This is a genomic window from Phenylobacterium koreense (assembly GCF_040545335.1).
In the GTDB taxonomy this organism is placed as follows: Bacteria; Pseudomonadota; Alphaproteobacteria; order Caulobacterales; family Caulobacteraceae; genus Phenylobacterium; species Phenylobacterium koreense.
Genome location: NZ_JBEPLU010000002.1, coordinates 332,630 through 389,948, shown reverse-complemented (window position 1 = coordinate 389,948; position 57,319 = coordinate 332,630). Strand labels below are relative to the sequence as shown.

Annotated in this window: 54 protein-coding genes and 3 tRNA genes (2 of these 57 cut by a window edge); 50 read left to right on the top strand and 7 right to left on the bottom strand. The window is 65.7% G+C overall.

Going from position 1 to position 57,319, the window contains the following annotated elements:
- A protein-coding gene (locus tag ABID41_RS13695) for an HAD-IB family hydrolase (RefSeq protein WP_414695987.1) crosses the window boundary here: on the bottom strand, nt 1–177 show its 5' portion. The gene continues 489 nt to the left of window position 1, outside the view; 177 of the gene's 666 nt are visible here — the first part of the coding sequence; its start codon is at nt 175–177; the stop codon falls past the left edge of the window.
- A 348-nt stretch (nt 178–525) separates the two neighbouring features.
- Between ABID41_RS13695 and clpX the strand changes: the two genes are divergently transcribed.
- The 8 genes from clpX (at nt 526) to ABID41_RS13655 (ending at nt 9,017) form a co-directional block, all read left to right on the top strand.
- Nucleotides 526–1,788, top strand: a complete 1,263-nt coding sequence (clpX, locus tag ABID41_RS13690; RefSeq protein ID WP_331932062.1) for an ATP-dependent Clp protease ATP-binding subunit ClpX — start codon at nt 526–528, stop codon at nt 1,786–1,788.
- Nucleotides 1,789–2,177: 389 nt separating this feature from the next.
- Nucleotides 2,178–4,577: an endopeptidase La gene (gene lon / locus ABID41_RS13685; protein ID WP_331932063.1), complete on the top strand. Its 2,400-nt coding sequence runs from the start codon at nt 2,178–2,180 to the stop codon at nt 4,575–4,577.
- A 157-nt stretch (nt 4,578–4,734) separates the two neighbouring features.
- Entirely contained in the window at nt 4,735–5,007 is a 273-nt protein-coding gene (locus ABID41_RS13680) for an HU family DNA-binding protein (protein WP_331932064.1), read from the top strand.
- A gap of 66 nt (nt 5,008–5,073) precedes the next feature.
- Nucleotides 5,074–5,150 (top strand) — tRNA-Val (locus tag ABID41_RS13675).
- Between the two features lie 74 nt (nt 5,151–5,224).
- On the top strand, nt 5,225–5,461 hold the full coding sequence (locus ABID41_RS13670) for a GIY-YIG nuclease family protein (protein ID WP_354297870.1): 237 nt from the start codon (nt 5,225–5,227) through the stop codon (nt 5,459–5,461).
- A 2-nt stretch (nt 5,462–5,463) separates the two neighbouring features.
- On the top strand, nt 5,464–6,387 hold the full coding sequence (locus ABID41_RS13665) for an aldo/keto reductase (RefSeq protein WP_331932065.1): 924 nt from the start codon (nt 5,464–5,466) through the stop codon (nt 6,385–6,387).
- A gap of 77 nt (nt 6,388–6,464) precedes the next feature.
- Nucleotides 6,465–8,384 carry a flavin-containing monooxygenase gene (locus ABID41_RS13660; protein WP_354297869.1) on the top strand — a complete coding sequence of 640 codons (1,920 nt, stop codon included), beginning with the start codon at nt 6,465–6,467 and terminating at the stop codon, nt 8,382–8,384.
- 63 nt (nt 8,385–8,447) lie between these two features.
- Complete coding sequence (locus ABID41_RS13655; protein ID WP_354297868.1) at nt 8,448–9,017, top strand: NADPH-dependent FMN reductase; 570 nt, start codon at nt 8,448–8,450, stop codon at nt 9,015–9,017.
- Between the two features lie 128 nt (nt 9,018–9,145).
- On the opposite strand, the gene ABID41_RS13650 is transcribed toward ABID41_RS13655, so the two are convergent.
- The 3 genes from ABID41_RS13650 to ABID41_RS13640 all read right to left on the bottom strand — a co-directional run bounded on the left by ABID41_RS13650 (nt 9,146) and on the right by ABID41_RS13640 (nt 9,662).
- Nucleotides 9,146–9,222: transfer RNA gene (locus tag ABID41_RS13650), tRNA-Asp, on the bottom strand.
- Between the two features lie 29 nt (nt 9,223–9,251).
- A tRNA-Asp gene (locus ABID41_RS13645) sits at nt 9,252–9,328 on the bottom strand.
- Nucleotides 9,306–9,662, bottom strand: a complete 357-nt coding sequence (locus tag ABID41_RS13640; protein WP_354297867.1) for a hypothetical protein — start codon at nt 9,660–9,662, stop codon at nt 9,306–9,308. The genes ABID41_RS13645 and ABID41_RS13640 overlap by 23 nt, the downstream gene beginning before the upstream one ends.
- Between ABID41_RS13640 and ABID41_RS13635 the strand changes: the two genes are divergently transcribed.
- The 26 genes from ABID41_RS13635 (at nt 9,661) to dnaE (ending at nt 37,272) form a co-directional block, all read left to right on the top strand.
- Entirely contained in the window at nt 9,661–10,038 is a 378-nt protein-coding gene (locus tag ABID41_RS13635; RefSeq protein WP_331932069.1) for an NADH-quinone oxidoreductase subunit A, read from the top strand. The two genes, ABID41_RS13640 and ABID41_RS13635, sit on opposite strands and share 2 nt — an antisense overlap.
- A complete protein-coding gene (locus tag ABID41_RS13630; protein WP_331932070.1) occupies nt 10,008–10,589 on the top strand; it encodes a NuoB/complex I 20 kDa subunit family protein in 582 nt (193 codons plus the stop codon). Before ABID41_RS13635 ends, ABID41_RS13630 begins: the two co-directional genes overlap by 31 nt.
- Nucleotides 10,586–11,197, top strand: coding sequence for an NADH-quinone oxidoreductase subunit C (locus ABID41_RS13625; protein ID WP_331932071.1), 612 nt, complete (start codon nt 10,586–10,588; stop codon nt 11,195–11,197). Before ABID41_RS13630 ends, ABID41_RS13625 begins: the two co-directional genes overlap by 4 nt.
- Nucleotides 11,197–12,411: an NADH-quinone oxidoreductase subunit D gene (locus tag ABID41_RS13620; protein WP_331932072.1), complete on the top strand. Its 1,215-nt coding sequence runs from the start codon at nt 11,197–11,199 to the stop codon at nt 12,409–12,411. The genes ABID41_RS13625 and ABID41_RS13620 overlap by 1 nt, the downstream gene beginning before the upstream one ends.
- Nucleotides 12,408–12,758, top strand: a complete 351-nt coding sequence (locus ABID41_RS13615) for a nuclear transport factor 2 family protein (protein ID WP_331932073.1) — start codon at nt 12,408–12,410, stop codon at nt 12,756–12,758. Before ABID41_RS13620 ends, ABID41_RS13615 begins: the two co-directional genes overlap by 4 nt.
- Before the next feature lie 7 nt (nt 12,759–12,765).
- Nucleotides 12,766–13,452, top strand: coding sequence for an NADH-quinone oxidoreductase subunit NuoE (nuoE, locus tag ABID41_RS13610; RefSeq protein WP_354297866.1), 687 nt, complete (start codon nt 12,766–12,768; stop codon nt 13,450–13,452).
- A 55-nt stretch (nt 13,453–13,507) separates the two neighbouring features.
- The gene (nuoF, locus tag ABID41_RS13605; protein ID WP_331932075.1) at nt 13,508–14,824 is read left to right on the top strand and encodes an NADH-quinone oxidoreductase subunit NuoF; all 1,317 of its coding nucleotides are present in this window, start codon (nt 13,508–13,510) and stop codon (nt 14,822–14,824) included.
- 6 nt (nt 14,825–14,830) lie between these two features.
- Entirely contained in the window at nt 14,831–16,873 is a 2,043-nt protein-coding gene (gene nuoG / locus ABID41_RS13600; RefSeq protein WP_354297865.1) for an NADH-quinone oxidoreductase subunit NuoG, read from the top strand.
- A gap of 4 nt (nt 16,874–16,877) precedes the next feature.
- A complete protein-coding gene (gene nuoH, locus ABID41_RS13595) occupies nt 16,878–17,960 on the top strand; it encodes an NADH-quinone oxidoreductase subunit NuoH (protein ID WP_331932077.1) in 1,083 nt (360 codons plus the stop codon).
- Between the two features lie 8 nt (nt 17,961–17,968).
- Nucleotides 17,969–18,163, top strand: a complete 195-nt coding sequence (locus ABID41_RS13590) for a hypothetical protein (RefSeq protein ID WP_331932078.1) — start codon at nt 17,969–17,971, stop codon at nt 18,161–18,163.
- Between the two features lie 7 nt (nt 18,164–18,170).
- Nucleotides 18,171–18,662, top strand: coding sequence for an NADH-quinone oxidoreductase subunit NuoI (gene nuoI, locus ABID41_RS13585; protein ID WP_354297864.1), 492 nt, complete (start codon nt 18,171–18,173; stop codon nt 18,660–18,662).
- A 97-nt stretch (nt 18,663–18,759) separates the two neighbouring features.
- Nucleotides 18,760–19,368 carry an NADH-quinone oxidoreductase subunit J gene (locus ABID41_RS13580; protein WP_331932080.1) on the top strand — a complete coding sequence of 203 codons (609 nt, stop codon included), beginning with the start codon at nt 18,760–18,762 and terminating at the stop codon, nt 19,366–19,368.
- Nucleotides 19,368–19,673, top strand: coding sequence for an NADH-quinone oxidoreductase subunit NuoK (nuoK, locus tag ABID41_RS13575; protein ID WP_331932086.1), 306 nt, complete (start codon nt 19,368–19,370; stop codon nt 19,671–19,673). The genes ABID41_RS13580 and nuoK overlap by 1 nt, the downstream gene beginning before the upstream one ends.
- Nucleotides 19,674–19,684: 11 nt before the next feature.
- Complete coding sequence (nuoL, locus tag ABID41_RS13570; protein ID WP_331932081.1) at nt 19,685–21,754, top strand: NADH-quinone oxidoreductase subunit L; 2,070 nt, start codon at nt 19,685–19,687, stop codon at nt 21,752–21,754.
- Between the two features lie 16 nt (nt 21,755–21,770).
- Entirely contained in the window at nt 21,771–23,258 is a 1,488-nt protein-coding gene (locus tag ABID41_RS13565; RefSeq protein WP_331932082.1) for an NADH-quinone oxidoreductase subunit M, read from the top strand.
- Nucleotides 23,259–23,272: 14 nt separating this feature from the next.
- Complete coding sequence (nuoN, locus tag ABID41_RS13560; protein ID WP_331932083.1) at nt 23,273–24,715, top strand: NADH-quinone oxidoreductase subunit NuoN; 1,443 nt, start codon at nt 23,273–23,275, stop codon at nt 24,713–24,715.
- Complete coding sequence (locus ABID41_RS13555; protein ID WP_354297863.1) at nt 24,716–25,456, top strand: biotin--[acetyl-CoA-carboxylase] ligase; 741 nt, start codon at nt 24,716–24,718, stop codon at nt 25,454–25,456. It abuts the gene before it with no gap.
- A gap of 5 nt (nt 25,457–25,461) precedes the next feature.
- Nucleotides 25,462–26,235 (top strand): type III pantothenate kinase, encoded by a 774-nt coding sequence (locus tag ABID41_RS13550; protein WP_331931626.1) that lies wholly within the window; start codon nt 25,462–25,464, stop codon nt 26,233–26,235.
- Nucleotides 26,235–27,914, top strand: a complete 1,680-nt coding sequence (locus ABID41_RS13545) for a ribonuclease J (protein WP_331931625.1) — start codon at nt 26,235–26,237, stop codon at nt 27,912–27,914. Before ABID41_RS13550 ends, ABID41_RS13545 begins: the two co-directional genes overlap by 1 nt.
- 54 nt (nt 27,915–27,968) lie before the next feature.
- On the top strand, nt 27,969–28,394 hold the full coding sequence (gene mce, locus ABID41_RS13540; RefSeq protein WP_331931624.1) for a methylmalonyl-CoA epimerase: 426 nt from the start codon (nt 27,969–27,971) through the stop codon (nt 28,392–28,394).
- Nucleotides 28,391–28,654, top strand: coding sequence for a DUF1467 family protein (locus tag ABID41_RS13535; RefSeq protein ID WP_354297862.1), 264 nt, complete (start codon nt 28,391–28,393; stop codon nt 28,652–28,654). The genes mce and ABID41_RS13535 overlap by 4 nt, the downstream gene beginning before the upstream one ends.
- Nucleotides 28,655–28,820: 166 nt before the next feature.
- Nucleotides 28,821–30,122: a lipoprotein-releasing ABC transporter permease subunit gene (locus ABID41_RS13530; protein ID WP_354297861.1), complete on the top strand. Its 1,302-nt coding sequence runs from the start codon at nt 28,821–28,823 to the stop codon at nt 30,120–30,122.
- Nucleotides 30,115–30,801: an ABC transporter ATP-binding protein gene (locus tag ABID41_RS13525; RefSeq protein WP_354297860.1), complete on the top strand. Its 687-nt coding sequence runs from the start codon at nt 30,115–30,117 to the stop codon at nt 30,799–30,801. Before ABID41_RS13530 ends, ABID41_RS13525 begins: the two co-directional genes overlap by 8 nt.
- Before the next feature lie 304 nt (nt 30,802–31,105).
- Entirely contained in the window at nt 31,106–33,580 is a 2,475-nt protein-coding gene (locus ABID41_RS13520) for a TonB-dependent receptor (RefSeq protein WP_354297859.1), read from the top strand.
- 145 nt (nt 33,581–33,725) lie between these two features.
- Complete coding sequence (gene sidA / locus ABID41_RS13515) at nt 33,726–33,815, top strand: cell division inhibitor SidA (protein ID WP_354297858.1); 90 nt, start codon at nt 33,726–33,728, stop codon at nt 33,813–33,815.
- Nucleotides 33,816–33,831: 16 nt separating this feature from the next.
- Nucleotides 33,832–37,272, top strand: coding sequence for a DNA polymerase III subunit alpha (gene dnaE / locus ABID41_RS13510; protein WP_331931619.1), 3,441 nt, complete (start codon nt 33,832–33,834; stop codon nt 37,270–37,272).
- Nucleotides 37,273–37,278: 6 nt separating this feature from the next.
- On the opposite strand, the gene ABID41_RS13505 is transcribed toward dnaE, so the two are convergent.
- Nucleotides 37,279–37,563 carry a hypothetical protein gene (locus tag ABID41_RS13505; protein WP_331931618.1) on the bottom strand — a complete coding sequence of 95 codons (285 nt, stop codon included), beginning with the start codon at nt 37,561–37,563 and terminating at the stop codon, nt 37,279–37,281.
- A gap of 230 nt (nt 37,564–37,793) precedes the next feature.
- Here ABID41_RS13505 and rpsB point away from each other — a divergent pair, with 230 nt between their 5' ends.
- The 15 genes from rpsB to lpxB all read left to right on the top strand — a co-directional run bounded on the left by rpsB (nt 37,794) and on the right by lpxB (nt 52,607).
- Nucleotides 37,794–38,612, top strand: coding sequence for a 30S ribosomal protein S2 (gene rpsB / locus ABID41_RS13500; RefSeq protein ID WP_331931617.1), 819 nt, complete (start codon nt 37,794–37,796; stop codon nt 38,610–38,612).
- Nucleotides 38,613–38,713: 101 nt separating this feature from the next.
- Nucleotides 38,714–39,649, top strand: coding sequence for a translation elongation factor Ts (gene tsf / locus ABID41_RS13495; RefSeq protein WP_331931616.1), 936 nt, complete (start codon nt 38,714–38,716; stop codon nt 39,647–39,649).
- A gap of 99 nt (nt 39,650–39,748) precedes the next feature.
- The gene (pyrH, locus tag ABID41_RS13490; protein ID WP_331931615.1) at nt 39,749–40,468 is read left to right on the top strand and encodes a UMP kinase; all 720 of its coding nucleotides are present in this window, start codon (nt 39,749–39,751) and stop codon (nt 40,466–40,468) included.
- Nucleotides 40,469–40,508: 40 nt separating this feature from the next.
- Complete coding sequence (frr, locus tag ABID41_RS13485; protein ID WP_331931614.1) at nt 40,509–41,075, top strand: ribosome recycling factor; 567 nt, start codon at nt 40,509–40,511, stop codon at nt 41,073–41,075.
- 37 nt (nt 41,076–41,112) lie between these two features.
- Nucleotides 41,113–41,868 carry an isoprenyl transferase gene (locus ABID41_RS13480; RefSeq protein WP_354297857.1) on the top strand — a complete coding sequence of 252 codons (756 nt, stop codon included), beginning with the start codon at nt 41,113–41,115 and terminating at the stop codon, nt 41,866–41,868.
- Nucleotides 41,846–42,688 carry a phosphatidate cytidylyltransferase gene (locus ABID41_RS13475; protein ID WP_331931612.1) on the top strand — a complete coding sequence of 281 codons (843 nt, stop codon included), beginning with the start codon at nt 41,846–41,848 and terminating at the stop codon, nt 42,686–42,688. The genes ABID41_RS13480 and ABID41_RS13475 overlap by 23 nt, the downstream gene beginning before the upstream one ends.
- Entirely contained in the window at nt 42,676–43,869 is a 1,194-nt protein-coding gene (gene dxr, locus ABID41_RS13470) for a 1-deoxy-D-xylulose-5-phosphate reductoisomerase (protein ID WP_354297856.1), read from the top strand. Before ABID41_RS13475 ends, dxr begins: the two co-directional genes overlap by 13 nt.
- Nucleotides 43,870–43,890: 21 nt before the next feature.
- Nucleotides 43,891–45,108, top strand: a complete 1,218-nt coding sequence (rseP, locus tag ABID41_RS13465; protein WP_354297855.1) for an RIP metalloprotease RseP — start codon at nt 43,891–43,893, stop codon at nt 45,106–45,108.
- A 29-nt stretch (nt 45,109–45,137) separates the two neighbouring features.
- Nucleotides 45,138–47,576 carry an outer membrane protein assembly factor BamA gene (gene bamA, locus ABID41_RS13460; protein ID WP_331931609.1) on the top strand — a complete coding sequence of 813 codons (2,439 nt, stop codon included), beginning with the start codon at nt 45,138–45,140 and terminating at the stop codon, nt 47,574–47,576.
- Between the two features lie 143 nt (nt 47,577–47,719).
- Entirely contained in the window at nt 47,720–48,229 is a 510-nt protein-coding gene (locus ABID41_RS13455; RefSeq protein ID WP_354297854.1) for an OmpH/Skp family outer membrane protein, read from the top strand.
- Nucleotides 48,230–48,268: 39 nt separating this feature from the next.
- Complete coding sequence (gene lpxD, locus ABID41_RS13450; protein ID WP_331931607.1) at nt 48,269–49,285, top strand: UDP-3-O-(3-hydroxymyristoyl)glucosamine N-acyltransferase; 1,017 nt, start codon at nt 48,269–48,271, stop codon at nt 49,283–49,285.
- Nucleotides 49,282–49,749 (top strand): 3-hydroxyacyl-ACP dehydratase FabZ, encoded by a 468-nt coding sequence (gene fabZ, locus ABID41_RS13445; protein WP_354297853.1) that lies wholly within the window; start codon nt 49,282–49,284, stop codon nt 49,747–49,749. The genes lpxD and fabZ overlap by 4 nt, the downstream gene beginning before the upstream one ends.
- Before the next feature lie 2 nt (nt 49,750–49,751).
- Entirely contained in the window at nt 49,752–50,543 is a 792-nt protein-coding gene (gene lpxA, locus ABID41_RS13440; RefSeq protein ID WP_331931628.1) for an acyl-ACP--UDP-N-acetylglucosamine O-acyltransferase, read from the top strand.
- 1 nt (nt 50,544) lies between these two features.
- Nucleotides 50,545–51,387 carry a UDP-2,3-diacylglucosamine diphosphatase gene (gene lpxI / locus ABID41_RS13435; RefSeq protein ID WP_331931605.1) on the top strand — a complete coding sequence of 281 codons (843 nt, stop codon included), beginning with the start codon at nt 50,545–50,547 and terminating at the stop codon, nt 51,385–51,387.
- Complete coding sequence (lpxB, locus tag ABID41_RS13430) at nt 51,384–52,607, top strand: lipid-A-disaccharide synthase (protein ID WP_354297852.1); 1,224 nt, start codon at nt 51,384–51,386, stop codon at nt 52,605–52,607. The genes lpxI and lpxB overlap by 4 nt, the downstream gene beginning before the upstream one ends.
- Before the next feature lie 150 nt (nt 52,608–52,757).
- On the opposite strand, the gene gltA is transcribed toward lpxB, so the two are convergent.
- A complete protein-coding gene (gene gltA, locus ABID41_RS13425; protein WP_331931603.1) occupies nt 52,758–54,038 on the bottom strand; it encodes a citrate synthase in 1,281 nt (426 codons plus the stop codon).
- Between the two features lie 58 nt (nt 54,039–54,096).
- The gene (gene gltX / locus ABID41_RS13420) at nt 54,097–55,506 is read right to left on the bottom strand and encodes a glutamate--tRNA ligase (protein WP_331931602.1); all 1,410 of its coding nucleotides are present in this window, start codon (nt 55,504–55,506) and stop codon (nt 54,097–54,099) included.
- Nucleotides 55,507–55,627: 121 nt separating this feature from the next.
- Between gltX and ABID41_RS13415 the strand changes: the two genes are divergently transcribed.
- Nucleotides 55,628–57,319: the 5' portion of a ComEC/Rec2 family competence protein gene (locus ABID41_RS13415; RefSeq protein ID WP_354297851.1), read on the top strand. It continues 375 nt past the right edge of the window; only the first 1,692 of its 2,067 coding nucleotides appear in the window; the start codon lies at nt 55,628–55,630; the stop codon falls past the right edge of the window.

Below are 57,319 nucleotides of genomic sequence, written 5' to 3'. Positions count from 1 at the left end.
GATAAGGCCGAGGTGATAGCGCACCGCGCCCGCCCGCCAGCGCAGGAACGCCGTGTAGCTGTCGCGTATGGTCAAGGTTCCGTCGAAGTCGAACGCGACGACGCCCGAGTCTTCGATGCGCTCGTCCTGAGATTCCAACGAGGCGCCTCCTATGCGCCGTAGTTGTCGTTTAGCCATCTATCCCCCAACACGTCGCGTACTGCGACATGTCAACTCAGGCGCCGATACCAAGGCTCGTGAAATTTGGGCTTCGCGAGACCTTGTTCGGCCTTGCGCGCCGGCTCTCTTGCGCCAGTTCGACACAATCCCATCTAGAGATTCGGACATGCCCGCTATCGGACGCCCCACAGCCAAATGTCACGGACGCATGTCGAAGGCTTGTGATCGCGGCTCGGATCGGGGAATGTCAAGGATTAGAGAACCCCAGGCACGTATCCTGCACACATGATGTCAGGGGCCAGGCCCCAGGGGACAGCGAAGGCGAAGACTTTCCGTCGGCGTCGTCGAGAGAGTGAGAAAACGACCATGACCAAGGCCGCAAGCGGGGACTCCAAGAGCACGCTGTATTGCTCTTTCTGCGGCAAGAGCCAGCATGAGGTCCGCAAGCTCATCGCGGGTCCGACCGTGTTCATCTGTGATGAATGCGTCGAGCTGTGCATGGATATCATCCGGGAAGAGCACAAGATTTCCTTCGTGAAGTCGAAGGACGGGGTCCCGACTCCGAAGGAGATTCGTGAGGTTCTCGACGATTACGTGATCGGGCAGGACCACGCCAAGAAGGTGCTCTCGGTCGCCGTCCACAATCACTACAAGCGCCTGAACCACGCGACGAAGAACAACGACGTCGAGCTCGGCAAGGCCAACATCCTGCTGATCGGTCCGACCGGCACCGGCAAGACCCTGCTGGCGCAGACCCTGGCCCGAATCATCGACGTGCCGTTCACCGTGGCCGACGCCACGACCCTGACCGAGGCCGGCTATGTCGGCGAGGACGTCGAGAACATCATCCTCAAGCTGCTGCAGGCGGCCGACTACAATGTCGAGCGTGCGCAGCGCGGCATCGTCTATATCGACGAAGTCGACAAGATCAGCCGCAAGTCCGACAATCCCTCCATCACCCGCGACGTGTCGGGGGAGGGCGTCCAGCAGGCGCTGCTGAAGATAATGGAAGGCACGGTGGCTTCGGTCCCGCCCCAGGGCGGCCGCAAGCACCCGCAGCAGGAGTTCCTGCAGGTCGACACGACGAACATCCTGTTCATCTGCGGCGGCGCCTTTGCAGGGCTTGAAAAGATCATCTCGGCGCGCGGGCAGGGCACATCGATCGGCTTCGGCGCCAAGGTGTCCGACCCCGACGAGCGCCGCACCGGCGAGATCTTCCGGCAGGTGGAGCCGGACGATCTGCTGCGCTTCGGCCTGATCCCGGAATTCATCGGCCGTCTGCCGGTGATTGCGACCCTGGACGATCTGGACGAGGTCGCGCTGGTCAAGATCCTGACCGAGCCGAAGAACGCCTTCGTCAAGCAGTACCAGCGCCTGTTCGACATGGAGAACGTCGGCCTGACCTTCACCGACGACGCCCTGCTGGCAGTCGCCCGCAAGGCGATCCAGCGCAAGACCGGCGCACGCGGTCTCCGCTCGATCCTGGAAGGTATCCTGCTCGACACCATGTACGAGTTGCCGACCTACGACGGTGTCGAAGAGGTGGTGGTGAACGCCGAGGTGGTTGAAGGCCGCGCCCAGCCGCTGGTCATCTACGCCGAGCGTCGCGATAAGGGCGGCGCCGCCTAGGCACGCGGTCCGGCAGATAACGACAAAGGCCCCGCGGATGAACCCGCGGGGCCTTTTGCGTGGCTGTTCATGGTCAAGACCGATCTGGGGCAGGGAACACAAAACGTAACATTTCGGCCTGGGCGCCCTGGACGAAATGTTGAAAAACCCTAGAGCTGGCTGCTCATCGGAAGGCGCCGCTTGAATATCGAACGCGCCTTTTCCTAGACAGAACGTCGCGCAGTTTGCTGCTGCGCTTGAATGCCGGTGCGAAGCGTCCACATAAATGAACCGAAGCGCCGCCTGCAAAGGCGGGACGGGCCGTCCGACTCAGACGCATCGTCTGATGTGACCGCGGTCCGGGGGCCGAGCCTGAACTCGCAACGGGCCGGCAGGAGTAAGAACGCATCATGTCCGAGATTAAAACCCTTCCCATTCTACCGCTGCGGGACATCGTGGTGTTCCCGCATCAACCGGTGCCGCTCTTCGTGGGCCGGGAGAAATCCGTACGCGCGCTCGAAGAGGCGATGCGGGGTGAAGGCAAGCAGATCCTGCTCGCGACCCAAAAGGACAAGGACGACGACGATCCGTCGCCCGAGGCCATCTATGACGTCGGGGTCGTGGCGACGGTTCTGCAACTGCTGAAGCTTCCCGACGGCACCGTGAAGGTGCTGGTCGAGGGCAAGACGCGGGCCGGCATCTCGCGCTTCACGGCGCAAGAGGAGTTCTATGAGGCCGAGATCGCCCCGATCTCGGAAGACGGCGGAGCTTCACCCGAGGCCGAGGCGCTTTCGCGCGCGGTCGTCGAGCAGTTCGAGAACTACGTAAAACTGAACAAGAAGGTGCCGCCCGAGGCGCTGGCTTCGATGCCGCAGGTCGATGCGCCAGGCGAACTGGCTGACCGTATCGCCAGCCACCTGTCGGTGAAGATCGCCGAGAAGCAGAGCCTGCTGGAGATCTTCAACGTCGTGAAGCGCCTGGAGAAGGTCTACGCCCTCATGGAGGGCGAGATCAGCGTCATGCAGACGGAGAAGAAGATCCGTAACCGCGTGAAGCGCCAGATGGAGAAGACGCAGCGCGAGTACTATCTGAACGAACAGATGAAGGCGATCCAGCGCGAGCTGGGCGAGCAGGACGATCAGCGCGACGAACTGATCGAGCTCGAGAAGCGCATCAAGAAGACCAAGCTTTCGAAGGAAGCCCGGGCCAAGGCCGAGGGTGAGCTGAAGAAGCTGCGCAACATGAGCCCGATGTCGGCGGAATCCACCGTCGTTCGGAACTATCTCGACTGGCTGCTGTCGATCCCGTGGGGCAAGGCCAAGACCAAGCCCATCGACTTGGTCAAGGCCGAGGAAATCCTGAACCGTGACCACTTCGGCCTGGAGAAGGTCAAGGAGCGCATCTTGGAGTACCTGGCCGTGCAGGCCCGGGTCGGTTCGCTGAAGGGCCCGATCCTCTGCCTTGTCGGTCCTCCCGGCGTGGGTAAGACTTCGTTGGGCAAGTCGATCGCCGAGGCGACCGGACGCGAGTTCGTGCGCGTCTCCCTGGGCGGCGTGCGCGACGAGGCCGAAATCCGCGGTCACCGCCGGACCTACATCGGCTCCATGCCGGGCAAGATCATTCAGTCGATGAAGAAGGCCAAGTCGAACAACGCCTTCTTCCTGCTGGATGAGATCGACAAGATGGGCTCGGACTACCGGGGCGACCCGGCCTCGGCCCTGCTCGAAGTGCTGGACCCGGCGCAGAACTCGACCTTCGGCGACCACTATCTGGAAGTCGATTACGACCTGTCGCCGGTGATGTTCGTCACCACCGCCAACAGCCTGAACATGCCTCAGCCGCTGCTGGACCGGATGGAGATCATTCGGATCCCTGGCTACACCGAGGATGAGAAGGTCGAGATCGCCAAGCGGCATATCCTGCCGAAGCTGACCAAGGACCATGGCCTGAAGCCGGAAGAGTTCATCGTTCCGGACGCGACCATCCGTGACCTGATCCGCTACTACACCCGGGAAGCCGGCGTCCGCTCTCTGGAGCGGGAACTGGGCGCCCTGGCGCGGAAGACGGTGCGTGACCTGGGCCGCGAGCAAGTGGCCTCGATCACGGTCGATGACGAGCGGCTGGCCAAGTATGCGGGCGTCCAGAAGTATCGCTACGGCGAGACGGACACCGAGGACCAGGTCGGCATCATCACGGGCCTCGCCTACACCGAGTTCGGTGGCGACATCCTGACCATCGAGGCGGTCAAGATGCCGGGTAAGGGCCGCATGTCCATCACGGGCAACCTGAAGGACGTGATGAAGGAGTCCATCGCCGCGGCGAACTCGTACGTCCGTAGCCGGGCCACCCGGTTCGGGATCGAGCCGCCGATCTTCGAGAAGACCGACGTGCACATCCACGTGCCGGACGGCGCCACGCCCAAGGACGGGCCGTCCGCAGGTGCGGCCATGGCCACGGCGATTGTCTCGGTCCTGACCGGGATCCCGATCCGCAAGGACCTCGCCATGACCGGCGAAGTCACGCTGCGGGGTCGGGTCACAGCCATCGGCGGCCTGAAGGAGAAGCTGCTTGCAGCGCTCCGCTCGGGCGTGAAGACGGTGCTGATCCCGCAGGAGAACGTGAAGGACCTGGCGGACATCCCGGACAACGTGAAGTCGGCGCTTGAGATCGTGCCGGTCTCCAACGTTGACGAGGTGCTTGCGCGGGCCCTGACCGAGCCGCTGACGCCGATCGAATGGAACCCGGCGGAGCAGCCGCCCGTCTCGGTTCCGGCCGAAGATGGCGCCGACGAGGCCGTCATCACCCACTAATCAGTGGAAAAGTGACGCAAATTCTGGCGGCGCGGGGCTTTCCCGCGCCGCCTTTGTTTGACGGGCGAAAAACGGCGCCCATAATCGCGCAACGCGAAGCAGCCTCGCGCATCCGCGAGAGGGCCGCGGTTTGGGACAACGGGCTGGGAGAGACAGAATGACCAAGGCCGAACTCGTCACGGCGATCGCCGACCAGGCGGGCCTGAACAAGGCGCAGGCGAAGGACGCTCTGGAAGCGTTCATCGACAGTGTGACGGCGTCGCTCAAGGCGGGACAGGAAGTGCGGCTCGTCGGTTTCGGTAGCTTTGTTCCTGTTACGCGCGCGGCGGGCACGGCCCGCAATCCGCGGACCGGCGAGACGGTCAACCGCCCCGCCTCGAAGACCGCACGCTTTCGGGTGGGCGAGGGGCTCAAGAGTTCGCTGAACTAAGCAGCTCCGTATCAGTTTGTTGGGGGCGGCCTCCGGAAGCGGAGGTCGCCCTTTTGCCTATTTATGGGGCGGCTAGCTCAGTTGGTCAGAGCACCTGGTTTACACCCAGGGGGTCGGGGGTTCGAACCCCTCGCCGCCCACCAGCCATCACCCATTACGCGCGCTACAGCTTGGCAAGCGGATTGGGCGCCCGCGACGAGGCTGGCCGGGGCAACGTATGAAGCACGTCAATATCTTGCAGAGCATCGAGGACCCGGCGCGGGGCTATGTCGGCCTGACGGGCGATCTGCGCGCGCGCGTTCGTAAGCACGATGCGGGTCACGTCGCACACGCATCGAAGTACGGTTCCTGGCGAGTGAGAACCTACTTCGGGTCCAATGATCGGGGCCGCGCCATATTTGAGCGGTGTTTGAAGGCCGCGTCAGGGCGCGCCTTCACCAGGAAGCGACTGTGACCATGCTCTACCGTCCCCTCGGCCGGACCGGCATGACGGTTTCCGAAATCGGTTTCGGCTGTGCGTCCTGGTGGGGACAGGCGCGGTTCGACGAGCGCGAGGCGGTCCGCCTGGTGCATGCGGCGTTGGACGGCGGCGTGACCTTCTTCGACACCGGCGCGGCCTATTCTGGCGGGGAGGCCGAGCCGCGGCTCGGGCGGGCCTTGCGGGGGAGAGACCTTGGCCGGGTGGTCGTGGCGACCAAGGCCGGCACCTATCACGATGGGCGCCGCATCGTACGCGACTTCCGTCCCGAGGCGATCGAAGCCAGCGTCGAACGCAGCCTGGGCCGGTTGGGGCTGGATACCTTGCCCCTGCTGCAACTTCACGGTCCGGCGGTCGCCGAACTCGACGAGGAACTGCGTGGTCGTCTGGCGCGATTGAAGCAGCGAGGCCTCATTCGGGCGCTCGGTGCGAACAGTTTCGATCCCACAGTCATTGAGCACCTCATTGGCCTGCCCGAGTTCGACGTAGTCATGGTCGACTACAATGTCCTCCGTCCGGAACGCGCGCCGCTGATCGCCGAGGCTGCGGCGGCAGGCAAAGGGGTGCTGGCCGGAATGGCCCTCGCGATGGGACATGCAAACCGGCAGGTCTTCAGGCTGCGGGCGCCGAGGGATGTCTGGTACGTCTTGCGAGCGCTGAAGAACCATCGCGCCGATATCGGCAAGGGCGCGCGGTTCGGCTTCCTCTCGCAGCTTGATGGCATGACTGCCTCGCAGGCGGCCCTGGCCTATGTGCTGTCCGATCCGAACGTCTCGTCCGCGGTCATCGGCACAACCCGCATGGCGCACCTGACGGAGAATCTGGAAGCTTCAGGCCTGGAGCTGCCGGCCGCCACGCGCGCCAGGATCGAGGAGGCTCAGCGGTTTGGCATCGGCAGGTGACGCGAGGGCGCCCTTTTCCTGATCCGCCAGAGGCGTAATCTGCCGAAAAATAACGACAACTAGGGCGGAGACGAGTGATGGCTGAGGACCTCGGACCCCTGGGATGGGCGCTGGAAACCGCGCATCTGCCGGCCCTGGCGGCGGCGATGGTGCATCTGACCGGCGATCCGACTTGGCTGAGGCCCGAGTGGCGGCCGACCTACACGCCACTGTCGCGGGGCGAGACCGGGCTTCCCCTCGAAGAACAGGCCAAGATGCGCGCGGCCGCGAAGGTGGCCATCACCGACTATCTGGCGGGCAAGCGGCCGATGGCGCAGACGCCTGGTCCGGAACTCGTCCGCCAGATGATGAGCTTCGTCGCCGGGGCGGAAATTCCGGATGGCTATGGCGAGTTCCTGGCCGACGAACTGGCGCTCGACGGCCATTCCAGCAAAGAGCCGAACTGGGGGGAGGGCACGCGGGCGGCCGCCCGCCGCCTGCACGTACTGGTCGTCGGGGCCGGGATGTCAGGTCTGCTTACGGCTTTGCGGCTGGAACAGGCTGGCGTCTCCTACGAGGTGGTCGAGAAGAACGCCGACGTCGGCGGCACCTGGCTGGAGAACAGCTATCCGGGCTGCCGAGTGGACTCCTCCAACCACATCTATTCCTACAGCTTCGAGCCCAACCATTTCTGGCCCCAGCATTATTCGACCCAGCCGGTGCTGCTGGACTATTTTCGGGGCGTCGCCGACCGCTACGACCTGAAGAAGAAGATCCGGTTCGACACCGTCGCCGAGGAGATGGTCTGGGACGAGACGCGAGGGCTCTGGAATATCCGGGTGAGGACGCCCACAGGCTCCGAGCAGGTCGAGGCCAACGCCGTCGTCACTGCTGTGGGGCAACTGAACCGCCCGCGCTATCCTGAGATCAAGGGGAGGGAGCGCTTCGCCGGCCCAACCTTCCACTCCGCGGAGTGGCGTCACGACGTCGACCTGAGCGGCAAGCGGGTAGCTGTGATCGGCACCGGAGCCAGCGCCTATCAGTTCGTACCGGAGATCGCGGGAAAGGTCGCCAGCCTGACGGTGTTCCAGCGCACTCCGCCCTGGGGTTTCCCGGTCGCCCACTATCACGAGGACGTCCCGGAGGGGATGAACTGGCTGATGGAGCACGTGCCGTTTTACGACAAATGGTACCGCTTCTGGATGTTCTGGATGGTCACTGACGGGCTCCTGCCCATGGTGACGGCCGATCCGAACTGGGCGGGGCCGCCGATTGCGGTAAGCGAGCTGAACCTGGGCTTTCGCCAGATGATCGCCTCGGCGATCGCGGTCCAGGCCCCGGGCAGGCCGGATCTCGTCGAGAAGGTGATCCCCACCTATCCGATCGGCGGCAAACGCGCACTGCTCGACAACGGTGTCTGGATGGCGGCCCTGCAGCGCGACAATGTCGAGCTGGTGACCGACCCGATCGCCGAGATAACCGAGGTGGGAATCGAGACCGCCGACGGCAAGTCGCGCGAGTTCGATGTCATCATCTACGCCACGGGCTTTCACGCGTCCCGCTTCCTGTGGCCGATGAAGATCAAGGGAAGGGGCGGGGCCGACCTGCACGAGACCTGGGCCGGCGACGCCAAGGCCTATCTGGGGATGACGATCCCGCATTTCCCCAATCTCTTCATGATCTATGGCCCCAACACGAACATCGTCGTGAACGGCTCGATCATCTTTTTCTCGGAATGCAGCGTCCGCTACATCATCGGGTGCCTGAAGCTGCTGGCCGAGACCGGCATGATCGCCATGGAGCCGCGCCAGGATGTCTTCGAGGCCTTCAATACCCGGATCGATGAGGGAAACCGGTTGATGGCCTGGGGCGCGCCGCAGGTGACCAGTTGGTACAAGAACGAAACTGGGCGGGTGAGTCAGAACTGGCCGTTCGCCCTGGTGGACTACTGGCGCGCGACTCTGGCGCCCGATCCCAACGATTTCGTGCTGAGCCGCAGCGCCGAACTGGTGAGCTGACAGGGCTGCTAGCGGCCGGCGAGCCACGCGCTATAGCTTGCTCAGTCAACGCACGAGGTCGCCATGTCCCTGAAGCTCAACGTCATCGTCTGCTCCACCCGTCCTGGGCGGGTCGGGATTTCCATCGGGCGATGGTTCGAGGGCTTCGCCAAGGCGCACGGCGGGTTCGATGTGGCCCTGGAGGATCTCGCCGCCTTCGAGCTCCCGGTGTTCGACGAGCCGCACCATCCGCGCCTGCGCAAGTACGAGCACGCCCACACCAAGGCCTGGAGCGCCAGCGTGGAGCGCGCCGACGCCTTTGTCTTCGTGACCCCTGAGTACAATTTCGGGCCGCCGCCCTCGCTCGTGAACGCGATGAACTATTTGGTCCAGGAGTGGCGGGACAAGGTGGCCGGGTTCGTCAGCTACGGCGGTGTCTCGGGCGGAATTCGCGCGGTGCAGGCCGAGAAGCTGATGATGACCAGCTTCAAGATCATGCCGCTGCCCGAGCAGGTGATGATTCCTAACTTCGCCCAGCACTTGGATGCGGAAAAGCAGTTCACGCCGAATGACCTGCACACCGCCTCGGCCACCGCAATGCTGGACGAACTGGTCCGATGGGCGGGCGCGCTGAAGACGATGCGCGGCGGCTAAGTCCAAAGAGGGGCTGGTCGGGATTCAATTCCGGCCAGCTCCCATTCGCAAACAGCGCCTCGCGATGCGACGAGTTGAAGCGCGCCGACTTGGGGGCTTTGTTGGCCGCTTCGATTGTAAGGGTGAAGTGGCGCGAATGACGGGGCTCGAACCCGCGACCTCCGGCGTGACAGGCCGGCGCTCTAACCAACTGAGCTACATCCGCTCGCTAATCGCTACGACTGCAAGAAGAAGTGGCGCGAATGACGGGGCTCGAACCCGCGACCTCCGGCGTGACAGGCCGGCGCTCTAACCAACTGAGCTACATCCGCGTGACGGCTGCGTCGCCGCGAGGGGCGTCTGATATGTCGGCGCCGGAATCGTGTCAACGGCCAACTGCGCGGCGCTGTGGATAAACTGTCGGGTCTCGCGCGTTCCTTCGTCGGGGCGATGAAAAAGGCTCTTGTGATAATAATAATTATCAATCGCGATGTTCGCTCTGGCCAGTCCAAGCGAGTTCTGGCCGCCTTGGCAGGTGGTCGGCAGCCGCGAAATCCGGGCTGGAGACAAGGCGCGCGCATTTGCGATACCGATGATCCCACCACGCCGTTTGAACCCTGCGCAATGCTGGTCTAGAAGGGCGCGCGACTCCTCCGAGGAATCCATGAACGCCTTTCTTCTGCAGTATCTGCCTATCGTGATCTTCCTGGGGATCGCGACGGTCCTAGGCCTCGCCTTCATCGTGGCCTCCGCTACGCTCGCCCCGACAGCGCCGGATCCGGAAAAGCTGTCGACCTACGAGTGCGGCTTCAACGCCTTCGACGATGCGCGGATGAAGTTCGACGTCAGGTTCTACCTGGTCTCGATCCTCTTCATCATCTTCGACCTGGAAGTGGCGTTCCTGTTCCCGTGGGCCGTATCGCTTATGAAGTTGCCCCAGGACGTGGCGCAGTTCGCCTTCTGGTCGATGATGACCTTCTTGGGCGTCCTGACCGTCGGCTTCGTCTATGAATGGAAGAAAGGCGCCCTGGAATGGGAGTGATCGTTCCCGCGGGTTCGGCCGGCCGTACGACGGTCGAAGGCTACGACCCCAAGCTCCACGACCCGTTCTTCGACGGAATCTCGGGTGAATTGGCCGACAAGGGCTTCATCACCGCGGCCGCCGACGACCTGATCACCTGGGCCCGTACCGGCTCGTTGATGTGGATGACGTTCGGCCTAGCGTGCTGCGCGGTCGAGATGATGCAGGCCTCGATGCCGCGTTACGACCTGGAGCGCTACGGTTTCGCGCCGCGCGCCTCACCGCGCCAGTCGGACGTGATGATCGTCGCCGGCACGCTGTGCAACAAGATGGCTCCGGCCCTCCGCAAGGTCTACGACCAGATGCCGGAGCCGCGCTACGTCATCTCCATGGGGTCATGCGCCAACGGCGGCGGCTACTACTATTTTTCCTATTCGGTCGTGCGTGGCTGTGACCGGATCGTCCCGGTCGACATCTATGTGCCCGGCTGCCCGCCCACCGCCGAGGCCCTGGTCTACGGCGTGCTGCAGCTCCAGAAGAAGATTCGCCGTACGGGGACGATCGAGCGATGAGCTGGCCCGTCACCGAAGAAACCCTGGACGCCCTGGGCGGCCAGATTCTCACCTCCGGAACCGGCGCGATCGCCGGCTATCAGGTGGCCTATGGCGAACTGAACCTGACCGGCCCGGCGAACCGGGTGGTCGAGGCGCTGACGCAACTTCGCGACCAGTTCGGCTTCCATCAGTTGATCGACCTGTGCGGCGTCGATTATCCGGAGCGCGCGCAGCGCTTCGACGTCGTCTATCACCTGCTGTCGATGACCAAGAACCAGCGCCTGCGCTTCAAGGTGCAGACGGACGAGGACACGCCGGTTCCCACCGTGACGGGCGTCTTCCCCAACGCCGACTGGTACGAGCGCGAAGCCTTCGACATGTACGGCGTGTTCTTCGAAGGACACCCGGATCTGCGCCGGATCCTGACAGACTACGGCTTCCACGGCCATCCGCTGCGGAAGGACTTCCCGATGACCGGCTACGTCGAGCTCCGCTACGACGATGAGCTCAAGCGCGTGGTCTACGAGCCGGTGAAGTCCGTCGAGTTCCGGAACTGGGACTTCATGAGCCCGTGGGAGGGCGCCGAGTACGTCCTGCCGGGCGACGAGAAAGCGGAGGCGAAGTGATGGCTGACGACGCTTCGACGCCGGTGACCCTGCCGGAAACCCCGGTCCGCAAGTTCAACATCAACTTCGGCCCCCAACACCCGGCCGCGCACGGCGTGCTGCGCCTGGTGCTCGAGCTCGACGGCGAAGTCGTCGAGCGGGTGGATCCGCACGTCGGGCTGCTGCACCGCGGCACCGAAAAGCTGATGGAGTACCGGACCTACCTCCAGAACGTCCCGTATTTCGACCGCCTCGACTACGTGGCGCCGATGAACCAGGAGCACTCCTTCTGCCTGGCCATCGAAAAGCTGCTCGGCCTCGAGGTTCCGATCCGTGGTCAGATCATCCGCGTGATGTTCTCCGAGATCGGCCGGATTCTGAACCACCTGCTGAACGTCACGACCCAGGCCATGGACGTCGGCGCTCTGACCCCGCCGCTGTGGGGCTTCGAAGAGCGCGAGAAGCTGATGGTGTTCTACGAGCGCGCCTGCGGCGCCCGCCTGCACGCCAACTACTTCCGTCCGGGCGGCGTCCACCAGGACCTGCCGGAAGCCCTGGTCGACGACATCCGCGAGTGGGCGGTGGCTTTCGAACGCCCGATCGACGACATCGACAAGCTGATCACCGGCAACCGGATTTTCAAGCAGCGCAACGTCGACATCGGTGTGGTGAGCAAGGAAGAAGCCATCAACTGGGGCTTCTCCGGGGTCATGGTGCGCGGTTCCGGCATCGCCTGGGACCTGCGTCGCTCGCAGCCCTACGAGTGCTACGACGACTTCGAGTTCGACATCCCGCTGGGGGTGAACGGCGACTGCTACGACCGCTATCTCTGCCGTATGGAAGAGATGCGGCAGAGCGCGAAGATCATCATCCAATGCGCTGACCGGCTTAAGAAAACGCCGGGCGCGGTGCTGACCGAAGACAACAAGTTCGCCCCGCCGCGCCGTGGCGAGATGAAGCGTTCCATGGAATCGCTCATCCACCACTTCAAGCTCTACACCGAGGGCTTCCGGACGCCGGAAGGCGAGGTCTACGCCGCGGTCGAAGCGCCCAAGGGCGAGTTCGGGGTGTTCCTGGTGTCGGACGGCTCGAACCGCCCGTACCGCTGCAAGATCCGGGCGCCGGGCTATCCGCACCTGATGGCGATGGACTGGATCAACCGCGGCCACATGCTGGCTGACGTTTCGGCCATCCTCGGCTCGCTGGACATCGTGTTCGGGGAGATCGACCGGTGAGCGCGGCAGCTACCATCAGCCCCCTAGACGTGGCGGCCGCGCAACTCGCCGCGTACAACGTCCAGGACCTCGACGCCCACTGCGCCTGGTTCGCCGACGACATCGTCGTGGCCGACCTGAACGGCGAGGTGACCATGTCCGGAATTGCCGCCTATCGGGACAAATATCGGCAGGTTTTCCTCCAATTCCCGCATAATCATGCCGAACTGGTCAACCGGATCGTCGTGGGCAATCGCGTAATCGACCATGAGCGGGTGAAGCGTTCTCCGGACGCCGAGCCCTTCGAGGTCGCCGCCATCTACACCATCGCGGACGGCAAGATCGCCCGCGTCGATTTCGTGAAGTGAGGATCGCTTGAGCGTTCGCCGCCTCTCTCCGAACCAGCCCGCCAGCTTCGCCTTCTCGCCGGAGACGAAGGAGAAGGCGGAGTGGTGGATCTCCAAGTTCCCGGCCGGCCGTCAGCAATCGGCGGTCATCCCGATCCTGTGGCTGGTGCAGAAGCAGGAAGGCTGGGTCTCCGAGCCGGCCATCCGCACCGTCGCCGAGCTGCTCGGCATGGCGCAGATCCGGGTGCTGGAAGTCGCGACCTTCTACACGATGTTCATGCTGGAGCCGGTCGGCAGCCACGCCCTGGTCCAGGTGTGCGGCACGACGCCCTGCGCCCTGCGCGGCGCGAACGACCTGATCGCCCACTGCAAGAAGCGGATCGGCCCGAAGGATCACCTGTCGGCCGACGGCAAGTTCTACTGGCAGGAAGTCGAGTGCATGGGGGCGTGCTCCAACGCCCCGATGGCTGCGATCGACGACTATTACTACGAGGACCTGACCGTCGAGAGCTTCGACGCCATCCTCGATGAGTTCGCCGCCGGCAAGCCGCGCGCGCCGGGTTCGGCGATCGGCCGCCAGGGCGCTGCGCCCGACGGCGGTCCGCTGACGCTCAGCGATCCTTCGCTGTACGACGGCTCGCGCGCCAAGCCGATCAAGTCGCTTCCAAACGCGCCCAAGCCCTCGAAGGGCGCGAAGGAGGAGCCGGCCTCGTGAACCGCATGATTTTCATCGCGCGCGAAGACCGCGCCGGTAAGGGAGTTTAGGGGCCGTGGTCGGCATACTCCAAGACAAGGACCGCATCTTCACCAACGTCTACGGCTTGCACGACTGGGGCCTGGACGGTGCGAAGCAGCGCGGCGCCTGGAACGGCACCCGTGAAATGCTGAAGCAGACGCCGGAGTGGCTCTGCGACCAGATCAAGGCGTCGGGTCTGCGCGGGCGCGGCGGGGCAGGGTTCTCCACCGGCCTGAAGTGGACCTTCATGCCCAAGCAGGAGAGCGACCGGCCACACTATCTGGTGGTCAACGCCGACGAGTCCGAGCCGGGCACCTGCAAGGACCGCGAGATCCTGCGCAATGATCCGCACCTGCTGATCGAAGGCTGCCTGATCGCCAGCTACGCGATCCGTGCGCACACCTGCTACATCTATATGCGCGGCGAGTACGTCTTCGAGCGCGAGCGCCTGGAAGCGGCGATCAAGCAGGCCTACGAGGCGAAGCTGATCGGCAAGGGCAACGTCCACGGCTGGGACTTCGACCTGCACGTCACCCACGGTGGCGGCGCCTATATCTGCGGCGACGAAACCGCCCTGATGGAAAGCCTGGAAGGCAAGAAGGGCCAGCCGCGCCTGAAGCCGCCGTTCCCGGCCGGCGCCGGCATCTACGGCTGCCCGACCACCATCAACAATGTCGAGTCGATCTCGGTCGTCGGCACGATCCTGCGCCGTGGCGCCGAGTGGTTCGCGGGCTTCGGCCGGCCGAACAACACCGGCACCAAGCTGATGGCCATCTCCGGCCACGTGAACAAGCCGTGCGTCGTCGAAGAGGCGATGTCGATCCCGCTGAAGCAACTGCTCGAAGACCACTGCGGCGGCGTCCGCGGCGGCTGGGGCAATCTCAAGGCGGTCATCCCGGGCGGTTCGTCTGTGCGGATGATCCCGGCCCACGAGGCCGAGACCGCGCTGATGGACTTCGACAGCCTCTCGGCCCTGAAGTCGGGCCTGGGCACCGCGGCGGTGATCGTGATGGACCAATCCACCGACATCGTGAGGGCGATCGCCCGGCTCTCGTACTTCTACAAGCACGAGAGCTGCGGCCAGTGCACGCCGTGCCGCGAAGGCACCGGCTGGATGTGGCGGGTCATGGAACGCATGGTCACCGGCGAAGCCGAAATGCGCGAGATCGACATGCTGCTGGACGTCGCCAGCCAGGTCGAAGGCCACACGATCTGCGGCCTCGGCGACGCCGCGGCCTGGCCGATCCAGGGCCTCTTCCGCCACTTCCGCCACGAGGTCGAAGAGCGGATCACCAACTACCGGGCCGGAAGGCCGCATGTGCAGGGCGCCTCCCTGCAAGCGGCGGAGTAAACGTGAATGCCCAAGGCTAAAGTCAACGGCGTCGAGGTCGAGTTCGAACCTGGCATGACGGTTCTGCAGGTCGCGGAACTGGCCGGGGAGGAGATCCCGCGCTTCTGCTACCACGAGCGCCTGTCGATCGCCGGCAACTGCCGTATGTGCCTGGTCGAGGTGAAGCCCGGTCCGCCGAAGCCGCAGGCTTCGTGCGCGCTGCCGGCCTCCGAGGGGCAGGAGATCTTCACCAATACGCCAATGGTGAAGAAGGCCCGCGAAGGGGTGATGGAGTTCCTGCTCATCAACCACCCCCTCGACTGCCCGATCTGCGACCAGGGCGGCGAGTGCGACCTGCAGGACCAGGCCATGGGCTATGGCCGGGACGACAGCCGCTACGCCGAGAACAAGCGGGCCGTCGAAGAAAAGTTCATGGGTCCGCTGATCAAGACGGTCATGACCCGCTGCATCCAGTGCACCCGTTGCGTCCGCTTCATCACCGAAGTGGCCGGCGTGCCGGAGATCGGCCTTATCTCCCGCGGCGAAGACGTTGAAATCACGACCTATCTCGACAAGGCGGTAACGTCCGAGCTGTCGGCCAACGTGATCGATCTCTGCCCGGTCGGGGCGCTGACCTCGAAGCCCTACGCCTTCAACGCCCGCCCCTGGGAGCTGAAGAAGACCGAGAGCGTGGACGTCATGGACGCCCTGGGTTCGGCCATTCGCGTCGACAGCCGCGGCCCGGCCGTGCTGCGCGTGCTGCCGCGCCTGAACGAAGAGATCAACGAAGAGTGGATCAGCGACAAGACGCGTTACGCGGTCGATGGTCTCTCGCGTCAACGCCTTGACCGGCCGTTCGTCCGCAAGGGCGGGCGTCTGCAGCCGGCTACCTGGGCCGAGGCCTTCGAACTGATCACCGCCAAGGTGAAGGCGGTGAGCCCGGACCGCATCGGCGTGATCGCCGGCGATCTGCAGGACGCCGAGGCCATGAAGGCCGCCAAGGACCTGTTCCAGGGCCTGGGTTCGCCCAACATCGACTGCCGCCAGGACGGCATGGTGCTGGGCGCCGGTCAGCGCGAGAGCTGGCTGATGAACTCGACCATCGCCGGCATCGAGGAAGCCGACGTGGTGCTGCTGGTTGGCACGAACCCGCGCCTCGAGGCGCCGGTGTTCAACGCCCGCTTGCGCAAGCGCTGGGGCGCCGGCGCGCTGCGCGTCGGCGTGATCGGCGAGCAGGCCGACCTGACCTACAAGTATGATTACCTGGGTGCGGGCGCAGAGACCCTCGCGGGCCTGACGCGGTCGAAGAGCGACTTCGTCAAGGCGCTGAAGGAAGCCAAGAAGCCGGCGATCATCGTCGGGGCCGGGGCGTTGTCGCGGGCCGATGGACAGGCGGTGCTGGCCGCCGCCGCCGCCGTCGCCAAGAGCTTCAACATGACCTGGAACGTGCTGCACACCGCTGCTTCGCGGGTGGGCGGCCTCGACATGGCCTTCGTCCCGGGCGAAGGCGGCAAGAGCGCCGTCGAGATGGCGCAGCCGGGCGCGCTGGACGTCCTGTTCCTGCTGGGCGCCGACGAGATCGACACCAAGGACTCGGGCGCCTTCACCGTCTATCTGGGCACGCATGGCGACGCCGGGGCTCACGCCGCAGACGTCATCCTGCCGGGCGCGGCCTACACCGAGAAGGACGGCCTCTACGTCAACACCGAGGGCCGCGTGCAGTTCGGCTATCGCGCGGTCTTCCCGAAGGGCGAGGCCCGCGAGGACTGGTCGGTGTTCCGGGCGCTCTCGGAGCGGCTGGGTTCGGCGCTGCCCTACGACACGCTGGCCCAGCTTCGGGCCAAGCTCTTCGCCGACCATCCGACCTTCGGCCAGGTCGACTATGCGCCGGGCGCCTCGGGCGCGGCGCTGGACTTCGGGTCGCTCGGGGTGAAGGGCGAGGTCTCGGACGCGCCCTTCGAGAGCGCGGTGAAGATCTTCCATCTGACCAACGCCGTCGCGCGCGCCAGCGTGACGATGGCCGAGTGCGCCGCCGTGGCTTCCGGCGCCGCCAAGATCGCGGCGGAGTAGGGGCATGGACGCAGTCGCCAACAATTTCTGGTCGACCCCTGGCGGTTGGACCCTGATCACCGTCGGGCAGATCCTGGCGGTCGTGCTGCCGCTGCTGGTCGCGCTGGCCTTCTTCATGCTGGCCGACCGGAAGATCTGGGCCGGCGTGCAGATGCGCAAAGGCCCGAACGTGGTCGGGCCGTTCGGCCTGCTGCAGTCCTTCGCGGACCTGATCAAGTTCGTCCTGAAGGAAGTCGTCATCCCCGACGGGGCCGACAAGTTCGTCTTCCTGCTGGCCCCGGTCCTGACCTTCGTCCTGGCCATGGTCGGCTGGGCGGTGATCCCCTTCGCCCCCGGCTGGGTGGTGGCCGACATCAATGTCGGCGTGCTGTACCTGTTCGCGATCTCGTCGCTGGGCGTCTATGGCATCATCATGGGCGGCTGGGCTTCGAACTCGAAGTACCCGTTCCTCGGCAGCCTCCGCTCGGCGGCGCAGATGGTGTCCTATGAAGTCTCGATCGGCTTCGTGATCGTCACCGTCATCCTGCTGGCGGGGACGATGAACCTGCAGACCATCGTGCAGATGCAGGCCGGCGGCTTCTGGAACTGGAACGTCTTCGGCGGCGGGCTGCAGAACCTGCCCATGGCGCTGGTGATGATCCCGATGACGGTGATCTTCTTCATCTCGTCCCTGGCCGAGACCAACCGTCCGCCGTTCGACCTGCCGGAAGCGGAATCCGAACTGGTGGCCGGCTATCAGGTCGAATACTCGTCGAGCCCCTTCCTGCTGTTCATGATCGGCGAGCTGGTGAACATCGTGCTGATGTGCGCCCTGATCACCGTCATGTTCTTCGGCGGCTGGCAGGCTCCGGTCGATCTGCCCTTCGTCCATGACTGGGCGCCGACCCTGCAGAGCTTCTACGGCCTGATGTGGTTCGTCCTGAAGGTCTGCTTCTTCTTCTTCATGTTCGCCATGGTGAAGGCGATCGTGCCTCGCTACCGCTACGACCAACTGATGCGCCTGGGCTGGAAGGTGTTCCTGCCGACCTCGCTGGTGGCCGTGGCGATCGTGGCGGCCTGGCGCGTCTTCGGACCGGGGGCGGCATGAGGATCCTGATGGCCAGTATCCTTCTGATCTCCCTTTCGGCCTGCGCCAGCGCGGCCGGCGGCCCTTCGATCGCCGGCGGCGTGGCCAGCTATGATGCGCTGAGGAGCGCCCGCGAGGCCTGCGTCGCCAAGGGCGGCGACCTGGTCCGCGACGAGGCGAGCTCCGGTCAGCGCATGTCCGACTACGCCTGCAAGAGAAAGTAACCGCGAGATGATGCAGCGAATTACACAAGCGATCAGGGGCGCGGCCCTGATGGACTTCACCGGGGCCTTCGGCCTGGCGATGAAGTACATGGTCAAGCCGAAGAAGACCGTGCAGTACCCGCACGAGCGCGGCCCGCAGTCGCCCCGCTTCCGCGGCGAGCACGTTCTGCGCCGCTATCCGAACGGCGAAGAGCGTTGCATCGCCTGCAAGCTCTGCGAGGCGATCTGCCCGGCCCAGGCCATCACCATCGAAGCCGAACCGCGCGAGGACGGCAGCCGCCGGACGACCCGGTACGACATCGACATGGTGAAGTGCATCTACTGCGGCCTGTGCCAGGAGGCCTGCCCGGTGGACGCCATCGTCGAGGGCCCGAACATCGAGTTCGCGGTCGAGACGCGCGAAGAGCTCTACTACGACAAGGAACGACTGCTCGCGAACGGCGACCGCTGGGAGCGTCAGATCGCGAAGAACCTAGAACTGGACGCGCCCTACCGGTAAGAACCCGGGCGCGATTCCGAGACGACCAACCTTTGTCGCCGTGGGCTCCGTTCCTCGGCGACGGACCAAGTAAACTAAGGGGCTGAGATAAGCCGTCATGGCCTTGGCGATCGCATTCTACCTGCTGGCGGCGGTGACCGTAGGCGCAGGGTTCGGGGTGGTTTCCTCCCGAAATCCGGTGCACTCGGTGCTGTTCCTGATCCTCAGCTTCTTCTCGGCCGCTGGCCTCTTCGTCACCCTGGGGGCGGAGTTCCTGGCGATGCTCCTGGTCGTCGTCTATGTGGGCGCGGTCGCGGTGCTCTTCCTCTTCGTCGTCATGATGCTCGACGTCGACTTCGCCGCCCTGCGGCAAGGCTTTGCGCGTTACATGCCGATCGGCGGGGTGGTCGCCAGCATCCTGGCCGTCGAGATGGTCGTGGTGGCCACGGCGGTCGCCACCGACGGCGCGCCGAAGGCCGATACGCCGCAGGTCTACACCGACGTCAGCAACATCGAGACGATCGGCAAGGTGCTCTACACCGACTACGTCTACTTCTTCCAAGCCGCGGGGCTGGTGCTGCTGGTGGCCATGATCGGCGCCATCGTCCTGACCCTGCGCCACAAGCCGGGCGTGCGCAGGCAGGTCATCGTCGACCAGGTCGCCCGTACGCCGAAGACCGGCATGCGCGTCGTTCAGATCAAGCCGGGGCAGGGGATCGAGCAATGATCATCGGGCTCACCCACTATCTCGCGGTGGCTGCGATCCTGTTCACCATCGGGGTGTTCGGGATCTTCGTGAACCGCAAGAACATCATCGTCATCCTGATGTCGATCGAGCTGATCCTGCTCGCGGTGAACATCAACCTCGTGGCGTTCTCGGTCTATCTGCACAACGTCGTGGGGCAGATCTTCGCCATGTTCGTACTGACCGTCGCGGCTGCAGAAGCCGCGGTCGGCCTTGCCATCCTTGTCACCTTCTTCCGTAACCGCGGCGACATCTCCGTCGACGACGTGTCGATGATGAAGGGCTGACGGACCAAGACATGACACCGCAGTCTCTCATCACCATTCTCGTCTTCGCGCCGCTGCTCGGCGCGATCGTGGCCGGCCTGTTCGGCCGCCGCATCGGCAACCTCGCCTCGCAGAGCGTGACGACCGGCCTGCTGCTGCTGTCGGCGTTCCTCTCCTGGACGATCTTCAGCCAGTGGACCTGGGGCGGGCTCGAGCCCTTCACCCTGGAACTGCTGCCGTTCATCAACATCGGCGACTTCCAGTCGAACTGGTCGCTCCGGCTGGATGGCCTGTCGGCCGTCATGCTGGTGGTCGTGACCAGCGTCTCCTCGCTCGTCCACGTCTATTCGTGGGGCTACATGGCCGAGGACGACTCCAAGCCGCGCTTCTTCGCCTATCTGTCGCTGTTCACCTTCGCCATGCTGGCGCTGGTGACCGCCGCCGACTTCATGCAGCTCTTCTTCGGCTGGGAAGGCGTGGGCCTGGCGAGCTACCTGCTGATCGGCTTCTGGTTCAAGAAGCCCTCGGCCAACTCCGCCTCGATCAAGGCCTTCGTGGTGAACCGGGTCGGTGACTTCGGCTTCGCGCTCGGCATCATGACCGTCTTCTGGATGTTCGGCTCGATCCAGTTCGCCGAAGTCTTCCCGAAGGTCGCGGACATGGCCGGCCAGGGCTGGTGGTTCGCCGGCAGCTACTGGCATGCGGTGGACCTGGCCTGCGCCCTGCTGTTCGTCGGCGCCATGGGCAAGTCGGCCCAGTTCTTCCTGCACACCTGGCTTCCGGACGCCATGGAAGGCCCGACGCCGGTGTCGGCCCTGATCCACGCCGCGACCATGGTGACCGCGGGCGTCTACATGGTCTGCCTGCTCTCGCCGATGTTCGAGTACGCGCCGGTGGCCAAGCAGATCGTGACCATGATCGGCGCGGTGACGGCCCTGTTCGCCGCGACCGTCGGCCTGGCCCAGAACGACATCAAGCGGGTCATCGCCTATTCGACCTGTTCGCAGCTCGGCTACATGTTCTTCGCCGCGGGCGTGGGCGCCTATCAAGCGGCCATGTTCCACCTCTTCACGCACGCCTTCTTCAAGGCGCTGCTCTTCCTGGGCGCCGGCTCGGTCATCCACGGGATGCACCACGAGCAGGACATGCGGAAGATGGGCGCGATCTGGAAGTACCTGCCGATCACCTATGCGGTGATGGTCATCGGCACCCTGGCGATCACCGGCGTCGGCATTCCGGGCCTCGACCTGGGCTTTGCGGGCTTCTACTCGAAGGACACCATCATCGAGAGCGCCTACGCGGCCGGCCAGGAGCACGGCGGCCCGGCCTACTTCGCCTTCGTGGTGGGCGTCCTCGCCGCCGGCCTGACGGCGTTCTACTCCTGGCGCCTGGCGTTCATGACCTTCCACGGCGCCGCCAAGTGGGGCCATGACGGCCATGGGCACGTCGCCGACGATCACGCTTCCTCGGCGCAGATCGAGACGCACGACGAGCCGCTGCCCGATCACCACGACGATCACGGCCATGCTCATGACCACAAGCCGCACGAAAGCCCCTGGGTGATGCTGGTTCCGCTGCTGCTGCTGGCGTTCGGCGCCGTCGCGGCGGGCTACATCTTCGTCGAGCACTTCGTGGGCGAGGGCTGGAAGGAGTTCTGGCGCGGCGCGATCTTCAACGGCGCGGCCAACAACGTGCTGGAGCACGCGCACCACTCGCCGACCTGGGTGAAGCTGGCCCCGCTGGTGGTCACCGTCCTGGGCTTCGTCATCGCCTTCTACGTGTACATCATGCGTGAGGGGCTCGGCGCCAGGATCGCCGCCCGGAAGGGACCGCTCTGGACGTTCCTCTACAACAAGTGGTTCTTCGACGAGCTGTATGAGGCGACCTTCGTGCGCGGTGCGAAACTCCTGGGCGACCTTTTCTGGAAGGTAGGCGACCAGAAGATCATCGACGGGCTGGGTCCCAACGGCGTCTCGGCCGTGTCCTACATGCTAGGGCGCCGAACGGGGCGGCTGCAGACCGGCTATGTCTATCACTACGCATTCGTAATGCTGCTCGGCGTGGCGGGTCTGCTGACCTTCGCGCTGATCCAGTGGGCTTAAGGGGAGGGGCGTTCCCATGACCGGTATTCTCTCCCTGACGACCTTCGCGCCGCTGATCGGCGTGGCGGCCATCCTGTTCCTGCGGGCGCTGCGGCCCTCCGACGATCCCAAGGCCGTCAATGCGGTCAAGTGGATCGCCCTGGTCACCACCCTGGCGACCCTGGCGTTGTCGCTGATCCTGGTCGCGGAGTTCGACCCCAAGACCTCGGGCTTCCAGTTCGTCGAGGACTATGCCTGGTTCTCGGTGCTGCACTACCGCATGGGCGTCGACGGGATCTCGGTCCTGTTCGTGCCGCTGACGGCGTTCCTGATGCCGCTCTGCATCGCGGCCTCATGGACCTCCATCACGAAGCGCGTGCCCGAGTACATGGTCGCGTTCCTGATCCTGGAGACCCTGGTCATCGGCGTGTTCTGCGCCCTGGACCTGGTGCTCTTCTATCTGTTCTTCGAGTTCGGCCTGGTCCCGATGTTCCTGATCATCGGCATCTGGGGCGGCAAGAACCGGATCTACGCGGCCTACAAGTTCTTCCTCTACACCCTGCTCGGCTCGGTGCTGATGCTGGCCGCCATCCTGGTGATGATCGGCGTCTCCGGCACCGCCTCGATCCCCGAGCTGATGAACTACAAGTTCGACCAGAACCTGCAGACCTGGCTGTGGCTGGCCTTCTTCGCCTCGTTCGCGGTGAAGATGCCGATGTGGCCGGTCCATACCTGGCTGCCGGACGCCCACGTCGAGGCGCCGACCGCCGGCTCGGTCATCCTGGCCGGCATCCTGCTGAAGATGGGTGGTTATGGCTTCCTGCGCTTCAGCCTGCCGATGTTCCCGCAGGCCTCGGACCTCTTCACCCCGCTGGTCTTCGCCCTCAGCGTGATCGCCGTCGTCTACACCTCGCTGGTCGCCTTCCGTCAGACCGACATCAAGAAGCTGATCGCCTATTCGTCGGTCGCCCACATGGGCTTCGTGACCATGGGCATCTTCGCCGGCAACGAGGTCGGCGTGCAGGGCGCGATCTTCCAGATGCTGAGCCACGGGGTGATCTCCGGCGCGCTCTTCCTCTGCGTCGGCGTCGTCTACGACCGCATGCACACCCGCGAGATCTCCTTCTACGGCGGGCTGGTGAACCGGATGCCCTGGTACGCGGCGACCTTCATGCTGTTCACCATGGGCAATGTCGGCCTGCCGGGCACCTCGGGCTTCGTCGGTGAAATCACCACCATGACGGGCGCCTACCACGTGTCGACCTGGACGGCGCTCGTCGCGGCCTCCGGCGTGATCTTCTCGGCGGTCTATGCCCTGACGCTCTACCGCCGGGTGGTGTTCGGCGAGCTGACCAACCCGGCGCTCGCCAACATCAGCGATCTGGACTGGCGGGAGGTTGCGATCTTCGCGCCTCTGATCGTCATGACCCTGTATCTCGGCATCTATCCTGCCGCTGTCTTCGACCTGACCCAGGCGTCGGTCGACAACCTGGCCGCGGTTTACCGCGCGGCCATCGGCGGGTGAGGACCTAAAGTCTCATGACCTTCTCACACGACCTCGCTCTCGCCGCCCCGGAGATGATCCTCGCGATCGCCGCCCTGGGCCTCCTGGTGATCGGCGCATTTTCGCCGAAGGCCACCACGACCCTGATGTTCGCCTCCGTCGCCGCGCTCGCCGTGGCGGCCTGGGCGGCGGTCGTCGGACCGGTCGGCCGCGGCTTCGCAGGCGGCATGATCTCCGACAGCGCCTCGACCTTCACCAAGGTGGCGATCTACGCCGCCAGCGCGGTCTCCATCGTGCTCGGGCAGAAGTGGTTCGAGCGCCGGGCCATCCGCAACTTCGAGTTCCCGATCCTGATTCTCCTGGCCGCCCTCGGCATGGGGATGATGGCCTCGGCCGGCGACCTGATTTCGCTCTATATCGGCATCGAGCTGCACTCGCTGGCGCTCTATGTCCTCGCCGCCATCAAGCGCGACGACGCCAAGGCTTCGGAAGCGGGCCTGAAGTACTTCGTGCTGGGCTCGCTCTCCTCGGGCCTGCTGCTCTATGGCGCCTCGCTGATCTACGGGTTCGCCGGCTCGACCAAGTTCGACGACATCGCGGTGGCGGTGCAGGCGGGCGCCGGCGCCGGCGTGCTGTTCGGCCTGGTGTTCCTGATCTGCGGCATCGCGTTCAAGATCTCGGCGGCCCCGTTCCACATGTGGACCCCGGACGTCTACGAAGGCGCCCCGACCCCGGTCGTGGCCTTCTTCGCCGGCGCGCCGAAGCTGGCGGCCATGGTCCTCTTCGCCCGCGTCCTGTCGGAAGGTTTCGAAGGCGCGGCCGCCCAATGGCGCCAAGTGCTGGTCATCATCGCCCTGCTGTCGATCTTCGTCGGCGCCCTGGCGGGCCTGGCTCAGCAGAACCTGAAGCGCCTGTGGGCCTATTCCTCCATCGCCAACGTGGGCTACGCGGTCCTGGGCCTGGCGGCGGGCAACGCCGAAGGCGTGCAGGCCATGCTGGTCTTCATGGTGCTCTACCTGGTCGACGTGACCGGCTTCTTCGCCTGCCTGGCCGCGCTGTCGCGTGAGGGCCGGCCGATGGAGACGATCGGCGACATGGCCGGCCTCTTCAAGGAGCGTCCGGGCATCGCCCTGGCCATGACCGCGTTCTCGCTGTCGGCTCTCGGCCTGCCGCCGTTCTCCGGCTTCTGGGCGAAGTTCTACGTCTTCAAGGCCGCCATCAACATCGCCGACCCGATGATCCAGGTCGCCGCGGTGCTGGGCCTGGTCGGCAGCGTCATCGCGGCCTTCTACTACCTGCGCCTGATCAAGGTGATGTGGTTCGACGAAGCGCCGGGCGTGGTCGACGCCTCGCCGGGCGAGGCTCGGGTGATCGCCATCGGCGCGGCGGTGTTCTCCTTCCCGCTGGTGCTGGGCGCCCTGGTCTTCATCGATCCCCTGGCCAAGGCCGCGGCGGCGGCGCTCGGGTTGGCGGCCTAGGTGGGAAACCACCCGCCGATCGAAGCTCACGACGAACTGGACTCCACCAACGCCGAGGCGCGTCGCCGCGCCGAGGCGGGGGAGGGCGGTCCGGTCTGGATCACCGCCACGCGCCAGACCGCCGGTCGCGGGCGGCGCGGGCGGGCCTGGAGCACAAGCAGCGGCAATCTCGCCGCGACCCTGCTCATGACCACCGACAAGGGGCCGGCCGAGGCCGCGCAGCTTTCGTTCGTCGCGGCCCTGGCGGCGGTGGAGTTGGCGCAGACGTGCCTGGGGCCGGACGCGGCCAAGCTGAAATGGCCAAACGACGTCCTCATTCATGGCCGTAAGGCGGTCGGAATCCTGATCGAGTCCGGCGCGCGCGCCGACAAGGCCATCTGGTTGGCGGTCGGCGTCGGCATCAATCTCGCCGAGGCGCCGCAGGACGTCGAACGGCCGGCCACCTCGTTCGCCGAGCACATGGCGAGCGCGCCGCCGCAGCCGCTGGAGGCGCTGGAAATCCTGGCGACCCGGTTCGAGCATTGGCGCGGCCTGTGGGAACGCGAGGGCTTCGCGCCGATCGCCGAGGGATGGACGAAGCACGCCCAGGGCCTGGGCCAGCCGTGCGAGGCGCGGTTGCCGAACCAGACCCATCGCGGCATTGCCGAGGGGCTTGATCCGGACGGCGCGCTGCGTCTGCGCCGCGAGGACGGCAGCGTGCTGCGCATCACCGCCGGCGACGTCTTCTTTGGGGAGGGTTGAACGCGATGCTCCTGGCCATCGAGCAAGGCAACACCAATACGCTCTTCGCCGTAAATGACGGCGAGCGCTGGATCGCGCAGTGGCGCGCGGCGACCAATTCCAGCCGCACGGCCGACGAATACGCCGTATGGCTGTCGCAACTGCTGCACATGGCCGGGCTGCAGTTCGGAGTGCTGGACGCGTGCATCATCTCGAGCGTGGTGCCGCAGTCGATCTTCAACCTGCGCAACCTGTCGCGGCGCTATCTGCACGTGGAGCCGCTGGTCATCGGCGAGAACGCCGAGCTCGGGATTGAAATCCGGATCGACAAGCCCTCCGAGGCTGGCGCCGACCGCCTCGTCAACGCCATCGGGGCGCACATTGTCTACCCGGGCGACCTGATCGTCATCGACAGCGGCACGGCCACGACCTTCGACGTGATCGCGGCGGACGGCGGGTTCGAGGGCGGGGTGATCGCACCCGGCATCAATCTTTCGATGGAAGCCCTGCACGCCGCCGCCGCTAAGCTGCCGCGCGTGGCGATCCAGAAGCCGCAGCGTGTCGTGGGGACCGACACCGTGGGCGCCATGCAGTCGGGCGTCTTCTGGGGCTACGTCGCTCTGATCGAAGGGCTGATCGCGCGCATCAAGGCTGAACGCGAAAAGCCCCTGACCGTTATCGCCACCGGTGGCGTGGCCTCGCTGTTCCACGGCGCCACGGCCGCCATCGACCATTTCGATCCGGACCTGACGATCCGCGGTCTCCTCGAGATTCATCGCCGCAACGCGGCAAGGACGTAATGAAAGCAAAAGACCAGGACGAACTCGTCTTCCTGCCGCTGGGCGGCTCGAACGAGATCGGCATGAACTTCAATCTCTACGGCTACGGTCCTGCGCATGCGCGCAAATGGATCGTGGTCGACCTGGGCGTCACCTTCGGCGACCAGACGACCCCGGGGGTGGAGATCATCCTGCCCGATCCGGAGTTCATCCTCGAGTACGCCAAGAACATCGTCGGCATCGTGCTGACCCACGCCCACGAGGACCACATCGGGGCGGTGTCCTGGCTGTGGCCGAAGCTGCGGGCGCCGCTCTATGCGACCCCGTTCACGGCCTTTCTGCTGCGCGAGAAGCTGCGCGAGAACGATGAGGCCGCGGCAGCGGAGATCACCGAGATTCCGCTGAGCGGCAAGGTCCAACTCGGCCCGTTCGAAGTCGAGCTCATCACCCTTACCCATTCGATCCCCGAGCCGAACGGCCTGGCGATCCGCACCCCGCTGGGAACCATCCTGCACACCGGCGACTGGAAGATCGACCCGGATCCCGTGCTGGGCTCGACCACCGACGAGGCGGCGATCCAGAAGCTGGGCGACGAGGGCGTTCTGGCGATGGTGTGCGATTCCACCAACGTCTTCGTCGACGGCGAGGCGGGATCGGAGGCCGACGTGAAGGAGGCCCTGGCCGGGTTGATCGGCGGGCTTTCCGGCAAGGTCGCCGTGGCCTGCTTCGCCTCGAACGTGGCGCGGATGGACAGCGTCATCCGGGCCGCCGAGGCCGCCGGCCGCAGCGTCTGCCTGGTTGGCCGGTCGATGCACCGAATGGCCGCGGCCGCCAAATCCGTGGGCCTGCTGCAAGACATTCGGGAATTCATCTCCGAGCAGCAGGCTGCGGCCATGCCGGAGAACAAGGTCCTGTTTCTCTGCACCGGCAGCCAAGGCGAGCCGCGGGCCGCGCTTTCGCGCATCGCCGACGGCTCTCATCCGCATGTGAAGCTCGGCGCGGGGGATTCCTGCGTCTTCTCCTCGCGGGTGATCCCGGGGAACGAGATCCCGATCCGCAACCTGCAGAACGGACTCGCCGACCGTGGGGTGCGGCTCTACACCGAACGCGACCATCCGGGCATTCACGTGTCCGGTCACCCATGCCGCGACGAGCTGGCGCGGATGTACCAGTGGGCGCGCCCGAAGATCGCCGTGCCGACCCATGGCGAGCGCCGGCACCTGCTGGAGCACGCGGCCTTCGCCAGGGACATGCAGGTCCCCGAGACGGTCGCGCCGCGCAACGGCGATATGGTTCGCCTGGCGCCAGGGCGGGCGGAGATCATCGACGAGGTCCCGGCCGGCCGGATCTATGTGGACGCCGGCGTGCTGACCCCGGAAAACGGCGACGCCCTGCGTGAGCGCCGGCATGCGGCCTATAACGGCATGCTGGCAGTGAGCGTGGTGCTGGACGCGCGGGGCCGGCTGGCCACCGAGCCGCAGGTGAGGGCGCTGGGCCTTCCGGCCGACGAGGACTATCCGCTGGACGAGGTGCTGGACGACCTGGCGGGCGAGGCCAAGCAGGCCTTGGCCCGCTTGCAGGGCGAGCAGCGCGAACTCGACGAAGAGATCGAGACCGTGATCTCCCGGGCCGTCAAAAAGGCCAGCCAGCGGATCTGGGGCAAGCGTCCTGTGGTCGAGACCACCGTGCTGCGTCTGTAGGGGCTGCCGCGACGTGATCTCGCGTCGCGCGTCGGGGAGGTCTATACCGCTGACATGATCGGACGACTGAACCACGTCGGGGTCGCAACCCCTTCCATCGCGGAGTCGGTGAAGCTCTATCGCGACGTTCTCGGCGCGACCAAGATCACCGAAACCAGGGCCATGCCCGAGCAGGGGGTCTATGTCTGCTTCGTGGACCTGCCCAACGCCCAGATCGAATTGATCGAGCCGCTGGGCGATGATTCGCCGCTGGTGGGCTTCCTTGCGAAGAACCCGGCCGGCGGCCAACATCACGTCTGCTTCGAAGTGCCCGACATCATCGCCGCGCGGGACGACATGCGAGCCAAGGGCGCGACCGTGCTAGGTACGGGCGAACCGCGCATCGGTGCGCATGGAACTCCGGTGATCTTCGTGCATCCCAAGAACATGGGCGGCGTGTTGGTCGAACTGATGGAAAGCCCGAAGGAAGCCCACGGATGACGATCTTCACGGCCATCTGCATCTATCTGACCATCTGGTGGACGGTGCTGTTCTCGATCCTGCCGTTGGGCGTGGTCACCCACGCGGAGGCTGGGATCGACAAGGGAGACGGCGGCGATCCCGGCGCGCCAGTCGATCCGAAGCTGAAGCGCAAGTTCATGACCACCACGATCGTCGCCACCATCGTGTGGGCGATCCTGCTGGTCGTGGTCCAATTCAAGCTGGTCCACCTGCCGGAGCTGCCGGCGAGCTGGCGCTGAGGCGGGCGCCGGGTCTGCGGCCGCCTCTCGGGGCGGCCTTCTTTTCGCTCCGCTTGCATTGCATAGCTCGCGAACCAACGGCTATCAGGGCCGTTGAGCCAGATCATCGGGACATCCCCCTCCGCATGCATCTTTCGACACTCCAGTTCGCCGGACTCGCCCGGGCGTGAGCAGCAAGTCGGCGAATGGCGCCCTGAACGGCCGGGCGCCGCCCTTCGGGCAATGGGAACGTTCGGTGGCGGCCCGCTATCTGCGCGCCAAGCGCAGCCAGGGCGGGGTCGCGCTGATCTCAGTTATTTCGTTCATCGGCATCATGCTGGCGGTGGCGGTGCTGATCATCGTCATGAGCGTGATGAACGGCTTTCGGGCCGAGTTGCTCTCGCGGATGCTGGGCTTCAGCGCCCACCTCTATGTCACCGGTGGGGTGCTGAATTCGCCTGACCGCGACGCCGCGGTGAAGCGGATTGCCGACCTGCCGGGCGTGGTGCAGGTCTATCCGGTGATCGAGGCCCAGGCGATGGCCATGGGCTATGGCCAGATCGGCGGCGCGATCGTCCGTGGCGTGACGCCGCAGGATCTCAAGGCGACCACGCTGGTCTCCGGCAACATTGTCCGCGGAACCATGGCCGACTTCGGCCAGGGCGAATATGGCGGCGACGTCATCCTGGTGGGCGACCGGCTGGCGCAGTCTCTGGGGGTTCAGCCGGGCGATGAACTGAGCCTGGTCTCGCCGACCGGCGGGGCGACTGCGTTCGGGGCCACGCCGCTGCGCAAGACCTACACCGTGGGTGGGACCTTCACCGTCGGCATGAGCGAGTACGACCAGGCCTTCATCTACATGCCCCTGGAGCAGGCGCAGCTCTTCTTCGGGCGCGACACGGGCGTCGACTATATCGAGGTGAAGCTGCGCGACCCCGACATGGCCGTGGCGATGAAGGGCGCGGTCGCCCGCGCCGCCGGGCCCGCCGCCCTGGTCACCGACTGGACGGAGAAGAACGCGGCCTATTGGGGCGCGCTGAAGGTCGAGCGCAACGTCATGCGGCTCATCCTGATGATGCTGGTGGCGATCGCGGCCATGAACATCATTTCCGGCCTGGTCATGCTGGTGAAGAACAAGGGCCGGGACATCGCGATCCTGCGGACCATGGGGGCCGGGCAGGGCTCGATCATGCGTATCTTCTTCATGTCCGGCGCGGCCGTGGGTGTGCTTGGCACCCTGGCGGGACTGGCGATCGGCTCGCTGTTCTGCATGTTCATCGGCGAGATCCAGCAGTTCGTCGAATGGGTGACCGGGACCCAGGTCTTCAATTCCGACATCTACTTCCTGACCCGGATCCCGGCGAAGATCGACTGGCAGGAGGTGGCGGTGATCACCTTCTGGGCGCTGGCGATGTCGTTCCTGGCGACCTTGCCGCCGGCCTGGCGCGCCTCGCGCCTCGATCCGGTGGAGGCGCTTCGCTATGAGTGATCCGGTCCTGACCATCCGGGGCCTGCGCCGCACCTACAAGAGCGGCGACAAGGTGCTGACCGTGCTGAACGGCGTGGACCTCGACGTGCGCCCCGGAGAGATCGTCGGTTTGATCGGGCCGTCGGGCTCGGGGAAGTCCTCGCTGCTGCACGCCGCCGGGCTGCTGGAGCATCCGGACGCCGGCCAGATCATCGTCGAGGGCAGGGACTGTTCGGACCTGAGCGACCGGCAGCGTACGCGGGTTCGACTGGCCACGATCGGCTTCGTCTATCAGGCCCACCACCTGCTGGCCGAGTTCACGGCGCTGGACAACGTGGCCCTGCCGCAGATGATCGCCGGCCGGTCACGCAAGGCGGCGCGCGCGCGGGCCCTAGACCTTCTGTCCAATCTTGGACTACGCGAGCGGGTGGATCACCAGCCGGCGCAGATGTCCGGCGGCGAGCAGCAGCGGGTGGCGATCGCACGGGCCCTGGCCAATAAACCACGACTGCTGCTGGCCGACGAGCCGACCGGCAACCTCGACCCGCACACCTCCACGGCGGTGTTCGACAGCCTCTACGCCCTGGCGCGCAGCGAGGGGGTGGCGGCGCTGGTCGCCACCCACAACCTCGAGCTCGCCAAGCATATGGATCGGGTGCTGGCGCTCAAGGATGGCCACCTGGAAGCCCAGAGCCTCTAGGCACTACGGCGCCGGACTTGGCGACCGCGGCCGAGCCGTCCATCATGATGTAAGTTGAGATAACATTATATATTTTCGCGTCACGTTACTCTAACAATCGCCATGTATGCTGAGAGATTGAAGCGTGCAGACAAGTTTCGGTCTCGAAATGTGAAGGTTCATTGAGATGAATCTCCACTGATACCGACTGGGATTATCGCCCCCCTTCGCAGCCGACCGATCAACGGGCTGCTGAAAAGGGGAATGTGCGATGGCCGGACTCAAGGCGCGCTCTGTTTGTAGCGTAAGTATTTTCGCGATCGGCATGATGGGACTGGCGGCGCCGGCCCTGGCTCAGGAATCTGCCATTGCGGCCCTGTCGAGCGTGGACTCCGCCATCGGCCTGGCGGAAGTGGTTGTCACCGCGGAAAAGCGCGAAACCAACCTGCAGAAGACGCCGATCTCCATTTCGGTCGTGACCGCGGCGGCGATGGAAGACCGCCACATCTATTCGCTGACCGATCTGAACGATGGTTCGGCGCCGGGTCTGCGCGTCATGCCCTACGCCAGCCGCCCCTATAACATGATCCTCAATATCCGCGGCGTGGGCATCATGTCCGACACCAACCAGCCTGCCATGGACTCGGGCGTGGGGGTGTACGTCGACGGCGTCTATCTCGGCCGTCCGCAGGGCCTGGACGCCGGCCTCTACGACCTGGAGTCGGTGGAGGTGCTGAAGGGCCCGCAGGGCACCCTGTTCGGCCGCAACACCGAAGCTGGCGCGCTGAACATCGTCACCAAGAAGCCTACCGGCCAGTTCGGCCTGAACATGGTCGCCGGCATAGGCAATTACGGCAGCTACGAAAGCCAGTTCCATCTGAACCTGCCCGAGTGGCACAACCTCGCCGTCAAGCTCGATGGCATGGTCATGGCCCACGACGGCTGGGTGAAGAACCCGATGGTCGGCCAGGAAGACTGGAACGCAGTGCGACGCCGCGGCCTGCGCGCGCAGCTTCGCTGGACCCCGACTGACAACTTCACCGCCGACTACGCCTACGACACCGGGATCACCGAGGACACCGGCGTCTATGGCTATACGGTGAAGGCGGCCACCGGACCCGGCGCCCGGCCGCTGGCGCAGGCCACTCCGCTTGTGGGGCATCGCTACGACGTCGCGCCGGTCGGGGTTCCGAACCGGTTCAGCCCCGGCGAGCAGTCCGGCCACAACCTGACCCTGACCTGGGACGTGCGGCCCTGGCTGACCCTGAAGTCGATCTCCTCCTACCGCGAGCTCTATCAGGAGCAATGGTCGCAGGGCGGCACCGACTCCCTGGGCGCGCCACGCAATCAGAACGAGCGGCTCTTCGCGCGCTACAGCCTGGCTTCCTTCGACCAGTATCAGTACAGCGAAGAAGTCCAGGCGCTGGGCGAGGCCGGCCGCTGGACCTATATCGTCGGCGCGCTGGCGTTCCACGAGAACGTCCATGATCAGGCGCAGGCCTACTATTCGATGGTCTGGGACGACTTCGCCGCCAATGGCGTATCTGGCTACTCAGCGAGCCCCATCGTCTATGGCGCCGCCGGTTGCATCGCCAACTGCATCGCCGGGCAGGAGACCTCCAACCGCTATGGCCACCCGGTCACCAATCTCGTCATTCCGCTAAACCCCTACATCGGTGTCGACCGCGCCAGCAAGGCCAACACCGACAGCTACGGCGTCTACGGCCAGGCGACCTACACGCCGCCGATCTTCAACGACATCATCCATGTGACCGGCGGTCTGCGCTGGACCTATGACCGCAAGCGCGGCCAGCTCTACGTGGTCAACAACTATACGCCGCTGCAGGCCGATGGCGTCACCTACGCCCCGATCAACGGGTCCGGCAGCTGGAAGCGCGTCGATCCGATGATCAACATCTCGGTCGATGTCGCCGAGAATGCGATGGTCTACGGGAAGTGGGCCAGAGGCTACCGCTCGGGCGGCTTCAACTCCCGCTCGATCACCTATTCGCCGTTCGATCCGGAGGAGATTTCGATGTTCGAGGTCGGCCTCAAGAGCGAATTCTTCGATCATCGCGCCCGGTTCAATATCGCCGGATACACCGGCGACTACGAGAACGTCTTCTATAATATCTCCGGCAACTACTACACCTACAACGCGGACGGCACCGTAAATACGCAGAACCCCCGCACGGTCGAAGACACCTACAACATGGACGGCAAGGGGAAGGTTTCAGGCGTTGAAGCCGACCTCCAGGTGATGCCGATCGACGGCCTTACCCTGTCGGCGACCTACACCTACGCTCACGTCCGGATGCCGCTGTTCAAGGATCCGCTTCCGCGCTACGTGAACGTCGGTGGGGTAACCGTGCCGCAGTTCAACGATCCCACGCTGTATCACCAGCTCTATACGCCGACCAATTCGGCGACCGGGGCTGTCGATTACAAGCGGGACTTCATGAACTACTCGCTTGCCGCGCATTTGGACGCGAGCTGGAATGATGGCTATTACACCTCGACCGGCGACATTGCGACCGGCACGGACGCCAACGGCAAGACCACCTATCTTCCCCAGCTGAAGACCGAATCCGGCGTCATCTTCAACGGCCGCGTCTCGCTTGGCGATATCGCGCTTGCGGATATGGGCGCGCGGATGACCGTCTCGTTCTGGGTCCGCAACCTGTTCGACGCGGAGATCATGACTTCGCGCAGCGGCAGCTACACCCGGGCGGCGTCCAGCGTCTCGGGCGCCTTCAACGATCCGCGCACCTACGGCATCCAGGCCAGCGTGAAGTTCTAACCGAGGAGAGCCTCCGCCCTGCCTCGGCCGGGCGGAGGGACCGCGATTGGCCTGAAACGATCATTCGGCCCTCGTCCGGCTTGACGGTGAGAACAAAACGAGAAATAAGAACAACTATAGAACATCCACAACGAGGACGTCGCAGATGGTTCGCCTGGCTCGGGAATCGCTGGCCTTTATGTCGGTTGCAGGCTTTGTCTGGATGATGTGCGCGGTCGCTCAACTGGCCGCCTGATCATGGAGGTGGCGGCGTGAGCGATGCGGTGAGCGAGGGTTTCGTCCACCTGCGGGTTCGTTCCGCCTATTCGCTGCTGGAAGGCGCGATCAAGGCCGACAAGATCAGCGGCCTGGCCAAGGCGGCAGAGATGCCGGCGGTGGCGCTGACCGACCGGGCCAACCTCTACGGCGCTCTGGAATTTTCGGTCACCAGCAAGGACGCTGGCGTCCAGCCGATCATCGGATGCGCCCTGCCGGTGACCGGCATCGGCGGCCGGCAGGCAGAGCGCTGGGCCAAGGCGCCGACCATCGTCCTGCTCGCGCAGAGCGAGGCGGGGTACCTCAATCTCAGCGAGCTCTCGTCGTTCTGCTACCTGGAATCCGACGACGGCGGCGACGTGTCGGTGGCCTGGGAGAAGGTCGCGGCGCGTGCAGAGGGCCTGATTCTGCTGTCGGGCGGCGTCGATGGTCCAGTCGACCCGCTGATGGCCGCCGGAAAGGTGGAGGAAGGGCAGGCGGCGCTGGCCGAGATGGCCCGAGTCTTCGGCGACCGGTTCTATATCGAGCTCCAGCGTCATGGGATGCCGGCGCAGGCGGCCGCCGAGGGCGAACTGGTCGCCTACGCCTACGATCACGACATCCCGCTGGTGGCGACCAACGACGTCTATTTCGCCAAGGAAAGCATGCACGAGGCGCACGAAGTGCTGCTGTGTATCGCTGACGGCGCCTTCATCAGCCAGGACGAGCGGCGGCGGGTGACGCCCGAGCACTGGTTCAAGCCGGCGGCCGACATGCGGGCGCTGTTCGCCGACCTGCCGGAAGCCTGCGACAACACCCTCGACATCGCACGCCGCTGCGCCTTCATGGTGAAGAAGCGCGATCCGATCCTGCCGCGGTTCAATACGGACGGCGGTCGTTCCGAAGCCGACGAACTGGCGCACCAGGCGCGCGAGGGCCTGAAGATGCGGATCGCCCGGGGCCAGGCTGCGGCCTTCCCCGCCGCAGACTACGAAGCCAGGCTGGAGCGGGAGATCGGGGTCATCACCCAGATGGGGTTCCCCGGCTACTTCCTGATCGTTTCGGACTTCATCAAGTGGGCCAAGGCGCACGACATTCCGGTCGGGCCGGGGCGGGGCTCGGGCGCTGGTTCGCTGGTGGCCTATTCACTGACCATCACCGACCTCGACCCGCTGCGCTACGGCCTGCTGTTCGAGCGCTTCCTGAATCCGGAGCGGGTCTCGATGCCCGACTTCGATATCGACTTCTGCCAGGAGCGGCGGGAAGAGGTCATCAGCTACGTCCAGGGACATTACGGGCGTGACCGGGTGGCGCAGATCATCACCTTCGGCACCCTGCAGGCGCGGGCCGTGCTGCGGGACGTGGGGCGCGTGCTGCAGTTGCCGCTGGGGCTTGTCGACCGCCTGGCCAAGATGGTGCCGGCCAACCCGGCCAATCCGGTGACGCTGGCCAAGGCCATCGAGATTGAGCCACGCCTGCAGCAGGCCAAGCGGGAAGACGAGGCGGTCAAGCAGCTCCTTGAGACCGCGCTGCAGCTGGAGGGCCTCTACCGCAACGCCTCGACCCACGCCGCCGGCGTGGTGATCGGCGACCGGCCGCTGACCGAGCTGACGCCGCTCTATCGCGATCCGCGCTCCGAGCTGCCGGCGACCCAGTTCAACATGAAGTGGGTGGAGAGCGCCGGCCTGGTGAAGTTCGACTTCCTAGGCCTGAAGACGCTGACGGTCATCGACCGCGCGCTGAAGTTCCTGGCCAAGCGGGGCGAGACGATCGATTTCGCGACCCTGCCGCTGGATGACGAGCCAGCCTACGAGGTGATGTCGAGCGGTGGGACCGTGGGGGTGTTCCAGCTTGAAGGCCAGGGCATGCGCGACACCCTGCGCCAATTGCGCCCCGGCTCGATCGAAGACGTCACCGCCGTGGTCTCGCTCTACCGGCCAGGCCCGATGGACAACATCCCGGCCTTCATCGACTGCAAGTTCGGACGTCGCGAGATCGACTATCTGCACCCGAGCCTGGAGCCGGTGCTGAAGGAGACCTACGGCATCATCGTCTACCAGGAACAGGTGATGCAGATCGCCCAGATCCTGGCTGGCTACAGCCTCGGTGAAGCCGACCTGCTGCGCCGGGCGATGGGCAAGAAGAAGAAAGAGGAGATGGAGCTGCAGCGCGCACGCTTCGTCTCCGGGGCCTCCGCCAAAGGCGTGCCGGCCGAGCAAGCCGGGTCGATCTTCGACCTTGTGGACAAGTTCGCAGGCTATGGTTTCAACAAGAGCCACGCGGCGGCCTACGCCTATGTCTCGTACCAGACAGCCTGGCTGAAGGCGAACGCGCCGGTCGAGTTCTACGCGGCCTCGATGAGCCTCGATATCTCCAACACCGACAAGCTGGCGGTCTTCTACCAGGACGCCAAGCGGTTCGGCGTGAAGGTGCGCAGCCCGGACATCAATGTCAGCGCCGCCGACTTCGAAGTGGAGAACGGGGAGGTGCTTTACGCCCTGGGCGGCATCCGCAACGTCGGCCTCCAGGCCATGGAGCATGTGGTCGCCGTGCGCCAGGAGGGCGGGCCGTTCCGCGACATCTTCGACTTCGTCGAGCGGGTCGATCCCAAGCAGGTGAACAAGCGCGCCTTCGAAACCCTGGCGCGGGCAGGGGCCTTCGACTCCATCCATCCGGACCGCGCCCAGCTCGTGGCCATGGCGGACGTGCTGGTGGGGCATGGGCAGAGCATGGCTGCCGACCGCGCGTCGTCGCAGGGTTCGCTGTTCGGCGGCGACCAGGCCGAGGCGCAGCGGCCGCGAATTTCGAAGGTCGAGCCCTGGACCCCCGTTCAGCGACTGGACGAGGAACTGGCGGCGGTCGGCTTCTATCTGTCGGGCCACCCGCTGGACGACATGGTCACCGCCCTGCGCCGTCGCCGCACCGATCTTCTGGCCGACGTGTTGCCTAAGGCCGAGGCTGGTGCGGAAGCCTTCAAGATGGCGGGGGTCGTGCGCCGCAAGCAGGAGCGGGCCTCACAGTCCAGCGGTGAGAAGTTCGCCTTCGTGACCCTGTCGGACCCGACCGGCGAATACGAAGTGCTGTTTCCGCCGGAGTCGCTGCGCAAGTGCCGGGACCTGCTCGAGCCCGGCAAGGCCGTGGCGATCAAGGTGCGAGCCAAGGCGAAGGATGGGGAGGTGCGTTTCTTCGGCGACGACGCCGAGCCTGTGGACAAGGCTGTGGAGAACGCTGTGGCTGGATTACGTGTCCACGTCACGCCGCGCAGCGCCGAGGTGGAGGCGCTGAAGCGCCGCCTGGAGAATGTGTCCAACCCGCGGGGCGGGGAGATCATCCTGGTCGCCGGGATCGACGGCGGCCGCGAAGTGGAGATGAAGCTGCCGGGCCGGTTCTCGCTGGACGTGTCGGTGCGCGGCGCCCTGAAGACCGCGCCCGGGGTGATGTTCGTCGAAGACCTCTGAGCGCGCTCAGCGCAGATCGATATAGGTCCGCGGCTTCATCGGCGCTGGATAGGAGTCGACTCCGCCACGGGGCGAATAGACCGACATGGGCTTGTAGGGCTTGAAGAGCTGTCCCTGCGGCGGCTTGGGCGCCGTATAGTTCGGGATCGTCCGATTGGGCATTGGCTTGAACGACGGAGAGGCTTTCGCTGCGAACGCTGGCCACGGTCGCCCTCTTTCGTCGTAGACGACGTAACCGCTTGCGCCCGCCATGATCGAAAGGCCGAGGCCCAGCGCTATGATAGGTGTCATCTTCGCTCTCCCACTCGCGATGGGTGAGCTTGAGAGCGGCGCTCGGTAATAGTCAAGCTTACGCTCGTCACAGGCGAGACTTGCATTTTCGGCGTTCAGCGCCTATTTGGCGCGTCATTCCACACGCAGGTGTTTGGCGACGGTCGGGGAGACATCCCGCCGCACCCATTCCGGTCCTCCGAGAGGAGGGTTTGCCTGCGGAGGTTAACCGGAAAAAGGACGAAAAGCCGATGGCGCTTCCTGAATTCTCCATGCGTCAGCTCCTGGAAGCTGGCGCCCACTTCGGCCACCAGACCCACCGCTGGAACCCGAAGATGGACCGCTACATCTTCGGTTCGCGGTCGAACATCCACATCATCGACCTGTCGCAGACCATTCCGCTGCTTCACCAAGCTCTGGTGAAGGTGCGTGAAGTCGCCGCCTCGGGCGGCCGCGTGCTGTTCGTCGGCACCAAGCGCCAGGCTTCCGAACCGGTCGCCGAAGCCGCCAAGCGCTCGGCCCAATACTATGTGAACCACCGTTGGCTGGGCGGCACGCTCACCAACTGGCGCACCGTCTCGGCTTCGATCCAGCGCCTGCGCGAACTGGAAGGCCTGCTGGAAGGCGAAGGCCAAGGCCGCGGCAAGAAAGAGCTGCTGCAGATGACGCGCGAGCGCGACAAGCTCGAGCTGAGCCTGGGCGGCATCAAGGACATGGGCGGTATTCCGGACCTGATGTTCGTGATCGACACCAACAAGGAAGCGATCGCGATCAAGGAAGCCCGTAAGCTGAACATCCCGGTCATCGCGATCCTCGACACCAACTGCGATCCGGACGGCATCACCTATCCGATCCCTGGCAACGACGACGCCGCCCGCGCGATCCAACTGTATTGCGACCTGCTGGCCGACGCCGTCCTGGACGGCCTGGCCGCCGGTCAATCGGCCGCTGGCGTGGACCTGGGCGCTTCGGTCGCCCCGATCGAGCCGACGTTGGCCCGAGAGCTTTCGCCGGAGCCCGAAGCGGCCCCCGGCGTGGAGGCTCCGGCCGAAGACCAACCGCAAGCCTAAGAGCGCTCCGGCGCTTGGCAGCTTGACGTCAAACGATCATGACCGGGTCCTATCAGGGGCCCGGTCATACCCATTCTGACCTTTTTTAAAAGGAGCTGACCATGGCGGAGATCACCGCTGCGCTGGTCAAGGACCTGCGCGAGAAGTCCGGCGCCGGCATGATGGACTGCAAGAAGGCCTTGCAGGAGAACAACGGCGACATGGAAGCGGCCGTCGATTGGCTGCGCACCAAGGGCCTGTCCAAGGCCGCCAAGAAGTCCGACCGCGCCGCCGCGGAAGGCCTCGTCGCCGGCAAGCTGAGCGATGACGGCAAGACCGGCGTGCTGGTCGAATTGAACGCCGAAACGGACTTCGTTTCGAAGAACGAGCTGTTCCAGACCGCCGCGCGCGATTTCGCCGTCGTCGGCCTGGAAGTCGAAGGCGTCGAGGCCATCACCGCGGCCAAGACCGCCAAGGGCGAAGTCGTTTCCGACGTGATCACGAACCTGATCGCGACCATCGGCGAGAACATGCGTCTGCGTCGTTCGGCTCGCCTGGCGGTCGGCGAAGGCGCCGTCGCCCTCTACCTGCACAATGCGCAGGGCGAAGGCGTGGGCCGTCTCGGTGTTCTCGTGGCGCTGGAAAGCACCGGCGACCAAGCGGTCCTGAAGGACGTGGGCCGCAAGATCGCCCTGCACGTCGCCGGCACCCCGACCCCGCCGCTGGCCCTGGCCGAGGGCGACCTCGATCCGGCGGCCGTCGAGAAAGAAAAGAAGTTCCTGACCGACCAGGCTCTGGAATCGGGCAAGCCGCTGGCCGTCGTCGAGAAGATGATCGAAGGCCGGATCCGCAAGTGGCAGGAAGAAGTGGTGCTCCTGAAGCAGCCCTTCGTCATGAACCCGGATCAGACCATCGAGCAACTGATCGCCGAAACCGCCAAGCAAGTCGGCGCGCCGGTGACCGTGAAGGCTTTCGTGCGCTTCGCCCTGGGCGAAGGCGTCGAGAAGAAGCAGGACGATTTCGCCGCCGAAGTGGCGTCGATGACCGGCCAAGGCTGATCCAGCCATATTTTAGCGTCCCCAGGGGCGCCGTACGTTCGACGCGTACGGCGCCCTTGGTTTATGTAGTACCAGCCAGATTCTCGACCGGAGCCGCCCATGCCCGACGCCAAGCCCCGCTACAAGAAGATCCTCTTGAAGATGTCGGGCGAGGTCCTGATGGGGGATGCGCTTTTCGGGATCGACACGAAGACGATCGAGGCGGTCGCCGAGGACATCAAGGAAGTCATCGACCACGGCGTCGAGCTGTGCCTGGTGATCGGCGGGGGCAACATCTTCCGCGGCGTCTCCCTGGCCGGCAAGGGCATGGACCGCGCCAACGCCGACTACATGGGCATGCTCGCCACGGTGATGAACGCCCTGGCGCTGCAAGGCGCGCTGGAGAAGATCGGCGTCTACACCCGGGTGCAGTCGGCCATCCCGATGGACGCGGTGTGCGAGCCCTACATCCGCCGCCGGGCGCTGCGGCATCTGGAGAAGGGCAGGGTGGTGATCTTCGCCGCCGGCCTGGGCGCGCCTTTCTTCACGACCGATACGCCGGCCGCCCTGCGCACGGCCGAGATGGGCTGCGATGCGCTTTTCAAGGGCACTAGCGTCGATGGCGTCTACACCGCGGATCCGAAGAAGGATCCGAGCGCCCAGCGTTATGACACCCTGAATTATCAGGAGGTGCTGGCCAAGGACTTGCGGGTCATGGACGCGTCGGCCATCGCCCTCATGCGTGACAACCAGATCCCCATCGTGGTCTTCTCGATCCGCGAGCGGGGCAACTTCCTCAAGGTTCTGAAAGGCCAAGGCGTCTTTACGACGATCGCCTAGGTCTTTCGTTCGTTACACGACATATCCAGGAGAAGATCCTATGGCTGCTGCGGAAAAGCCGGTCCTTAGTAAATACCGGGACCGCATGGACAAGGCGATCGCGGCCCTGAAGGACGAGTTCGGCAGCCTTCGCACCGGCCGCGCCTCGGCCAGCCTGCTGGACCAGGTAATGGTCGAAGCCTACGGCTCGACCGTGCCGTTGAATCAGGTCGCCGCCGTGAGCGTGCCTGAGCCGCGCTCGATCAGCGTCAGCGTCTGGGACCGCGGGACCGTGGTTTCGGTCGAGAAGGCGATCCGCAATGCGGGCCTGGGCCTCAATCCGGTCGTGGACGGGCAGAGCCTGCGCATCCCGATCCCGCCGCTCACCGAGGAGCGGCGCAAGGACCTGGCCAAGCTGGCCGGCAAGTACGCCGAGCAACAGAAGGTCGCGATCCGCAACGTTCGCCGGGACGCCAACGACGACCTTAAAAAGGCCGAGAAGGACAGCGTCATTACGCAGGACGAACAGCACCGGATGGAAGGCGAGGTCCAGAAGTTCACGGACGAGGCTATCAAACGCGTGGACGAAGCCTTGAAAACCAAAGAACAAGAGATCATGCAGGTCTAGTCCGCCGGGATGTCGGCAAAGGACGCTTAGGAACCCCATGGCCCCAATCGATCACGAGGAGGCTACGCCGCACGCGCCGCTACACGTGGCGATCGTGATGGACGGCAATGGGCGCTGGGCGAAGCGGCGGGGCCTCCCGCGCCAGCTTGGCCATCCGAAAGGTGTGGATGCGATCCGCCGTGTGGTGGAAGCCGCGCCCGACCATGGCGTGGGCTGGCTGACGCTCTATGCGTTCTCGACCGAGAACTGGCGCCGGCCGGCCGGCGAGGTGGCCGAGGTCATGCGGCTGCTGAAGCTCTACGTGAACTCCGATCTCGAGAAGCTGGCGCGCAGCGGGGTGCGGATCCGCATCCTGGGCCGCCGGACAGGCCTGCCGCCGGACGTGGCCGAGATCGTCGAGCGCGCAGAGCGCCGCACCGCCGGCAACGACAAGTTCTTCCTGCAGGTCGCCTTCAACTACGGCGGCCGCGCCGACCTGGTGGACGCCGCCCGCGCCCTGGCGGCGGACGTCGCCTCGGGCCGACTGGCGCCGGAGGACATCAGCGACGAGTTGCTGCAGGCCAAGCTCTCCACCGACGGCCTTCCGGATCCGGACCTGGTGATCCGGACCAGCGGCGAGCAGCGCCTGTCCAACTTCCTGCTCTGGGAAAGCGCCTATTCGGAGTTCGTCTTCCAGGACGTCCTCTGGCCCGACTACAACGCCGAATACCTGCGGGCGGCGATCGACGAGTACAACAAGCGCGAGCGGCGCTACGGCGGCGCCGTGGCCGATGATGTCCTTGCCGCGGGCTAGGCGCTTCGACTGGTCCAATCTGGGCGTTCGGGTGGCGTCGGCGGCGGTTCTCGTGCCGGCGGTGCTGGCGGCCGTCTGGTTCGCCGATCTTCCCGGCTTCCGATGGGCGTTCCTGGTGCTGGTGGCGGTCGCCGTGGCGCTGCTGTCCATCGAGTGGGGCGAGATGACCGCCCCCAAGGCGCCGGTCCGGGTCTCGGCGGCCCTGACGGTGGCGGTGCTGGCCGGGGCCTTCCTGGCGTTCCAGGGCCGAATGCCGCTGGCCTGGACCGCAATGGCGCTGGGCGCGGCCGCCGCGGCTCTCGTGGCGCGCGGTGTTTCGGAGCGGCCGGCCAACGCCGCATTCGGCGTGATCTATCTCTCGATCCCGGTGATCTGCCTGGTCTGGCTGCGGGGCATGCCGGAAGGCCGGCAGTGGACGGTGCTGACCCTGGCCGTGGCCTGGTCCGCCGACATAGCCGCCTATGCGGTCGGCAGCGCTCTTAAGGGGCCCAAGCTCTGGCCGCGTTTCTCGCCCAACAAGACATGGTCCGGCTTCATCGGCGGACTGGTCGCCGCTGCGGGCGCGGGGGCGGCCATGGCGGCATTCAGCGCCATCGTGCTCAGCATTCCGGCCGGGGCGCTAATCGGCCTCGTGGGCGGGCTCGCCACCATGGGCGGCGACCTCTGGGAGTCGATGCTCAAGCGCCGGTTCGGCGTGAAGGATTCCGGGGACCTGATCCCTGGGCACGGCGGTCTGCTCGACCGCGTGGATGGGCTGATGTTCGCCGTGGTCGTGCTGGCCGCCGCGCGCCTGATCAATCATTGGGGATGGGCGCATTGAGCTTGCCACGCCGCGTCAGCGTATTGGGTTCCACCGGTTCGGTGGGCGTGTCGACCCTCGACCTGCTGGACAAGGCCGGGGCCGAGGTGGAGGTCACGGCCCTCACCGCCGGCCGTAATGTCGAGCGCCTGGCCGAGCAGGCGCTGCGCTGGCGGCCGCGGCTGGCGGTCATCGAGGACGAGGCCAAGCACGCCGAGCTGCGTGACCGCCTGAAGGGCTCCGGCGTCGAGACCGCCTGCGGCGCGGAGGCGGTGGCCGGAGCGGCGGGCGAGGACGCTCAATGGGTGATGTCCGCCATCGTGGGCTTTGCTGGCCTTCCCCCGACCATGGCGGCGGCCAAGGCGGGATCGGTCGTGGCCTTGGCCAACAAGGAAAGCCTGGTCTGCGCCGGCCCCTCGCTGCTGCGAACGGCGAAGTTCGCCGGCGGCGCCGTCATTCCGGTGGATTCCGAGCACTCGGCGATCTTCCAGGTCCTGGACCCGGCCAACGCCCAGCATGTGGCGCGGCTGATCCTGACCGCCTCGGGCGGGCCGTTCCGCGGCTGGTCGCTGGAGCAGATGGAGCACGCTACGCCCGAGCAGGCGGTCGCCCACCCCAAGTGGGACATGGGCGTGAAGATCTCGGTCGATTCCGCCACCATGATGAACAAGGGCCTGGAGATGATCGAGGCGGCCTACCTGTTCGCCATGCCGGCCGAGCGCGTCGACGTGCTGGTGCATCCGCAATCGATCATCCACAGCCTGGTGGAGTACGCGGACGGATCAACCCTGGCGCAACTTGGACCGCCCGATATGCGCACCCCGATCGCCTGCGCCTTCGCCTGGCCCGACCGCCTGCCATGGCCGGCGCCGAAGCTCGATCTGGCGGCGGCCGGGCAATTGACCTTCGAAGAACCCGACCTGCGCCGTTTTCCCGCCTTGAAGATCGCCAAAGAAGCATTGGCGGCCGGTGGGGCCGCGCCTGCGGTGATGAACGCCGCCAACGAGGTCGCCGTGGCCGCATTCCTTGACCGGAAGATCGGGTTTCTCGATATTGCCGCCACGGTGGCTGAGACGCTCGAACGCGTCGAAACGCACGGCCTCGCCATGGGGGAGGGGGGCGACACGCTCGAAAAGGCCCGGCTTACCGACAAGACGGCGCGCAGCGTCGCCGGCGAAGTCGTCGCAGGACGCAGCCGCTAGGGCTTCGGGAGGAACACGCCCTTGCTCGATTTCATCCTCACCCCCGCGATCTTCGTCATCTCGTGCGCCCTGGTGCTCGGGCTGGTGGTGACGATCCACGAACTGGGGCACTTCCTGGCGGCCAAGGCCTTTGGCGTGGCCATCGACCGCTTCTCCATCGGCTTCGGACGGTCGATCACCTCCTGGAAGGATCGCTCCGGCGTCGAGTGGCGGGTCGGCTGGATCCCCCTGGGCGGCTATGTCAAATTCAAGGGCGACGAGAACGCTTCGAGCGTCCCCGACGGTGAAGACCTCGAGGAGATGCGTCGCGCCATCGAGCAGCGCGAGGGACCCGAGGCCGTCGCGCGCTATTTTCATTTCAAGCCGCTGTGGCAGCGAGCCATCGTCGTCGCCGGCGGTCCGATCGCCAATTTCGTGCTCGCGGTGGCGCTGTTCGCCTCGCTGCTCATGGCCTTCGGCCAATACTCCTTGCCGCCGAAGATCGCTTCGGTGCAGGCCGGCAGCCCCGCCGAACTAGCCGGATTCCGGGCCGGTGACCTGATCGTCATGGCCGACGGACGCCGCATCAAGGCCTTCGACGAGGTCGCGGAGATCGTCCAGGTTCGCGCCAACGTGCCGATCGACTTCGTGGTCGAGCGGGCAGGGCGCCAGGTGGCGATCACGGCCACCCCGGCTTGGGTCGAGCGCAACGATGAGCTGGCCGGCAAGCACCGTCAGGGTCAGCTAGGAATTGCGCCAGCGCAGTCGCCGAGCGATTTCGTCCATGTTCGCTACAATCCGCTGCAGGCCCTGCAGGGCGGCGTCGAACGCACGTGGCGGACGCTGGAGACCACGGTCTACTACCTCGGCCGCATGGTGACCGGGCAGGTTTCGCCAGATCAACTGAGCGGTCCGCTGGGAATCGCGCGAATCTCAGGCAAGGTGGCGCAGGCAGGAGCCGAAGGCGCGCCGAACCTTGGGGGCATGATCCTGGGCGGCGGCGTAAATCTCCTGCAACTGGCGGCTTTCGTCTCGGTAAGCATCGGCTTCATGAATTTGCTGCCGATTCCCGTGCTGGATGGAGGCCACCTGCTGTTCTACGCCTATGAGGCGGTGGCCCGCAGGCCGCTCGCCGCAAAGGTGCAGGCGGCGGGCTATCGCGTTGGGCTTGCGCTGCTGCTGGGATTGATGTTGTTCGCGACCTGGAACGATCTGCAGCAACTGCGTGTGTTCAAATTTCTCGGCGGCGTCCTTTCCTGACCCGCTTCTTTCCGTTGACGGCTGATACGATGCAAAGACCCCGCGCCCGCCGCGCCGCGCTCGCCTCCGGCCTCGCCCTCCTGACGGGCTCGACCGCGCTTGTGGCGCCAGGCGTCGTCCTGGCTCAGGAGGCCACGCCGACCCAACCCGGGACCCGGGCCGCCGCTGTTCCAGTGGAACCGCCGGCTGCGGCTCCGACCTCGGCAGGCCTCCAGCAGGCCGGCGTCGTCCAGCGCATCATCGTGCGTGGCAACGAGCGCATCGAGCAGTCGACGATCCTGTCCTATCTGCCGATCCAGCCGGGCGAGACCCTGGACCCGGAGAAGGCGGACCTGGCGCTGAAGGCTCTGTTCCGCACCGACCTCTTCGCCGACGTGAAGATCGAGCTGCAAGGCTCGGACATGGTGGTGACGGTCACCGAGAACCCGATCATCAACAAAGTGGTGTTCGAGGGCAATTCGGGGCTCAAGGAAGACAAGCTGCGCGACGAGGTGACCGTGCGTCCGCGCGGTATCTTTACCCGCGCCAAGGTGCAGCAGGACGTTCAGCGCATCGTCGAGCTCTATCGCCGGTCGGGCCGCATTTCGGCGACGGTGACGCCGAAGATCGTCGAACTGCCGCAGAAGCGCGTCGATCTCATCTTCGAGATCAACGAAGGCCCCAAGAGCGGCGTATTGCGCGTCAACTTCCTCGGCAACAAGGCGTTCTCGGACAATGACCTGCGCGATGTGATCGCGACCGAGCAGTCGAGCTGGTACAAGTTCTTCTCGAGCAACGCCAACTACGACCCTGACCGCCTAGAGTACGACAAGGAGCAACTGCGTAAGCACTATCGCAACCGCGGCTTCTACGACTTCCGCGTGGTTTCGGCGGTCGCCGAGCTGGCGCCTGACAAGAACGGCTTCGTCGTCACCTTCACCATCGACGAAGGCCAGGAATTCCGCTTCGGCAATATCAGCGTCGAAACCGAGCTGCAGAAGCTCGACAAGAACCTGCTGCAGAGCCTGATCCCGATCCGCAGCGGCGAGATCTATCAGGACCAGCGGATCGAGGCGGCGACCGACACCCTGACCTTCGCCGCCGGCGCCGCCGGCTTTGCGGCGGTGGATGTGCGGCCGCGATATACGCCGAACCGCGAGACGGGCTTGGTGGACGTGGTCTTCCAGGTGCGCGAAGGCCCGCGGGTCTATGTCGAGCGCATCGACGTGACCGGCAACACCCGTACGCTGGACTACGTGATCCGTCGCGAAATGAACCTGGTCGAGGGCGACGCCTATAACCGCGCGCTGGTCGACCGTTCCCGCAACAACATCCGCGCCCTTGGCTTCTTCAAGGACGTGACCATCGACGAGGCGCCTGGCTCGGCGCCCGACCGCACCACGCTGCAGGTGAAGGTGGAAGAGCAGCCGACGGGCGAGCTGTCGTTCAGCGCCGGCTATTCGTCAGTCGACCAGTTGATCCTCGACCTCGGCGTGACGGAGCGGAACTTCCGCGGCCGCGGGCAAAGCGTCCGCGGACGGGTATCGGTCGGTTCGCTGCGTCAGCAGGTCGATCTGGGCTTTACCGAGCCGCGGTTCATGGGCCGCGACCTGGCCGCCGGCGTCGATCTCTATTCCTATCGCATCGACTGGACGGACTTCGCCAGCTACAAGACGGTCACTATCGGGGCCAACCTGCGCGCCAGCTTCCCGCTGACCCTTAACTCGCGTCTCTCGACCCGGTACACGTTGCGTCAAGAAGACGTTCAAATGCCGCTCGAGTATTGCGACACCAGCAGCCCATTCTATTCGCTGTCTCTGTGTTCGCAGAACGGCAAGTTCCTGACCTCGCTAGTCGGCTATACCTATCTGTACGATCGCCGGAACGACCCGATCAATCCGACCCGTGGCTACAGCTTCGACTTCAGTCAGGATTTGGCCGGCTTCGGCGGCGACGTGAAGTATCTGAGCACCGAGGCGAGCGCCAACTGGTACCACGGCTTCACCAAGGACTTCATCCTGAGCGTGAACGGCCAGGCCGGCTACATCGCCGGTTGGGGCGGCGATACGATCCGCATCAACAGCCGCTTCTACAAGGGCGGCAACACTTTCCGGGGCTTCGAGGTCGCCGGTATCGGTCCGCGCGACACCAACGCCGGCCGGACCGACGCGATGGGTGGCCGAGCCTACGCCATCGGTACGGTCGAACTGGCGGTGCCGACCTTCTTGCCCGAGCAATACGGGATCAAGGCGGCGCTGTTCACCGATTTCGGCACGCTCGGCCTCTTGGACGACAAGGACAAGATCAGGGCCGACGGCACGCGCGATCCGCTGATCTACGATGATCTTTCGCTACGCGCTTCGGCCGGTCTGTCGATCCACTGGCGGTCTCCTATGGGCCCGATCAGATTCGACTTCAGCCAAGTTTTGGCCAAAGAAGACTACGACAAGACCGAAACGTTCCGGTTCTCCACCTCAACCAGGTTCTAATTTTCCATATGACGATCAAAGCCCTTGTTGCGGCGACTTGCGTCGCCGCCATCACTGCTTCCGTGTCGAGCGCTGCCTTCGCTCAAGCGGCGCCTGCCGCGGCTCCGGCCGTCAACCATGGCCCCGCGCTGCCGGGCGTTTGCGTGCTCTCGCTGGAAGGGGCCATCACCACCTCGACCGTCGGCGGCTACGTGCAAACCCGTCTTCAGCAGATCGCCACGCAGGTTCAGGCCGAGCTGAAGGCCGAGGACACCGCGCTGCAGAACGAAGCCAAGACCCTCGAAGGCCAGCGCGCCAGCCTGGACCAGAAGACCTTCGAGCAACGCGCCACCGCGCTGCAGACCAAGGCGACGGCTTTCCAGCGCAAGGCTCAGCTCCGCGAGCGCGAACTGGGCGCCACCCAGCAGAAGGCCCTGGGCCGTGTCGGTCAGGAACTCGACCCGATCATTCGTCAGGTCTACCAGCAGCGCCAATGCAGCATGCTGCTGAACCGCGACTCGATCGTGATCGCGAACCCGGCGATGGACATCACCCAGCCGGTCGTGACCGCCCTGAACGCGAAGATCCAGCAGTTCTCGTTCGATCGTGAGCGCCTGGACCAAGCCGCGGCGCCTGCGCAAGCGCCGGCCGCGGCGGCGACGCCCCGCAAGTAAGCGCGACTCGCGATAAAGGCGGGTCGAGCGAGGATTCCTATGCCCGACCCCCGATTCTTCGAAGACCTTGGCCCCGTCACTCTCGCCGAACTGGCCGGCGTGGCGGGCGCCGAGCTTTCTGACCCCGCCAAGGCCGATGTCATGGTCCGTGGGGTCGCCGCCCTGACGGGCGCGCAGGCCGATACGGTCACCTTCCTGACGGACAAGAAGCACGGCCCCGAGCTGGCCGCCTCCAAGGCTGCGGCGGTTTTCGTGTCCGCAAGGGACAGGGAGCTTGCGCCGGCAGGCTGCGTCGCGCTGATCACGGCCACGCCCCAGGCGGCCTATGCCGCGGCGGCGAACCGGCTGCATCGTCCCCGCCGACATGGCGTCGCCGAGGCCGTGGCGCCTGACGCTATGCTGGAGGAGGGCGTCGTCCTGGCGCCGGGCGTGGTGGTCGGACCTGGAGCACGCATCGGCGCGCGGACCGAGATCGGCGCCAATACGGTCATCGGGCCTGGCGTGGCCATCGGGCGCGATTGCGTCATCGGCGCCAATGTCACCATCGGTTTCGCCTTGCTGGGCGATCGGGTGCGGGTGCTGGCGGGGGCTCGCATCGGCGAGCCCGGCTTCGGCGCTGCAGGTGGCGCCAAGGGCGTGGTGGACATTCCCCAACTCGGCCGCGTCATCTTGCAGGACGGCGTCACGATCGGCGCCAATAGCTGCATCGACCGTGGGGCGTTCGATGACACCGTGATCGGCGAGAACACCAAGATCGACAACCTGGTCCAGATCGCCCACAACGTGCGCGTCGGGCGGAACTGCGTGATGGCGGCCCATACCGGGATTTCCGGCAGCGTCACCATCGGCGACGGGGCGGCCTTCGGTGGCCGGGCGGGCGTGGCGGACCACGTCACCATCGGCGATGGAGCCCAGGTGGCCGCCGCCGCGGGGGTATTTCGAGACATTCCGGCCGGCGAGACCTGGGGCGGCGTGCCCGGTCAGCCGATCCGGCGTTGGATGAGGGAGGTGGCCTGGCTCTCGCGCTCGGCCAACCGTAAGGGGACGGAGCAATGAGCAACGACGTGGCCGCGGGCGAGGTGTCGATCGACATTTCGGAAATCATCAAGCGGATTCCCCACCGTTATCCGTTCCTGCTGGTCGACCGCGCCGAGGCGTATCGGGCCCATGAATCCATCGTGGGCGTCAAATGCGTGACCATCAACGAGCCGTTCTTCCAAGGGCACTTCCCTGAGTATGCGGTGATGCCCGGCGTGCTGATCGTCGAAGCCATGGCCCAGACCGGCGCGGTCCTGATGTCCAAGTCCCTGGACGTGGATCCGGCGGGAAAGACCATCCTGTTCGCTTCAGTGGACAACTGCCGGTTCCGCAATCCGGTTCGCCCCGGCGACGTCCTGCGCATGTACGTGAAGGTGCTGCGCGCCCGAGGCGGCCTCTTCAAGTTCGAAGGCAAGGCCATGGTTGGCGACAAGATCGCCGCCGAAGCCGAGTTCGCCGCAATGTTGGTGGAGACGCCATGAGCATCCAGGTCCATCCCAACGCCATCGTAGATCCCAAGGCCGAACTGGCCGAGGGCGTCTTCGTAGGGCCGTTCTGCACCGTCGGGCCGGGCGTCAAACTGGGAGCGCGGACCAAGCTTGTCTCGCACGTCGTCATCGACGGGCGAACCGAGCTGGGTGAGGACAACGTCGTCTATCCTTTCGCCATGCTGGGCGGGCCGCCGCAGCACACTGCCTACAAGGGCGAGGAAACCCAACTCATCGTCGGCGACCGCAACCTGATCCGTGAGCACGCCACCATGAACACCGGCACGGCCGGCGGCGGTGGCGTCACTCGGGTGGGGTCCGATGGCCTCTACATGATCGAGAGCCATGTCGGGCACGACTGCGTCATCGGAGACAATGTGATCCTGACCAAGCAGGCGACCCTGGGCGGTCACTGCGAGATCGCCGATTTCGTGATCATCGGCGGCCTCGCGGCGGTGCACCAGCGGACCCGCGTAGGGCGTCACGCCATGGTCGGCGGCCTGGCCGCGGTCGTGAAGGACGTGATCCCCTATGGCTCGGTCTGGGGCAACCATGCGCACCTGGAGGGCCTGAACCTCCTTGGGCTAAAGCGCCGCGGCTTCTCGCGCGAGACGATCAACACCATGCGGGCGGCCTATCGCCTGCTGTTCGCCGACGAGGGAACCTTCCAGGAGCGCCTGGATGACACTGTTGAGACCTATTCGGATGTGCCGGAGGTGATGGAGATCGTGGACTTCATCCGCGCCGACGCCAGCCGGCCGCTCTGCCTGCCGGAGCGAGAGGTCTAGCATGTCGAAGCTGGGACTGATCGCCGGCGGCGGCGCGCTGCCGGTCGAGCTCGCTCAGCACTGCGAACGCGCAGGGCGGCCGTTCTTCATCGTGCGGCTGAAGGGCTTTTCCGGACCCGAGATCGCGCAGTATCCGGGCGTCGATATCGGCGTGGCCGAGCTGGGCAAGTGCTTCAAGGCGCTGAAGCGGGCCGGCTGCAAGGCGGTGACTCTGGTCGGAACCGTCGATCGGCCGGACTTCAAGACGCTGGCGCCTGACCTGCGCGGGCTGGTGGCCTTGCCAGGCGTGATCGCCGCGGCGCGCAAGGGTGACGATGCCTTGCTGCGCCAGTTGCTCGGCGAGTTCGAGAAAGAGGGCTTCGCCGTCGAGGGAGCGCACGAGGTGATGGGCGACCTGACCCTGCCGGCCGGCCCGCTCGGCGCCGTTTCGCCGACGCCCGAACAGATGGCCGACGTCTATCACGCCCTGAAAGTCGCCCGCGCCATTGGCGAACTGGACGTGGGGCAGGGGGCCGTCGTCTGCGACGGTCTGGTGCTCGCGGTCGAGGCCCAGGAGGGCACTGACGCCATGCTGCGGCGGGTCGCCGAGCTACCCCATAGCATCCGCGGCGTTCCCGAAGCCCCGCGCGGCGCGCTGGCCAAGGCGCCCAAGCCGATCCAGGAGACCCGCATCGACCTGCCGACCATCGGTCTGAACACCATCCAGCGTGCGGCAAAGGCCGGCCTGGCGGGGGTAGCCGGGGAGGTCGGCCGCCTGCTGGTGCTGGATCGTGACGCCGTGATCGAACTGGCCGATGAGCTCGGGCTGTTCGTGGTGGGCGTGGAGCCGCCCGAAGCGTCGTGACCCGCCCGCTCTGCGTGATGCTGGTGGCCGCGGAGGCCTCTGGCGACGATCGCGGCGCGGGGCTCGCCAAGGCCCTGCGCGCGCGCCTGGGGGAGAAGGTCCGCTTCGTCGGGGTCGGAGGAGAGCGCATGTCCGCGGAAGGGGTGAAGAGCCCCTTCGATATCTCCGAGCTTTCGATCCTCGGCCTGCTCGAGGGCCTGATGGCCTATCCGAAGGTGAAGGCTCGCGTGGCCGATACGGTCGCCCTGGCAGCGCGCGAGAAACCGGATGTGGCGATTTTGATCGACTCCTGGGGGTTCACCCTGCGGGTCGCCGTCGGCCTGCGGAAGCTCGATCCCAAACTGCCCCTGATCAAGTACGTGGCGCCCCAGGTGTGGGCGACGCGGCCCGGGCGGGCCAAGACCCTGGCCACCAGCGTCGATCACCTGCTCTCGATCCACGTCTTCGACGCGCCCTATTTCGAGGCCGAAGGCTTGCCGGTGACCTTCGTCGGCAATTCGGCGCTGAACATCGACTTCTCCCAGGCAGATGGCGGCCGCCTGCGGGCGCAGCTCGGCATCTCGCCTGAGACGCCGGTCCTACTGGTGCTGCCGGGCAGCCGGCCGGGGGAGATCACCCGGGTCCTGCCGCCGTTCGCCGAGGCGGCGGCGATCCTCAAACATGAGCGGCCGGACCTCGAGGTGGTCATTCCGGCCGCGCCGACCGTGGCGGCGAGCGTCCGTGAGGCGGCGGCCTCCTGGGCTCACGTCGTCGAGGGCGAGACCGCCAAGCTCGACGCCATGAAGGCCGCGACCGTCGCCCTGGCCTGCTCGGGGACGGTGACGACCGAATTGGCGCTCGCCGGCGTGCCGATGGTGATCGGTTACCGGCTGGGAGCCATGACCCACGCCATCCTCAAGCGCCTGATCCGCACGCCTTACATCACGCTGTTCAACATCGCCGCCAAGGCTTTCGTCGCGCCAGAACTGGTGCAGGACGACTGCAACGGTCCGGCCTTGGCGCGCGAGATTGGCAAGCGGCTAGACGATCCGGACCTGCGCAAGGCTCAGGCGGCCGCTCAAAGCGAGGCCCTGCTCAAGATGGGCCGCGGCGGCCCCGACCCTTCGGAAACGGCCGCCGACGCGGTGTTGAAGCTGCTGGGCGAGAGAGCCAAGACATCAGGTCCTGATGACCGAGCCGGTCAAGCACCGGCCGGAACTGATCGCGCACATAGGCGGTGAACTGGGCGCGCGACGCCATACTTCAATGCTCAGGACGCCCTGATCGTCGAAGCCCGCCAAGTGCACCAGGCCGCCCGGCGGATCGGCCAAGCAAGCAAAAGGCCCCGCCAGCGAACTGACGGGGCCTGATTGCGGTCTCGAAGTCGAGGCTTAGCGCTTGTCGACCGCGACGTAATCGCGCTGCGCGGCGCCGGTGTAGATCTGACGCGGACGGCCGATCTTCTGCGCCGGATCCTCGATCATTTCCTTCCATTGGCTGATCCAGCCGACCGTACGGGCCAGGGCGAACAGCACGGTGAACATCTCCGGCGGGAAGCCGAGCGCGCGCAGTGTGATGCCCGAATAGAAGTCGACGTTCGGGTAAAGCTTGCGCTCGACGAAGTACGGGTCGTTGAGGGCGATCTTTTCCAGTTCGATCGCGATCTTCAGCAGCGGGTCGTCCGAATGGCCGACTTCCGCCAGCACTTCGTGGCAGGTCTGCTGCATGACCTTCGCGCGCGGGTCGTAGTTCTTATAGACCCGGTGGCCGAAGCCCATCAGGCGATAGCGACGATCCTTCACGCCTTGGACGTACTCGGGGATGTTTTCCACCGAGCCGATCTCGGCCAGCATGTTCAGGGCTTCTTCGTTCGCGCCGCCGTGGCTCGGGCCCCAGAGACAGGCGATGCCGGCCGCGATGCAGGCGAACGGGTTGGCGCCCGACGAACCGGCCAGACGGACGGTCGAGGTCGAGGCGTTCTGCTCGTGGTCCGCATGCAGGATGAAGATGCGGTCCATGGCGCGGGTCAGCACCGGGTTCGGCTTCCAGTCCTCGGCCGGGACCGAGAAGCACATGCGCAGGAAGTTTTCCGAGAAGGACAGGTCGTTGCGCGGATGCACGAACGGCTGGCCCTTGAAGTACTTGAACGCCCGGGCCGCGATGGTCGGCATCTTGGCGATCAAACGGTGCGAGGAGATGATCCGTTGTTCCGGATCTTCGACGTTGGTGCTGTCGTGGTAGAAGGACGACAGGGCGCCGACAGCGCCGACCATGATGGCCATCGGGTGCGCGTCGCGGCGGAAGCCGGCGAAGAACCTGTCGAACTGGTCGTGCAACATCGTGTGGTAGGTGATGTTGTGCTGGAAGGTCTCGAACTCCTTGGCGTTCGGCAGTTCGCCGTTCAGCAGGAGGTAGCAGACTTCCAGGAAGCTCGACTTCTCGGCCAGTTGGTCGATCGGGTAGCCGCGGTGCAGCAGGACGCCCTTGTCACCGTCGATGAAGGTGATCTTGCTCTCGCAGCTCGCCGTCGAGGTGAACCCGGGGTCGTAGGTGAAGACGTCAGCCTCGGCGTAGAGCTTTCGAATGTCGACGACGGCCGGGCCGTCGGTTCCCTTGAGGATCGGCAGCTCGACCGACGTGCCGCCGAAACTCACCTTAGCCGTTTCGCCCATGCCATTCCTTCCGTAATTCAAAAGTTAAAAACGCCCGAAATTGAGGCCTTATAGCGCCTTATGCGGGCTGTGAAAGCGCGTCGTCGAGGCGCCCTAAACTTTCCTGTTTCCCAAGGCTCACAAGGGCTCCGGCGAGGTCCGGAGCCGGCGAGCCGCCGGAGATCACGCCGCGTAAGGCCGGACCGATCTTTCCAAGCCCGACGCCCTCGCTTTCGGCGAAGCCGCGGATGGCCTTTTCGAGCGTCGGGACGTCCCAGTTCGGTTGCGAATCCAGCGCCGTTCTCAGCCGGCGCAGGCGCGCGGAGGTCTCCTCGTTGAGCATGCCTCTGATCTTTTCAGGTAGCTCCAGCGGCCGGCGCTTGAGGGCGAAGACGGTGGCGTCGGCGAGTTCCAGAAGCGTCTTGGCGCCGTCGCGCACCAGAGGAACGGTGCGTTCAATGATCGCTTCGTCGCCGTCGTGCAGGTGGAAGTCGCGGCTCTTGTGGACCTTGGCCACCAACCGGGCCAGGCGGACGGGGGCGGCCTGGCGGATATAGTGGTTGTTCAGGTGGTTGAGCTTATCCCAGTCGAGGCGGGCGGGGGCGCCGACCACGTCCTTGACGTCGAACCAGGAGATGGCCTGCTCGTCGGAGAAGATCTCGTCGTCGCCATGTCCCCAGCCCAGCTTGGCCAGGTAGTTGCGCATGGCTTCGGGCAGATAGCCCATGTCGTCGAATTCGCTGACCGCCTGCGCGCCGTGGCGCTTGGAGAGCTTGGTCCCGTCCGGTCCGTGGATCAGCGGCAGGTGAGCCCAGACCGGAACCTCCCAGCTCATGGCCTGATAGATGAGGGTCTGGCGGGCGGCGTTGTTCAGGTGGTCGTCACCCCGGATGACGTGCGTGATGCCCATGTCGTTGTCGTCCACGACGACCGCGAGGTTGTAGGTCGGGGTGCCGTCGGAGCGCAGCAGGATGAGATCGTCCAGGGTCTTGTTCTGGAATCGGACCTCGCCTTTCACCTGGTCGTTGACAATCGTCTCGCCTTCGAGCGGGCTCTTCAGGCGCACGACGTAGGACTGGCGGTCGTCATAGTTGCCGGCGCCGCGATCTCGCCAAGGCGAACGGATCACCCGGCCTTCGGCACGCGCCGCTTCGCGTTCGATTTCCAGCTCGTCCGGCGTCATGTAGCAGCGATAGGCGGTGCCGCGTTCGAGCATCTGCTCGACCACCTCACGGTGGCGGTCGGCGCGCGCGAACTGGAACACCGGCTCGGCGTCCGGCTTCAGCCCCAGCCAGTCGAGACCGTCGAAGATCACCTGCACGGCCGCCTCGGTGGAACGCTCGCGGTCGGTGTCTTCGATACGAAGCAGGAACTTTCCGCCGGTATGTCTTGCGTAAAGCCAGTTGAAAAGCGCCGTCCGGGCCGTGCCAATGTGCATGGAGCCGGTGGGCGAGGGGGCGATCCGGGTGACGACGGGGCGGTCGGGCATCGAGTTGGAGACTGTTACTTCAGCAGGCGCGTCTGAGCTGCGCGCGGCGCCTATTAGCACGGTCGAAGCCGGGCGTCCCACAAATCGCCGCATCGCAACATGGCTCTTTGATCAAGCCTCCGTGCAATCGGATCGCTGGCGTCTGTGGACCCCTATCGCCTTCGGCGGAGGTGCGGGGATTTATCTGGCGTTGCCGGCCGAGCCCATCTCCGCCGTGGCTTTGGGCACGCTGGCCCTGGCCTTTGCCCTCATCCTGTCGGTCGGGCGTCTCGGGCTGCCCCGAGGCGCGGTTATCGGCCTGACGCTTGCCGCCTTCCTGCTGGGCGGATTTGCCGCGGCCAAGCTTAGGACCCAGACGGTCCGCGCCCCGATCGCGCCGGCCGGCGGCGGCATGCGGACCATCGACGGCTTTGTGGTCGACATCACCAATCCCGGCCAGGGCGGGCTGCGCCTGCTGATGGCGCCGATCCGGATCAGCGGCCTTGCGCCGCAGGAGACGCCGATCCGGGTGCGGATCACCCTTGGGGAGGGCGACTGGTTGCCGAGGCCGGGGGATGCCATCCGAGTGCGCGGTATGGTCAACGCTCCGCCACCGCCGGCGAGCCCGGGGTCCTACGATTTCGCGCGGGACGCATTTTTCGACGGCATCGGCGGTGTCGGGTTCGCGCTTGGCGAGGCCCGTCCCATCGACGGGCCGGCGCCTCCGGCGCGGCTCGCCCTGCAAATGAGGCTGAACGCGCTGCGCTGGGGGCTGGCCGAGCGAATCGTCGAGCAGATGGGCGCCTCAAGCGGAGGGCTGGCCGCGGCGATGATCACCGGCCACGAAGCTTTCGTGCCCAAGGAGCAGGTCGAGGATCTGCGGGCCTCCGGCTTGGCGCACATCATCTCGATCTCCGGGCTGCATATGGCCATCGTCGGCGGCTTTGCGTTCGGCGCCGTCCGCCTGCTTATCGCCGCCTGGCCGTGGATGGCGCTGCGGGTGTCCTCCAAGAAGGTCGCCGCCGTCTTCGGCCTGCTGGCGGTCGGCAGTTATCTGCTGATTTCCGGTGCGCCCAGTCCCGCCGAGCGCTCGGCCATCACTGCGGGGGCGGCCTTCCTGGCGATTCTGGCCGATCGGCGCGCGATCAGCCTGCACACCTTGGGCCTGGCGGCCCTTGTGATCCTCGCCTTCGAGCCCGAGGCGGTGATCCAGCCCGGCTTCCAGATGTCGTTCGCCGCGACCGCGGCCCTGGTCGCCCTGGCCGAGGCCTGGCCGCGGCCGCCGCGGGAGATCAATACGCCCTGGCCGATCCGCGCGGCCCAGGCGGTCGGCGTCTGGACCGCGGCCAGCATCGGAGCCAGCTTCGTGGCCGGGCTGGCGACCGGCCCGTTCGCCATGCAGCACTTCAACCGGGTTTCGACCTTCGGCCTGGCCGCCAATCTGCTGACCGCGCCGATCAGCTCCTTTCTGATGATGCCGGGCCTGGCGATCGGCGCCGCCTTGACGCCTTTTGGCCTGGGCGGACCATTCCTGTCGGCGGCGGGCCTAGCCATCGACACCATGAACATGATCGCCGGGTGGATCGCCGATCTGCCCGGAAGTCAGCGGATCTTCGCCAGCGCTCCGGCCTGGACCCTGCCGGCCGCCTTCATCGGTATCCTGTGGCTGTGTCTTTGGAGGGGGCCGCTCCGCTGGCTCGGCTTGCCCCTGGCCCTGAGCGTATGGCTATGCCCGCGCCCGCCGGCGCCGGACATTTGGATCGCCGCCGATGGTTCGACCGCAGCCGTCAGGCGAGGGGATCAGGCGGTGCTGCTGCGCCCCGACGCCAAGCTC

Bases quoted from the DNA above. Each gene is read 5' to 3' on its own strand.
- mce (WP_331931624.1), top strand. From the start codon at position 27,969: ATGATCGGACGACTGAACCACGTCGGGGTCGCAACCCCTTCCATCGCG.
- ABID41_RS13545 (WP_331931625.1), top strand. From the start codon at position 26,235: ATGAAAGCAAAAGACCAGGACGAACTCGTCTTCCTGCCGCTGGGCGGC.
- nuoL (WP_331932081.1), top strand. From the start codon at position 19,685: ATGACACCGCAGTCTCTCATCACCATTCTCGTCTTCGCGCCGCTGCTC.
- ABID41_RS13665 (WP_331932065.1), top strand. From the start codon at position 5,464: ATGCTCTACCGTCCCCTCGGCCGGACCGGCATGACGGTTTCCGAAATC.
- nuoN (WP_331932083.1), top strand. From the start codon at position 23,273: ATGACCTTCTCACACGACCTCGCTCTCGCCGCCCCGGAGATGATCCTC.
- ABID41_RS13475 (WP_331931612.1), top strand. From the start codon at position 41,846: ATGATGTCCTTGCCGCGGGCTAGGCGCTTCGACTGGTCCAATCTGGGC.
- gltA (WP_331931603.1), bottom strand. From the start codon at position 54,038: ATGGGCGAAACGGCTAAGGTGAGTTTCGGCGGCACGTCGGTCGAGCTG.
- lpxI (WP_331931605.1), top strand. From the start codon at position 50,545: ATGTCGAAGCTGGGACTGATCGCCGGCGGCGGCGCGCTGCCGGTCGAG.
- ABID41_RS13565 (WP_331932082.1), top strand. From the start codon at position 21,771: ATGACCGGTATTCTCTCCCTGACGACCTTCGCGCCGCTGATCGGCGTG.
- tsf (WP_331931616.1), top strand. From the start codon at position 38,714: ATGGCGGAGATCACCGCTGCGCTGGTCAAGGACCTGCGCGAGAAGTCC.
- ABID41_RS13625 (WP_331932071.1), top strand. From the start codon at position 10,586: ATGAGCTGGCCCGTCACCGAAGAAACCCTGGACGCCCTGGGCGGCCAG.
- ABID41_RS13620 (WP_331932072.1), top strand. From the start codon at position 11,197: ATGGCTGACGACGCTTCGACGCCGGTGACCCTGCCGGAAACCCCGGTC.
- ABID41_RS13655 (WP_354297868.1), top strand. From the start codon at position 8,448: ATGTCCCTGAAGCTCAACGTCATCGTCTGCTCCACCCGTCCTGGGCGG.
- nuoH (WP_331932077.1), top strand. From the start codon at position 16,878: ATGGACGCAGTCGCCAACAATTTCTGGTCGACCCCTGGCGGTTGGACC.
- ABID41_RS13535 (WP_354297862.1), top strand. From the start codon at position 28,391: ATGACGATCTTCACGGCCATCTGCATCTATCTGACCATCTGGTGGACG.
- pyrH (WP_331931615.1), top strand. From the start codon at position 39,749: ATGCCCGACGCCAAGCCCCGCTACAAGAAGATCCTCTTGAAGATGTCG.
- ABID41_RS13480 (WP_354297857.1), top strand. From the start codon at position 41,113: ATGGCCCCAATCGATCACGAGGAGGCTACGCCGCACGCGCCGCTACAC.
- ABID41_RS13670 (WP_354297870.1), top strand. From the start codon at position 5,225: ATGAAGCACGTCAATATCTTGCAGAGCATCGAGGACCCGGCGCGGGGC.
- ABID41_RS13660 (WP_354297869.1), top strand. From the start codon at position 6,465: ATGGCTGAGGACCTCGGACCCCTGGGATGGGCGCTGGAAACCGCGCAT.
- ABID41_RS13525 (WP_354297860.1), top strand. From the start codon at position 30,115: ATGAGTGATCCGGTCCTGACCATCCGGGGCCTGCGCCGCACCTACAAG.
- dxr (WP_354297856.1), top strand. From the start codon at position 42,676: ATGGGCGCATTGAGCTTGCCACGCCGCGTCAGCGTATTGGGTTCCACC.
- ABID41_RS13520 (WP_354297859.1), top strand. From the start codon at position 31,106: ATGATGGGACTGGCGGCGCCGGCCCTGGCTCAGGAATCTGCCATTGCG.
- bamA (WP_331931609.1), top strand. From the start codon at position 45,138: ATGCAAAGACCCCGCGCCCGCCGCGCCGCGCTCGCCTCCGGCCTCGCC.
- nuoG (WP_354297865.1), top strand. From the start codon at position 14,831: ATGCCCAAGGCTAAAGTCAACGGCGTCGAGGTCGAGTTCGAACCTGGC.
- frr (WP_331931614.1), top strand. From the start codon at position 40,509: ATGGCTGCTGCGGAAAAGCCGGTCCTTAGTAAATACCGGGACCGCATG.
- ABID41_RS13590 (WP_331932078.1), top strand. From the start codon at position 17,969: ATGGCCAGTATCCTTCTGATCTCCCTTTCGGCCTGCGCCAGCGCGGCC.
- lon (WP_331932063.1), top strand. From the start codon at position 2,178: ATGTCCGAGATTAAAACCCTTCCCATTCTACCGCTGCGGGACATCGTG.
- lpxD (WP_331931607.1), top strand. From the start codon at position 48,269: ATGCCCGACCCCCGATTCTTCGAAGACCTTGGCCCCGTCACTCTCGCC.
- ABID41_RS13550 (WP_331931626.1), top strand. From the start codon at position 25,462: ATGCTCCTGGCCATCGAGCAAGGCAACACCAATACGCTCTTCGCCGTA.
- sidA (WP_354297858.1), top strand. From the start codon at position 33,726: ATGGTTCGCCTGGCTCGGGAATCGCTGGCCTTTATGTCGGTTGCAGGC.
- gltX (WP_331931602.1), bottom strand. From the start codon at position 55,506: ATGCCCGACCGCCCCGTCGTCACCCGGATCGCCCCCTCGCCCACCGGC.
- ABID41_RS13630 (WP_331932070.1), top strand. From the start codon at position 10,008: ATGGAAGAAAGGCGCCCTGGAATGGGAGTGATCGTTCCCGCGGGTTCG.
- ABID41_RS13635 (WP_331932069.1), top strand. From the start codon at position 9,661: ATGAACGCCTTTCTTCTGCAGTATCTGCCTATCGTGATCTTCCTGGGG.
- ABID41_RS13580 (WP_331932080.1), top strand. From the start codon at position 18,760: ATGGCCTTGGCGATCGCATTCTACCTGCTGGCGGCGGTGACCGTAGGC.
- rpsB (WP_331931617.1), top strand. From the start codon at position 37,794: ATGGCGCTTCCTGAATTCTCCATGCGTCAGCTCCTGGAAGCTGGCGCC.
- ABID41_RS13505 (WP_331931618.1), bottom strand. From the start codon at position 37,563: ATGACACCTATCATAGCGCTGGGCCTCGGCCTTTCGATCATGGCGGGC.
- fabZ (WP_354297853.1), top strand. From the start codon at position 49,282: ATGAGCAACGACGTGGCCGCGGGCGAGGTGTCGATCGACATTTCGGAA.
- ABID41_RS13680 (WP_331932064.1), top strand. From the start codon at position 4,735: ATGACCAAGGCCGAACTCGTCACGGCGATCGCCGACCAGGCGGGCCTG.
- ABID41_RS13640 (WP_354297867.1), bottom strand. From the start codon at position 9,662: ATGGATTCCTCGGAGGAGTCGCGCGCCCTTCTAGACCAGCATTGCGCA.
- nuoI (WP_354297864.1), top strand. From the start codon at position 18,171: ATGATGCAGCGAATTACACAAGCGATCAGGGGCGCGGCCCTGATGGAC.
- clpX (WP_331932062.1), top strand. From the start codon at position 526: ATGACCAAGGCCGCAAGCGGGGACTCCAAGAGCACGCTGTATTGCTCT.